Source organism: Nocardia spongicola, from assembly GCF_047200775.1.
Lineage (GTDB): Bacteria > Actinomycetota > Actinomycetes > Mycobacteriales > Mycobacteriaceae > Nocardia.
This window is the reverse complement of the sequence record NZ_JBJZOO010000019.1, coordinates 1-56,506: the sequence shown is the minus strand read 5'-3', so window position 1 is coordinate 56,506 and position 56,506 is coordinate 1. Positions and strand designations below refer to the sequence as shown.

Genomic DNA, 56,506 nt, shown 5'->3' with positions numbered 1-56,506 from the left:
GCTCACCGATTACGCGATGAGCTGGGCGCGGGAGGTCACCGGCATATACCGGGCGGCCGCTGTCGCCACCGCCCCCAAGGATGCCGTGCGCAGGCTCGTCCTCCTCGTGGATCGCCTCGAAGAAGACGGACCGCTCGCAGGCGATCCGCTCGACCCGGCAGTGATCGAGGTACCCGGTGGCGGCTACCTCGGCCGTACGCCGGACGGGGCCAGCGCTCGGATCGGGCTACTTTTTCCCGGTCAGGGCACCGGCAGTCACCTGCAAGGGGGTGCCCTGGCTCGCCATCTCCCGGTCGTCGCGAGTCACCAGCAGCGCATCGACGCAGCTGCTCTCACCGATGTGGTCGCTACGCAGAACGCCCAGCCTTTGACCGTGATCGGTAGCCTCTGCGGCCTCGCCGCACTGCGCGATATCGGCATCAGCGCTTCCTCCGCCACCGGGCACTCCCTAGGGGAGTTGTGCGCACTCGCCTGGGCAGGCGCCATCGACAGCGATGTACTTGTCGAACTGGCCGGGATGCGTGGAACCATCATGGCGGAGAACGGATTACCCGGCACGATGGCCAGCCTCGACGCACCGCAGGACGTGGTCAGGGCATTGCTTCCGCCGACAGACGAGGTGAGCGTCGCAGCTCTCAATTCGCCCAGGCACACCGTCGTTGCGGGGACAGTCCAGGCGGTCGAGAGATTGCTCGCCGACGCTGAATCAGCAGGCATCGCAGGCAATAGGCTGCCGGTCTCGCATGCCTTTCACTCGCCGCTGGCCCGGCAGGCCGCCGAGGTGTTCGCGGGGTGTCTGGACAAGGTCTCGCTGAGTGCTCTGCCGCTCGCGGGAGAGCGCACGGTGGTCTCCACCGTGACCGGCGCAGTTCTTGCTGCCGACCGCGAGATACCCGTTTCCGAGCTCTCCGACCTGCTGTGTCGGCAGATCGTCGAGCCGGTGCGGTTCGCCGAAGCGGTGGCGGAGGTGGCCGCCCGCAGCGACCTATTGATCGAGGTCGGTCCAGGCCGAAGCACGGCGCGGCTCGCGGTGGCCAATGCCGTGGCTGTGCCCGTTGTCAGTCTCGACACCGACGACGCGGATCTGACCTCGTATCTCGCTGTTGCGGCTGCGGCCTGGGTCGGTGGTGCACTGCCCGACCCCACCGCCGTGAACAGCGGTCGCTTTCACCGTGATCCGCCCAACGGCGAACAGACCTTTCTCTCGAATCCCGCCGAGAGTGTCGCAGCCGACGGTTTGCCGAGCCGGGGCCGCAGCAGCGCAGCGTCCGGCGACGATGCTGTGGTGCAGGCCGGAAGCGACGTCGACGTGCTCGATCTTCTGATCAGGATGACGGCCGAACGAGCCGAACTCCCCCTCGACGCGATCCGCGTGGACAGCCGGATGCTCGACGACCTGCATCTGAGCTCGATCACGGTGGGACAGGTGGTAGCTCGGGTTGCCAGCGCGGTCGGCGTCAACGATTTCGGGTCGCTGAACCTGGCGACATCGACGATCGGTGAACTCGCTTCCGAACTGGAGTCGATGCGGGGCAATACCAGAACCTCCAGAGGTCCGGATCCGCTCGGGGCGGTCAACGCTTTCGTCGGCACATGGATCGAAGAGTTCTCTCCCATACCGCTGCGTACCAGTGCGCCCGACCCTGTCGCCGAGCCTGCACCCTGGACTGTGCACGCAACGGGTTGGACGTCCGATACCGAGGCGGCTTGGGTGTCGGCGCTCGCGGGTGATACCGACGGCGGCGTTCTGCTGAGTCTGCCCGTCGACGCGGACCGAGGGAACCTGCGCGCCGCGTTCCGTGCGGTGCAAGAGGCGGCGACGCTCAGTGCGGGCCGCAGGCTGGTGGTATTGGGCGGGCACGATACGACGACAGCGCTCGCCAAGACGCTTTTTCTGGAACACCCTGAGCTCAGAGTCACCGTGGTCGATGGTGACGGATCAGTTCGGCCCGAGCAGCTCGCCGCGGAGGTCGCCGCCACCGACGGATTCGCCCATGTGCGCTATCTCGGGGGAATTCGGCACGTGCCTCACCTCATGCCGTACGTGCTCGACGAGGCACCTGCTCCAGGCTTCGGCAGTGTGGCTGTAGCGGGTGATAAACCTGTACTGCTGGCTACCGGAGGTGGCAAGGGCATCACTGCCGAGTGCGCCCTCGAATGGGCGTGTCAGCTGGGCGCACGAGTCGTTGTCGTGGGTCGCTCCGGCGCGACGACCGAGGAGGTTGCCGAGACACTCCGGCGGTTCAGGGACGCCGAGCTCGAGATTCATTACGTACAAGCCGATCTCGCCGATTCCACCGCTGTCCGCAATGCTGCCGAGCAGATTGCGGCTCGGTTCGGACCGGTCACTCACTTGCTGCACGGAGCAGGACGCAATGAGCCGGCGAACCTGGACGGCCTCACTTGGGCAGACGTCGAGAACACGTTTGCACCGAAGGTCGACGCACTTACTACCTTGCTATCGACCCTGGCCGAGGTCGATGGTGAAGCACTCCGGCATGTGGTGACGTTCGGCAGTGTCATCGGTCGTTCCGGAATGCGGGGCGAGGCGCACTACGCCATGGCCAACGCCGAACTCGCTCGGCTGACCCGCGGCCATGGTGAGCGCAATCCACACTGCCGGACAACGTGTATGGAGTGGTCGGTGTGGTCGGGCATCGGCATGGGCGTCAAGATGGGTGCGGTCGAGAGCCTTGCCGCCGCAGGTATTTCCGCGATCCCGCCGGCGGATGGCACCGAATTGTTCCTCCGGACCGTGACTCACGATGCACCGTCCACACTGGTGGTCTGCGGGCGTACAGACGGTGTGCCGACCCTGCGCACCCGCCCCGCCGATCTACCTCTGAGTCGATTCCTGGACCGGGTGCGGCGGCACCACCCCGGCTTCGAACTGGTGGCTGACGCTGTGCTCTCTGTGGGCAGTGATCCTTACCTTCTCGATCACGAGCTCGACGGCAACTACGTGTTGCCTGCCGTGCTCGGCCTCGAGGCGATGGCCCAGTTCGCAAGCGCCCTCACCGGAGTCGTGGGCCAGGTCCGCTTCACCGAGGTGCGCTTGGACCGCCCGGTCATCGTGCCAGCAGGCGAGGACTACACCATCCGGCTCAGTGCCGTCCGTCGTGTCGACGGTGCAGTCGACGTCGTGCTGCTCGCTGAGGAATCGGACTACGAGGTCGCACATTTCGCGGCGACTGTCGAAACCGGGGCCACGATCGACGCGGGTTCGGACCGATTGTCGGTAGCGCAGGCAGCCGAGCCGGTGCCGGTGGATCCCGACGCCGAACTTTACGGCAGACTGCTGTTCCAACGTGGACGATTCCAGCGGGTTCGTGGCTATGACACCTTGAGTTCGACGCAGGTGCGTTGCCGGGTATCCGGTGCAGAGGTCGACTGGTTCTCCAGTGCTCTTCCCGCCGATCTACTGCTCGGCGACCCCGGTGTTCGTGACGCACTGATGCACGGCAACCAGGTGAGTGTCCCTGATGCCACGTTATTACCGCAGCGGATCGACCTGCTCGAAGTACTCGACCCGACACCGGTCGGTGACCGGGTGTTCGTAGCCGACGAGACCCGCCACGAGGGCACCCTGCACGTATACGACATCGATGTATTCGATGAGCGCGGCGTGCTTGTCGAGCGTTGGCGCGGACTGCATCTGCGCGCGGTGCGACAACGGGTGCCGGACCGGTGGCCACCGGCCCTGCTCGGCCCACACTTCGAGCGAGTACTCGCCGATATGGGCGTGCTCGGTTCGGTACAGGTTACGGCTTCACCCGCGGGCACTCCACTGGTGAATGCCACGCTAGAGGGTGCGTCGTGCGCGGTGCGATGCGCCGTCGACACGATCGACGACCTCACGAGCGCCGCTTTCGGTGAAATCCTCGGGCCCACCACCGAATCCGGTGAGCTAGAGGTGCGCGATCTCGGCAGTACGCGCGGGCTCAACCTGATGGCAGCCGGACCGGCACAGGCCCTGGTAGCCGAGGTAGAGACTACGCGACAGCAGCGTATGAGCCTGGCTGTCGCCTGGTCATCCGTGGTGTCGGCACATGAGGACAAGGTGGTCGCATGAGAACGCCTGCGTACGAGTACCGGCACGTTGTCGGGTTCGAGGAGACAAACCTCGTCGGCAACGTCTACTACGTCAACTACCTGCGCTGGCAAGGACGGTGCCGGGAGATGTTCCTGAAGGAGAAGGCACCCGAAGTACTGGATGACGTGCGCGACGACCTCAAGCTCTTCACCCAGAAGGTCGAGTGCGAGTACATCGCCGAGATCACCGCGTTCGACGATCTGGTGATCTCGATGGTGTTGGCCGATCTCGGCCAAACCACACTCGAGCTCGCATTCGAGTACTGGCGCGAGCACTCCGACGGTCCGATACTCATCGGACGCGGTAGGCAACGGATCGTCTGCATGCGCGGCCCGAACGGCGACACCCGCCCGACCCGGGTGCCGGAGCCGTTGATCGAGGCATTGCGCCCTTATATGAGCGATACGGTGTCGGTCCGATGATCACTACGACGTATGGGTGGCAGCAGGTACCCCCTGTGGCACTACAGATCGCCGACCCGACTTCCGTAGGAGCACGGCCATGAGCAATATCTCCACCACCGAGGCATCGGAAACAGGAATCCGCCCCCAACCGCGTAGTTCCGCTGTCGGCGATCTGGATTCGGTGGCGCTGCTCGTCGACCGAAGCGGTCCAGGAGCATGGCTGCGTGAGCGGATCATGCTGCCGCACGAGCGAGAGGTCGATCCCGCGCATCGTGGCTTTTTCGCCTGGGCGGAGGGGCCGAGCATCACCGAGTATGTCGGGCGGTCGTTCCTCACCGGCTACGGCACCGGGCTCCGCGCCAGCACGCCACAGCAGGCGGCCACCGCATTGCAGGTCCTGGCCCCGCAGTGGCGTGGCTTCGCCATGGAGGGTCTCGGCATGGCGGCAGGCGTACGTGACGGGCTCCGGCCCGGTGGCCGCCAGTTCGCCGACCTGATGGTCTACAGCGGCGAACGGCACGGCTACATGCTCTATGTCGGTCTCGGCTGGTCGCTGGCCAGGCTGCCACGGTTCGCCTGGCCGCAGCTCGATCGCCTCGACCCACTCCTCGGGCCACTTGTCTTGGACGGGTACGGCTTCCACGAGACGTTCTTCCATACCGAGGCAGTATTGGCGCGACGTGCGGTTCCGTTCCCGGAGCGGTACTGGCCGGGGACACGCGCCGATAGCGAGCAGCAGGTGATGCAGGGTGTCGGCCGTGCGCTGTGGTTCGTGGCCGGTGGCAACCCGAATGTGCTCACCGAAATGGTTGATCGCTTCGCCGCGGGCACGCACGGATCATTGTGGGCGGGTATCGGTTTGGCGGCCGCCTATGCGGGAGGCCGGGACGCCGTGACATTGCGCAGGCTCCGTGAGGGCGCCCATGAGCACGGGCGCTGGATCGCGCAGGGGGCCGCATTCGCCATCGACGCTCGACTGCGGGCAGGCCTCGATGTGCCACACACCGAAACCGCGGCGCGGGAATTATGCGGCCGCAGTGCGGCGGAGGCCTCGGCGATTACGTGGCAAGCACGTCCCGACGCTATGAGAATCGATGTAGGCGATTGGTCGGTCTACGAAGAGTGGCGGCAAGCCGTTGCCGCCAGGCTGGCATGATCCGCGCACAGGTGCCGCGTAGCCGGCTGCCGAAGCTGCTGTACGGGATGATGTCCGATCGCGGTGGCGCATTCGCCGACCTGGCACGCCGCTATCCCGACGGAGTGACAGTACCGTTGCCAGGGCGCCCGCTGCATGTGCTCAACGGGCCGGAGGCCGTCAAACATGTCCTGGTCACCGCGGCCGACCGCTATGAGAAGGGCGTCGGTCAGGCCGAGGCCCGGGCTGGTCTCGGTCGCGGCATCCTGACCGACGAAGGCGAGACATGGCTGCGAGCACGTGGCTCCCTCGGCCCATGGCTGCGAGCACGTCGGATACAGCAGCATGCGCCTGCTATCCACCGGCATGCGGTCGATTCGGTCACAGAGCTGGCAGGACCCCATCCACGCCGGATGCCGGTCGACGGCTTGCTCGCGGAATACACTCTGCGTTGTCTGGCGACGGTGCTCGGCGTTCCGGCCCCGCATGTAGCGCCGATACTCGAGGCGCTGGACATCGTCCAGGACGACGCGATGTTCCGGGTGGTCACCCAGGATCGGATTCCCGCCGTACTACGCCCTCGGGCAGAGCAGCGCCTGCGTGAGGCACGTACGGTCCTCGACCGTGCCGCAGACGAGATCATCGCCGCAGTCGGTGCCGCTGCTGATACCCCGGACGGTAGCTCACCCGCTTGGGCCGACCGCGATGGTGTCATATCGCTGCTCCTGGCGGGCTATGAGACCACCTCATCCACTTTGGCCTGGGCGGTCGACGAGTTGAGCCGACGGCCCGCCCTGGCCGATGCTCTCGCCGAAGAGCGGGAAGCCGCCGATGATCCCACCGATGACCCGGCCGATCTGCTGCGCTTGATGGGGCAATTGCGGCTCACCACCGCCGTCATCAAGGAAGTACTTCGCCTGCATCCCGCAGTATGGTTGGTCAGCAGGCGGGCCTGCCGCGACGATGTTGTAGCCGGTTGGCCGATCCGTACCGGCGACGACGTCTGCGTTGTGATCGCCGAGGTGCAACAGCAGGGATGGGCTGCGCCCGACCTCTTCGACCCGGCCCGATTCCTCACCAACGATCACGGGCGATACCTGCCGTTCGGCCTCGGACCCCGTGGCTGTCCTGGTGCTTCCCTTGCGCACCTGGAAGCCACGCTGTGGCTTGCCGAGGCGAGTCGTCGGTTGACGCTGCGGCCTGCGCTCGGGCGCAGGACCCGAGCGTTGGCGAGGATGTCTATGACGACGATGCCGGGCACACCGTATCTGATCGCGCGGCGGAGCGTAGCCCGAGCAGTATCGGCGTAGTTGCCGTTCCCACCGGTAGTGGTAGCCGTAGCATCCATCGAAAATCGGGCGGATACGGCGTGGCTGCTGGTCAGCGGCGGTTGGCGTCCAGGCCGAGTAGTGCGGTGAGGTCGCGCATCGCCTGTAGGGATGGTTCGAAGTAGCGGCGCAGGTTCTCGGCCTTGCGGTGCCGCGACTTGGCCATGGTTGACGCAACTCAGTGGTTGCAATAATATCGCAACCACTGAGTTGCTATTAATGGAGGTGGTTATGGGTTTTCCCGATCGCATCGAGCGGACGATCGAGCTGGCGCACCCGCCGGTGAAGGTGTGGGCGGCGCTGACCACGGCCGAGGGGTTGGGCACGTGGTTCGGCAATGAGGCCGACATAGAGCTGCGCCCAGGCGGTAAGGCGTGGATGCGCTGGAATGAGGGGGGACACTGCGCGGACATGCGGGTGGAGCGGGTGGAGGAACCGCACGTATTCGGGTTCACCTGGGATATCTTCGGGCTTCCCGAGGAGGATCCGCGCCGCACCTATGTGGAGTTCACGCTCGAGCCAGTGGCCGCAGGTACACGACTGACCGTGGTCGAGACCGGTTTCGCTCAGCTTGCGGAGGACGCCTACAAGGCGGCGTTCGAGGGCAACACCCGCGGCTGGCAGAACGAGCTTGGTGAGCTGGCCGGCTACCTCGATGCGGCCTGACCAGGAGGCGATTGCCGAGCAGGTCTTTGTGTCCCTAGCGGACCCAAGCCGGCGTGCGATCCTCGCCGCGCTGGCGTCCTCCGGGCCCGCCACGGCGACCGACCTGGCGGCCCGGCTGCCGATCACCCGGCAGGCGATCGCCAAACATCTGACGTTGCTGTCCGAGGCCGGTCTGGTGACCACGGAGCCGGGGGAGCGCCGCCGGGTGCGTTACCGATTATGTTCCGCGCCGATGCAAGTGGCGCAACAATTCCTCGCCGCACTGGCGCGGGACTGGGACGGCCCGCTCGACGCGTTGAAGAAGACCCTCGATCGGGACTGATCAATCCGAAACCGAACAGGAATACCACTATGAAGACACCGTCGAGCGTTTCGCAGGACGAGTGGGAGGCAGCGCGTCTGGAGCTGCTGGTGAGAGAGAAGGAGGTGATGCGCGCCCACGACGCGCTGGCTGCCCAACGCCGCCGCATGCCGTGGCTGGCTGTCGACAAGCAGTACCTGTTCGACGGACCCGACGGCCCGGTGAGTCTGCTCGATCTGTTCCAGGGCCGCCGCCAGCTGATCGTCTACCGAGCATTCTTCGAGCCCGGCGTGGTCGGCTGGCCCGATCACGCCTGCCGCGGCTGCTCCATGATCGCCGACCACGTCGGCAATCTCGCGCATCTGAACGCCCGCGACACCACGCTCGCATTCGCCTCGCGCGCACCGCAACCCGAGATCGAGAAGGTAAAGGCCCGGATGGGCTGGTCACCGATCCCCTGGTACACCATTACCGACGAGTTCGACGTGGACTTCGGTGTCGACGAATGGCACGGCACCAACGCCTTCATCCGTGAAGGCGGTCAGGTGTATCGCACGTATTTCATCAACCGGCGTGGCGACGAGTACTTCGGAAACACCTGGAGCTACCTGGACATGACGGCCCTCGGACGGCAGGAGAACTGGGAGGATTCGCCTGAAGGCTACCCTCGGACACCGCCTTACGAGTGGTGGAACTGGAACGACGAATACGCTGCCGCGGTCGACGAGACCGGCTCGGAACGGCTGGGTAGGGTCGCCGCCGCCATAAACAGGGGCGAAGCCGGCCGTCAGCAGAAGGAAGCACCGCACGACTGCTGTGCACACCCGGCGCAGTGATGGTCCACCGGTCGGTTCCGGCCCGGTCCCGAGTGGGCCGGACTGGAGCGGCTCTGTCGCTGCTCTCGGCGACTCTGCATGCCGCCTGCGACGGAACCCGCAAAACCGTGCAGTTGAGCACCAACCCGAGCGCGGAAAGCTGATCTTCCATACCCTCGTAATAGGTGCGGGTCATCTCTCCCTTCTTCCGTGGTAGATCCGCCGCGCCAGATCGTGGCGGCCCTCGCCGAGATCGGCTTGGACCTTGCCTTCGCGCCGATACGGCTCGTCGTCGGCCAGGCGCAGGATGTGCAGGGTTTTGAAGATCCGCCCGTAGTGCGCGATGGCTTGGCCCAACAGCTGCGCCGACGCGATCCAGGATCGATCAGCTCCGCAGGCACATCGAGCGGATCGACCAGGAACATTCCGAGCTGGCGGACGGTCACGACCTGAAGTGCGAATCCCAAACGGTTGTAGTCCCGCCGCCGACCCGCGATCAGCTTCCGGTCTTCGTCATCGAGGTACTGGTCCAGCAGGCGCTGCATGTTCTCTTCAGTGGCGTAGACGCCCACCCATAGCTCCCGCAAGTCCGGGCCCGGGGGCATCACATACTCCTTAGACGCTGTTCAAAAGATCTTCAGGATATGGCAGTTCTTCGCCTTATAGGGCTGCCGGTAAGAACCGTGTCACCTGGTATATGAGCCCATCAGTTCCGTGGGGTGGCTCCGCTGATGATGCGGTGGATGGTGGAGCGGCCGACGCTGTATTCCTGGGCTAGGTCGGCCAGGCTCGAGTTGCCGTCGGGGTCGTGGTATCGGCGGTGGATCGTTTTCCGTGCGGCGAGAGGCAGTTTCGGCTGTTTGCCTTTGAGGCGGCCCTTCGCGCGGGCTTTGGCCATGCCCTCGCGGGTGCGTAGATGGTTCAGGTTGGCCTCGAATTCGGCGACCATGGCGAGGGTCTGGAGGAACAGCTTGCCGAACGGGTCGGCCCAGTCGTAGACCTGGCTGCCGAGCCCGAACAGCACATCGCGCTCACGCAGGCCGGTCAGGATCTCACCGGCCTCGGCCATGTTGCGGGCGAACCGGTCGAACTTGGTCGTGGTCAGTACCACTTGCCGTCCGGTGACGGCCGCGGCGGCGGAGGTGACGGCGGTGAGCGCGTTGTCCAGGCCGGTGCGGTTGCGGCGGGTGGTGCCGGAGAATCCTTTGTCGATGAAGATCCGCTCGCGCGGCACTGCGAGGGCGATCAGCTGCTGTGCAGGCACAGCACGCTCATCTCCTGTTCGTCGCGCCGGTTGGACGCGATCTCGGAGGTCTTGCCGTAGTAGATGACCGAGTTCGCGCCGTTCCAGGACTCGACCACGTTCAGGCCGCTGTTGATCTCCCGCTGCAATTCACGACTGCGCAGGTAACGACATAAAAAGATGGTCTTTTGTACCCGACCGAGTTCGATCATCGCCTGGTAGGTGGGGTAGGCGGCGTTGGCCTTCGTGAACCTGCGCAGGATCGCCTCTGTCGATGCGGTGCGGGTTCGGATCGCGGTGGCGTTCATCATCTGGTCGTATTGCTCAGCGATCAGCTCCCGCTTTTACGGCAGCTTCATGTACCAGGTGACACGATCCTTACCGGCACGCCCATCGGCGAGATCGGTATCAAGGTGTGGTCGGCAGTACCCCAGATCGACAGCCACGCAATGGCACCGGGTATCCGGGCAGCAGCTCGGCGAAGTCCGGATTCCTGGTAGCCGCCGGCTGTGTCCGGCTGCGCTGCCTGTGACGACCTGCCTCGCCACTACGACTCTGGCCACGTCCGGACTGTACGTGCCAGGTGCGCACCGGAGGCCCCAGAATCTGAATTGCCGCACTTGCCGGCCTCGCAGGTCTGGGACTCCCGGCTCACCGCACTAATCCTCCGCTAGCAGAGCGTTGAAGATTGTGATCTCCTTCTTGCCCATGGCTGATTCATCGAGCGTACGAACGTTCCCAGGCATCGGGCATTCGCTGAGGGGGTGTTCCTCATCATGAGGGCAGAGCATTTCACTGACCGATGCCGCTAGGCGGTCGGCCTGTTCCTCGGTACCCCGGAAAGTCACCCGTACTTGCCAGATCGAGCGCTCGCTGCTCATCTATGTTCTCCTCCGCTACTTCTTGGAAGTCTTGCAGTTCGTGATGTGGCGCTTGTACCAGCCCTTGGGAACCTTCCCGTTCGCGTCCCGCCCTGCGTTCTTGACGGCATCCGCTTCCGAGCGTCCCGTACCAGTACCTGTAATCTGTTTCTGCTCTTTCGTATTGTTGTTGGTGATAGTCCAAGTGCACGTTGCGGTCCACTTCGGCTTCTTAGCTACCGTGAAGTCATTCACGCCAATCGTCTGCTCCGGCAAGGGGTTCGCGTGTCCGACGGCTACGCCTCCCACACCTACCATCATGAGCGCGCCAGCTACGACCATGCTTGCAGCGATCCTCCCCGCATTGCGCATCTGCTATCCCCGTTCATCAAAGTTGTTGTGCGTACGTTGAGTTGGACGGCTGCCACCACAGGTCGGTTCCAGAGAATGACGCCGAAGTGGCGCGCCTTACTTCAATGTCCGATCGCTCTGAACAATCTGTCGAAGTGGAACGCTGGTGAGAGGGCTATTCAAAGGCTGAGGCGGCCATAGCGGCGGTGAGGGTTTACCTTCCTTATCAAACCGGCGATCCCGTCACCGCACCTGGTCGGCTAACCACTCGCATTCAGCTCGCGCAGCATCGCGACCGTGACCAGCAACTCGGTCGCGGCGGTCTCGTCGGCGAAACGCACCGAGGCCAACACCGCCGGGGTGAACTGGTACAGATAGTTGTAGGAGGAATCCAGCGCGGCCAGATGCCCGTGATCCCGCGGCAGGCGCGGTTCGGCCTGCGCGATCGCCGCCCGCAGGCGTTCCCATCCGATCTTCTCCCCGCTGATCAGCCCACCGATCTCCTCATCCGCGACAGTCGGATCCGTGACGATCGCCAAGAGTTCGTCGAGCAGGGCCTGGCGGTCCTCGCCCATCGAACCGGCCGACCGTCAGCCCAGGTACTGCACGGCCAGGCGCACGTGCTCGGTGCAGGGCTCGGCCAGACGGGCCACCGCCACCGGCGGAGCCGTGACGAGCCGGTCCGGCATAAACCCCAGCCACGGCAGCGTGCACAACGCGGTCGCCAACCCCAGTCGGTTCGTCGATCCCGGCCGCGGCCCGGATCGACGAACGCCAGATCCGACGGCGTCAGAGTGAAGTACGGGAACAGCTCCTCGCGACTGATCTCGGGGAAGCCCCGCAGACGTTCCAGTTCCTCGTCCGCGAACATCCGCGTCGCCACGAAATCCAGCCTCCACCAGAGCCGACCAACATCGTTATCGGCAGCCGAACACCAACGAGCACCATGCGCATGCTGAGCGCGAAAACCGTTGTCCAGTAGTCGACTACGCCATATCCTCCCGATTTTCGGCGGATGCTACCGGGTGCGGGCCGGTGCGCCGCCGGCCAGGTCGGTGGTGAAGGCCCGCGTGGGAGGGCCGTCAAGGCTATCCCGTCGCGGTGGGTGATCTCAGGACAGTCGTCGTGTTTCGATCGAGCGGATCCGGATCAGTCAGTGCGGTGCGTTCGTGTACGACGCGAGGGACCAGGAATCACCATCGCGTACCAGCACCCACGTCGCCCGGACCCGCGCGCCATCAGGAATCGAGTCGGCGTCGGCCGGGCGTACCCCGCCCTCGGTGAAGAGGATGACGACATCATCGGTGAGGGTCTTGATGTCGAATGGGGTGCCCATGACCTGGGTTCCGGCGTATGGGCCTGCGAATGCTTCGGTCATGAACCCGGCAATGGCGTTGCGGCCCTTCTGATGTACTCCGGGCAGGATCATCGTGCCGTCCTCGGTGAATACGGAGGCGAAGGCGGCGGCGTCGTGGTTCTTCCAGGCATCCATGATGCGCTGGGGGATGACAGCTGGATCGGTCGGCGCTGTGGTCATCGATAGGTCCTTATCTGTTCCGGGTGGTTCGAGCAGATGGGACGACGATGGCACGTCACTTCGTCACGAACCTCTTACCGATTGCTCCAACGTCGGCAATGTATGAGAGCTGTGGGGGGACTGCCTGGCTCTAGTGTCGCCGTGAGATCGCCGACCCGGCTGGACGGGTCCGAGTGAGGAAGCGGTAGTCGCTATGGGATCCACCGATGAGAAAGACACACCCGTCGTTTCGTTTCGCCGGATGATGATCGTCAATATCGTGCTCGCCGCGATAGTGATCACGGGTTGGGCCGTGATCGGAGGTTCTCGCGCCTTCGAGGCCATCGGAGAACACTGGCCGGTGTCTCTCACGATGACGCTCGGCTCGCTCGTAGGCGGCGGTACGTCGGAGGGTGGCGGAGCAGTGGCTTTTCCGATCCTCACCAAGGTGCTCGCCGTACCACCTGAGGATGCCCGGCTCTTCAGCTTCGCGATTCAGAGCATCGGTATGACGGCCGCGAGTCTGTCGATTCTGTGGAATCGGGTTCCTTTGGAATGGTCTGCGCTCGCGTACGGCGGATTACCCGGAATGATCGCCGTCTACTTCAGCTTTCTGAATATCGCGCCCCGGGTCAGTGCGCCTCATGTGCGCCTTCTCTTCACCGCAGTTCTCGTCGGTCTCATGATCGCGCTGATCATCGGTCGACGTTATCGTCCTGCCAGGCGTACGCGGATCTTCGAGCGGCGAATGGATTTGGCCGCGCCGGCATTGCCGTTTCGGGACAAGGCGGTGCTCGTGTCGGCGGGCAGCCTCGGCGGGTTGCTGTCGGGCATCGCCGCGGTAGGGGAGAACACCATCATGTTCGTGGCTCTCGTGCTGCTGTTCCGGGTCAGTGAAAAGACGGTGACACCGACGACAGTGGTCCTGATGACGATGGTGACGCTCGCCGGATTCTCTGCCTCCCTGACCGAAGGTGCTTTTACGGGTGAGGTAGTGGATATGTGGCTCGCGGCGGTACCGGTGGTGTGCATAGGCGCCCCCTTGGGCGCGCTTATCTGTACTCGACTTTCGAGTGCTGCGATCGCGCGGATCCTGTATTTCTTGATCACGGTGGAATTCGTCTCCACTGTCGCCTTGGTGCCGTTCGGGCGTGTCGAGGCGGTGCTCTTCGCCTGCGGCATTCTGGTCTTCACCCTGGGGTGCCTTCGCTTGGCGACGCTTCGCCGCTTCGACCTCGGTCCTGATTCGGCAGCCAAAAGTATTGCTACGCAACGAGACCAAGAGTACGAGTCGGTCGGTGGTGAGCCTGCGGCCCGATAAGGGTGATGAATTCTGCGTACCTGTGCGGGGCGGTGAGTCCGGCTGCATATGACCGGTACAACACTCGCCCCGAGTCCGCGAATCCGTCGAGGGTACCGAGCCCGCACAGGACGAGATGCCGTGAAGGGGCTGTGGCCATTGGGATGGAGTCACTGGCCTGAGTTGCGAGACCGTTATGGAGCGACAATGAGACGTTTGCTGGTACCCGCGCTATCGATAGCGCTGTGTCTAGGCACTTGGACCCTGCGACCGGTAGGGGCGAGCGACGCGTTGGTCGGCCAGGCCTCGGCGGCGGTCACCTTCGACCGTCACCTGCTGCCTCCGGCCCCGACCAACCAGCGGGTGCGGCCTGTCGCGCAGGACTTCGAGCCCATCCAGCCGTGGATCTCCGCAGTCGGAGCATCGGTGGGATCGATGGACCTACGAGGTCAGGGCCACGCGGGCGATGCATGCACCACCGACCCACGCGATGACGAGGTGCGAGTGTTCCCCGTGCCGGGCAGTGCGGGCGAGCAGTTCGAGCCGTTCGAGTTGCGGCCTGACGGTCTACGCTACGACGACACTATGGCGCCGATAGGCTGTGTACCCGCCGACATCAATCACGACGGCGCCACCGACATCATCGTCTACTACTGGGGCCGTTCCCCCGTACTGTTTCTCAACCAGCGTGAGTCGAGCGACGACAGCACACCTCGTCGCACCGACTTCGAGCCGCACGAGCTCGTCACCCCGATGGACGTGTGGAACACGACCGCGCTCAATATTGCGGATATCGATGGCGACGGAGTCCTCGACATCATGGTCGGAAACTATTTTCCCGACGGAGCGCCGGTGCTCGATCCCGCTGCCACCGCGGATTCTCGGATTCAGATGCAGGCCGGAATGAACAAGGCCCGCAATGCCGGTACGAACCGCCTTTTCCTCGGCAGCCCCGTCGACGAAATCGGTGCGATGCCGGAATTCATCGACGTCAGCAACCGGATCCCGGAGGAATCGGCTCGTTCGTGGACCCTATCGTTCGGGTTCCAAGACCTCACCGGCGATGGATTGCCCGAGACCTACGTGGCAAACGATTTCGGTCCGGACCAGTTGCTGGTCAACCATTCGAAGCCCGGAGACGTGCGATTCGAGATGGTGCGTGATCGGCGCTCACTCACCGAGCGTCGATCGACCGTCCTCGGCCACGACTCCTTCAAGGGCATGGGAGTTGCTTTCTCCTATGCCGAGGGAGAAGAGTTACCTCGGATAATCGTCAGCAACATCACCAGTCCTTGGGCGTTGCAGGAGTCGAATTTCGCGTTCTACCCCGATGGTGACCCCGAGGATCTGCTGAAGGGCGAGGTTCCGTTCACAGACCGCTCAGCGCAGACCGGTATCGCACACAGCGGATGGTCTTGGGACATCAAACCCATAGACATCCTCAACGACGGCCGTGACGACCTGTTGCAGGCCAACGGTTTCATCAAGGGCAGCCGCGATGTATGGCCGCGTCTGCAGGAAACAGCGATGGGAAACGACCAGGTTCTCAAGTATCCCGAGTTGTGGCTACGGATCGAGGAGGGGGACGACCTGTCTGGTCATGAGCCCAACCGGTTGTGGCGAGAGATGAACGACCAGTGGGTCGACATCGGTCGGCAAATCGGTTTCAGCGATGAGGTTTCGCGCGGAATTGCCACTGCCGATGTCAATGGCGACGGGCTGCGGGACTTCGTGGTCGCCAACCAGTGGGAGGATTCTTTTGCCTATGTGAATACCTCCGAGACCGATAACCGCCGTGTCAGCTTGAGAGTGGTAGCCGAAGGAGTCGGCGGCGCGTCCACGCCAGTGATCGGCGCGACGGTGGTCCTCGAAGGGGAGGACGGTTATCGCAGGGAAACCCAGGTGTATCCCGCGAACGGACACTCCGGAGTCAGCGATGACATAGCGCACTTCGGCATCCCCGATGCCCACCGTAACGATGCACTCAGCGCAACCGTGACGTGGCGTCAAGGCGGCGAACTGCACCAGCGCACATTCGTGCTGGACGACCTGATCAATCCCGATGAGCCGACGACCACACTGAAGGTGCAACCATGACTATCCAGATCGCGTCGTCCGAGGCGCACGGCTCGGCCGCCGCCGACGTCACCTCGACCGAAAAGGTGCCCCCGAAACCTGCCGACCCGCGACGTAAAGCGCTGCTGAGGTTCGCGATTTCGATTACCGTCTTCAACGTTGTCGGACATCTGTTTCTCGGGTTCGAGCAGGCGCCGATCGTACCGATCATTGCGGTAGCCGTCAGCTACGCAGTGCATTTGTTGCTGGAGACGTTCGACGCATGGGCGCATGAGCGGACGCCCGAGTACGCCGGTGGCCGTGCGGAATTGTTCTATTTCCTGCTGCCTGCACATATTTCCGCTCTGGCCTGTGCGATGCTCATCTACACAAGTACTATATGGCCTTTTCTGTTCGCGGTGACTGTCGCGGCGGCTTCGAAGTACGTATTTCGAGTACGGGTAAAGGGTCGTCTCAAGCACTATCTCAATCCATCGAACACCGGTATCGCGGTGGCCTTGCTGCTCATCCCGTTCGTGGGCTTCACTCCGCCGTATATGTTTCTGAACAACACCGGCGTCGCGCTCGATGTGCTGATCCCGCTCGGTGTGCTGATGGCAGGCACCATGCTGAATGGCAAGCTCACAGGTAAAATGCCGCTGATAGCTGCGTGGGTGGGTGGTTTCGTTCTCCAAGGTCTCGTACGCGCGATCTTGTTCGACGATGTCTTCTTGTCGGTGCTCGGGGCGATGACCGGCGTCGCTTTCGTGCTCTTCACCAACTACATGATCACCGATCCCGGTACGACACCGATCTCGACACGGGGCCAGGTGGTCTTCGGGCTCACCGTCGCGGGCGTATACGGGATTCTCATCACTACGCAAGTCGCGTACGCGATCTTCTTCGCGCTGGTGATCACCTGTGCGATTCGTGGGATGGTGCTGTACTCGGCGCCGCGGCTGCAGCAGTGGCGCTCATCCGGACATGCCGGCGCCATCGCCTGATCGATCTTCGGCTCTGTTCATACCCATCGGACAGAGCCGAAGATCGAGGCCGAAGCCATCTCGATCGGGGTGAGCTTTCCGAGGAGCCGCTGCCTGTGCTTACGGTGGTAGGCCTTCTCGGTGGATGCGCCGACGCGTTTGCGGCGCTTCCGCACCGGCACTCGCAGCCACTCGACCCGTCACAGGCGCTGGATCTTCTTGTGGCTCACTGTCCAGCCCTCGGCGCGAGCATCCTGGCAGGCACGGATAAATCCTTGCCGTGGATGAGTTCTCGCCCAGTTACGTATCCATTCCCGCAACCCCGAATCCGGGTCGGTGCCGGTGCGGCCTGCTGGTAGACGGCATCGGTTACTGCGATGCTGCCCTGCCATCCGGCACGCGAAACGCTCACTCACACCGAACAAACAGTGCCGGTGAGCGACTGTCTCTGCTTCGACGTCGCTTTCTCCAGTTCCGCTTCAGCCGGTAGCTGTTTGCGCACGGTGTTCTCACGTTCGCGTTCCTCGAGCTTCTTCGCGTCATCGGACTTCACCCACCGAACCGATTGCGCCACCGTTGGCAGGTGGCCTCGGCGCCATGAAGGAACCGGCGCACTGCGAGATCGACAGCTTCTGGTCATTGTCCCAGGTTCGCGTCGTGATCAGCGACTGGAAGACCGATGACAACCACCACTGCGGCTATCCCGCTCTGAGCCGATGAATCCCAGCCGGATACGCTGCACCCGGCGATCACCGATGACCGGCTCGAGTATCCCTGGACCGATCGACGGGCTCCTGGCAGGACTGACATGTCTGATCGGCGAACCGATCGGACCGGTAGCGGACTCGTATACAAGATCGAGGTCAGGACAGTAGCCGATGGGCTATGCCCGATAGGGGCGACCTCTCTGGCGGGCCCCCGGTATCTCGAAGGTGCGCTCTTCTTCGGATAGGCAATGCAATCCATCGTTTTTAGCGTTGGGCCACGCCTACCGAGAGGAACGGTTATGACCCAGACCCCGACCATCTCCACACACCGAGATGCACCCGTTGTCGATATCGTCAGCCATCGGCAACTTGCCGAGGAGTCCACGGTAGCCGAGGTGAGCGAGCACCTTCACCGCGCGGTCGCCCGAGCGATCTGCTTTATGCGGGACAACTTGGCCGAGCCGATCACAGCCGATGAAATCGCTAGAACCGCACTGTTCAGTAAGTATCACTTCACGCGTGTTTTCCAGCGGGTAACGGGAGACTCCCCGGGTCGCTATCTCACCGAACTCAGGTTCGAGCGTGCCCGCGAACTGCTGCTGTCTACCGACCTCAAGGTTGTCGATATCTCCTACGAGGTCGGGTTCGCGAGTGTCGGCACCTTCAGTACCCGGTTCCGCGAACGTACCGGCGTGTCGCCGAGCGCTTTCCGGCAGCACTTCCGAACCACGGCCCCCCGGACAGTCTATGAGCGGCTACCGGTCCGGAGTAAGGTAGCCTGAACCTTCTTCGGAGCATCTATCCGACAATCGACAACGAGTCGATGACTTCGAGGCACGCCGTGTGGCGTGCCTCGACTGCGTTTTTCGGGTAGTAGTGGTTCCAGTGTTATCCGAGGAGAATTCGGTACCGGAGTGGGGGAAATCCTGTTCAGCGGTGTCGGTGGTGCAGGGCGAAGTCACCGGCGCTCACTACGTTCGGTACTGAGCGGCCTTGTGTAGGCCTCGAGTTTCGTTCTTGTGCAAGATGTATCCGAAGAGTCTGATGAACGGGAGGGGAAGATTTTGCCGTGGTTAACCAGCAACAGCGTGTCGCGTGTACGCCGGTGGTTCTCCGTGCAAGGATGTCGCGCATGGCTGGAGTAAAGCGCTTGGCGTACACCCGGAAGACGTACGGTTTCAAGCTGCACCGAAACGTCGACAAACTGATCGATGAACTGGCCGCTGTCGAGACCGGTGGTGATCGGAGCAGGCTGCTGACGTTGATGGTATGTGAGCGGCGCGGAGTTCGAGTCGAAGAGATTCTTGTACCCGACGAGCAGAACCAGGAAGCACTACCGAAGAACAACAAGAGCCAGGAGGTGTCGAGGAAGCGGAAGTCGGTCGCGTAGTCAGGGGCGGCTCACGCCAGAACGCCTCACGACGAGACAACGCGGAGTATCAGACGTCTAAATGAACAATCGACCGGGTTGACCACATGGGAGGAAGCCCTCAGCCAGGCCCAGCCGAGAGCTTCCGATACGCCCATGGGAGATGAGTTTGCCCCCTCACCTCCGCGGTGCACCCCCTCAGCAACGAAAGGCCGTACTTTGCTGAAGGAATCCAGGGTCGAGGATACCGTACGCGCAAAATCCGGTTCAACTGAAACCGCGAAGCGTGTCGAAAACTCACCCTCCTCAGAACGGAGCGGCGGGCCTCCACCGCCACCGAATCTCGATCTTCGAGAGCTGGACCGAGTCATCTATACCGGTCCTTATGTGCTCATCGACGCCGAGAACCGCTCGCCTCGTCGTACCCGCTCCCTCGCGGAGGCGTACGCCGCGATCGGGAAAGGCGAAGTGGTCACCGCAGGCGGAACGTTGCGGCCCGGCATCCTCGGAGCTGATATAGACCCTCTGCCCGGCGACCCCGTACTGGGCGACGCCATCGCCGAAATTCTTGTGGCATGGCTGCACACTCAGGACCTGAAGTACATCGCACGCGAATCCGGCAGGCCAGGAGGACGGCATGTCATCGCGGCCAGTGCTTCACAGAAGCAGGCGGAGCAGTGGGACCAGCTGTGCGAGAAGCTCACAGAAGATTACGGCGTTCCCGTCGACAACCGTTCAGGCGGCGTTCTGCGCCTGCTGGATGCACCACACCGCAAGAGCTATATCTGCCGTGTTCTCGGCGGAACTCTGACTCCGGCGGCTGTTCACAAGCCCACCGCGGTGGTGTGTGCGGCACAGCCCCGTCGGCGTCGTCCCCACCGATCAGGCGCGGCAACCGGACCGGACACTTCTCGTTCGGCACGCGAATACGGCCAAGTATGCGCGATGATCCGCAGCGGCTACACGGCGGCGCAAGCGTGGGAAGTCCAGAACCGATCAGGTACAAAGGCTTCCGAGCGTGGAGAACACCGCTGGAGGAGGTACGTCTGGGTCGATGCCCACACAACAGTGTGCGCTGAACAAGGTCTCACGATAGAACAAGCATGGCATCGGGTGAGCTCTGCGAGCCCGGCGGTATGCCGCAAGCTCGGCAGGAAGAAGTGGCAACACATCTGGGACCGGGCCACTGATCAGGCAGCACTCCAGCGCCCTCGCCGCAGGCGGTTCGTCGAGTCGGCCGCGGACAACGCTCGGATTGCCGCAGTCTCAGCCGGGCTGAAGGCCGCTCTCGCTGCGACCGACCTCGGAGTGCGCCCACAACGAAGGAGGAACTGCGAGATCTTTCTGCTGAACCTGGCCTCTGTCTTCATTCGGCGAGAAGGATCGATCTCCTTACGCGATATCGCACTTCGCGCACGCATCGATGTAAAGACCGTACGTGCGTGTCGAGATCTACTCATCGAGCATGAGCTTCTCGTGACAACGCATCACTACGGCGGAGGGGCAAAGGACTGCCACGCCTATGCCATCGGGCCCGCAGCTCAACCCTTCGTCGATGCGGAGCTTTCGAAAAATTCCCCCACTTGTCCGAAGGACACCCCCCCTGCCCCTCCCACCCCTTCCGGCCGTGCCGACCCCACCCTGCTCCGCCGTCGCTTCGCCCGCGAACGCCACCACTGGCGCACTCGCTGTGCTGCTCTTGCCGACCTACCTCCTGGAGAAACTCTCGTAACGAGTTCCTCTCCAGCTGCCCGGACGTACCGCTCCTTGCGCTACCAGCACCGCTGGTGGCGCAATCTGACATGCGAGCAGCAGGAAGCCCGCAGAGCTGCACGAAGGCAGACCCTGGAAGCTCTGACACCCTCTGTTCGTTCGGCCTGGTTCGACTGGCTCGACAAGCGGAACAGTCTGGCGGACATGGCCTCCCGCGTGTCAGCGGGTGTGTTCACAGAGGAAGAACAGCAGGTGTTGGCATCCGCGCCGAGGACAGTTCATATGGGGTTGCAGGACCCGGATTGGCGAGGTAGAAACCTAACGGGTTCACAGCTGACGCTGGCCGCTTAGCATGCATTCGCGAGTCCGGGAGGCGGCTCCGTCCCCGGATAGCTCGGATATAGTCAGCTGCAAGATCCAGGTGCAACCACTAGCTGCGGATAGTATCGGCTGAACTCTCCGCAGAATAGAGCGGCTTCGGTTGCCGTTGGAACCGGTCAGTTCCGCTGCGTGCAGTGAGTGTCTTTGTGCGGTGCGGACCACGCTGGACTTTTCTGAGTAGGCTGACCGAAACTTCCCACAGTGCAATCGCTCCGCGCGTGATTTCCTGCGCCGCCCCACGGGTAAACCGCGGTTTACCCGTGGGGCGGGACAACTGCCCAGCGAACCCCTATGGCTTTCCTATCGAACTTCCCACGCTGCGCGGTCTGCTGAAGCATCTGTTTCGACCTCGGGCTGCTCGGCCGGCTCGAGGTCGAATTCCGCCACCACGCCTCAGCGATTGCTGAATTGTCACAGTGACGAAATGGTTCGAGGGGGTTGGTCACCCCTCATTGGGCATCGGATTGGATTTGGATCGGCCCTTCGTGAATATCAGCTTTCCGGCATGCGCCCGTCCTTGTCCGGGCGAGGGACCCCGGCTGAGTCCAGCCATGCGTTGACGGCATCGTCCACAGTCTTCGAAATGACGTAGCCGTGCTGCTTGATCCATTCGAGGCGAGCAATCGTTGACGCATGCAGCTGCGTACCGAACTGCTTCTTGCCAGTAGCTTTCCGGATTGGCAGCTCTACAGCTGGTTCCGAGGACACCGCTGCTTCGCTAGTGCTGGATGTACTTGGGACAGCCTTCACAAGTGGCTCCTTGGACATGGGTTAGTGTGGTCCGTTCGACGAATCGCCGCCGCAAGCGTTGACACTAGAAATATATCTTATATTCTCTCTTATGGTCGTAGTCCTATTGCGGCGATTCTCAATCAAATCCGAAGTAGCCCACTGAAACTGGGTGAAGCACACGGAGGTGGAGCCATGGCGTATGTCGAGGTTGTTCTGAATCAGAAGGGGGGTGTCGGCAAGAGCACCCTGACCGTCAACTTGGCTGCTACGACAGCTGATGCCCTCACCGGATCCGACCCTGACGCGTTTTCTCCGGTCGCGGCCGTCAGTATCGACCCGCAGGGGTCGGCGGTTTGGTGGGCCGACAGGGTGAAGTCTTTGCCGTTCCATATCGTTCAGGCGCACGACAATGTCGATGGCCTGCGAAATCTCAAAGAGGGCAATCGCATTCAGCATATATACGTCGATACTCCCGGCTGGATCGGCCAGGAGGACGGCGAGAGCGACAGCGATACGCTCGGCAGCGGTGCGTCAGCCGATGCTCTTCGTGCAGTGCTCGATCTTGCAGACCATGTTCTGGTGCCTGTCGAGCCGGAGCCTCTGAGTTTCGATCCAACAGCCCGCACGATCGAAAAGGTCATCAAGCCACGCGGTTTGGATTTCACTGTGGTCATCAACAATTGGGATCCGCGCGACGGCGACTCAGATCTCAAGCAGACCATGAACTACATCAATCGCGCCGGATGGCCCTTGGCCAACACCGTGATTCGGCACTACAAGGTCCACACTCGGGCTGCGGCTGACGGACTCGTTGTCACGGAGTATCCCCGGAACCGTGTCTCGATGTTGGCACAAGCGGACTTCAGCAAGCTGGCTCTGGAGCTGAAGGCAGGAGCCCGCTGATGGCAAAGGGAGGACGTGCCGATTTTGCCGATCTCCTGGACTCGACCGGTGCGAACTCAACGGTCGATGGGCACAATGCGCCGGTGGCTCGTGAGCAGGCGCCTCGGCCACATGTGCCTGACGGGAAGCCGTTGGAGATCAGCCTCGAAGACCTCATCGGCAATCCCCTCAATCCGCGCGAGAAGGTCAATGTCGACGATCTCGCATCTATCGCGGAGATCCAGCTCCAACCCGCACTCATCGTGGATCGTGGCACGTTCCTGAAACTGTGGCCGGATCTCGAATCGCACCTCGGGTCAGCCAAATATGTCGTCGTCAACGGGAACCGGCGCTTGCGGGCGGCCCACGAATATGGACGCACCACCCTCGAAGTCGTCATCAAGAATGAAGTCGCAGCGACACGAGCGACGCTTCGTGCGGCATCGCTTCGCGAAAATGTCGAACGAGAGAACCTCGACGTGATCGACGAAGCGCGGGGGGTCCAGGCGCTCGTGGACGATTGTGACGGTAATGGTGCCGCGGCCGGACGGCAGCTCGGAAAATCGAAAATGTGGGTCTCGCAGAGGCTCACACTGCTGAAGCTCGCCCCGGAACTGCAAGCGAAGTTGCGGGCGGGTGAGCTGGCGGTCCGGGATGCGCGTGAACTCGGCCGTGTACCGGAGCCGGAGCAGGTAGCTCGATGGGCGGCGCTGTTCGAGAAGAAGCTCAGCAGGGATGACGACAGCACCGGTTCGAAGCCGGAGCCGCGGAATATCGACGCTACGAAGATCGCTAAGACGTTCAAGAAATGGGGCGCAGGCACCGATGTCCTTGCCTCGGCGCTCTATACCTACCTCGACGGAGACGGTGTTACCGATCTGATCGAGCAACTGAACCAGATCTCTGTCTCCAATGGTCAGTAGATCGCTGACTGCGGAGATTCGCTGAGCTTCCGAAGCATGCGACGCCCCGGTGGTCGACTGTGTGGGAAGTTTGCGAGGGGGTGGGTAAACCGCGGTTTACCCACCCCCTCGCAGTCTGCGCGCGCTTCATCAGAGGACTGGAGGGTAAACCGCGGTTTACCCGAGAGTTCGAGTCACACTTGGTCGCGCGGATCGAGCAGGGTCTCGTCAACCGAACGGTCTCACCCGACTCCTCTGCAAAGTCGGCGCCATCACCTGGGTCGAAGTGGGACTATCGAGGAATGGCAGAGGGAACAGCCGACGGCCCATCCGATCTATTGCCACCGATCGATGTGGCTCAGGCTCGAATTCTGACCAATGATCCGAAAGCTGCATCGCAACCGCCGCCGCCCTGGTTTACCGATACCCCGGTTTACCGGCCTACGTCGTCCCGATGATATGCGCTTCTCGGCCTCATTAGTCCTGCTCTGGCGTCCGAACCAGCCCAGATCCGGTAGTTCGAGGAGAACCGAGAGGGTAAACCGCGGTTTACCCTCTCGGCTGCAGTACGCGGTCCACCCGAGCTTCGGCGGCATCGAGTAGGGATTCTATGTCTGCCAGCGATTCGAGTCCGCGCTTCCGAGCGGCGATACCTCGCTCGAAGTATTCGCCGAGCGGGGGAACGTGATCCTCGGGTACGAGTGCGGTTTCTGCGGGGGGTTCGTCGGCTTGTCGTCGTTTTCGCGGGCGATGGGTGGGAGCCCGGCCGAGGAGGTGAGATGCGGTGATCATCCCGATCGAGCCGGGGGTGAGTGGAGTGGGTCTGAGGGCGGGGCGACCGTCGCGATCGAGTGCGAAGAGTAGCGGGCCGGGATCAGTGGCCTGTCGGTCGGTGTCGTCCTCTGGGAGGCTCTGCCGTTCGAGGTGGTACTCGAGAAGGTGGACCGCTGTCGGTCGCGGGACGATATCGAGAACTGCTGACCACCGGCGGAAGGCTCCGACGGGGCAGAGGGACGAGCCTTCGGTCGCGTCGAGAGTTGCGAGGGGACCGGATCCGACTGTGACTCGTTCGGATGTGACAGTGATTTCACACCGCGTGAGAGAGGCTATCCGAGCAAATGGAAGTCCTGAGCGGATCAGGTGCAGAATCACCGCATCGCGGCGGCCGAAAAGCCCTGCGGGCCATCCCCAGACCGGCAGGTTCGGCAGGATGTTGTCGACAAGATCTCGAAGCCGTGCTGTCCGGTCGGTGCGGGCAGCGTTCAGAGTTTCCCTGAGATCGGGGGCTCGGCCGGGTACGGGTAATCCCGCGGCACGGTGGGCCCAGTTGATGGCGGTAAGCCGACCTCGTTGTGTGGCCAGTGCGGCCGGTGCGGCGGTGAGGTATGCACCGACCACGGTCGGATCGGCGGGCAGTGGCGTGTGACCGTGGGCAGTGCACCAGTCTGTGAAGCGTTCCCAGTCGTATCGGTAGCGTATCGCCTGGTCGGGGTTCACCATGGCAGGCGGATGACGGCGTTGCCGACGAGGGGTGCGTGTTCGCGGGCGTAGACGCGCAGCATGGCTACCGACTTGTGCCGGGTTTGGCGTTGGATCTCATAGTCGCTGGCACCGAGTCGGTGGCTTTGGGTGACGAAGCCGCTGCGCAATGAGTGTCCCGCGTATGTGGCTGCCTCGTCCTCCTCGTACCCGACTGCCATCAACCGGCGGCGGAGCATATCGCCGACAGCTTCTGCGGTCAGGGCGGTGGAGGCGATGTTGCCGTGCCGGTCGACTGCCCGGAAGGCCGGGTTCTTCGGGTCTGGGAGTTCGGGCCAGCGCCCACGACACACATGCCGTTCGTAGCTGTCGGTGGTCTTGTTCAACAGGCGTTGTACGTGACTGCGGCCGCCGGCATCGTGGGCGGTCACCAGGCCGAGCCAGCGTCGCCAGGCGCAAGGCGGGCAGGTGGAGGGGACGGTGCCGCGCGGGAGCGCGACCACCACTTCCTCCTCCTGCGATCCCTTCGAGATCCGCAGTCGGACGTGGAGTCCGTCGTGCCGGTGCGGGGCTATGTCTTCGAGCCATCGATCGGTCATCTCCGAGGCTCGGAATGCCCCGGTGAAGCCCATCAGCAGCAATGCGGCGTCGCGGTGAGCTGCGATGCGTCGAGCGTCGGTGTCGGCCTGGCGCCGGGCCTCGTCGATCAGTTCGCGGACATCGTCGACGAGGACGGGTTCGGCGCGTTTGGGTCTGCGTTCGCCTTTGTCCCGGCAGGCTCTGCGGATACCGTTCAGGACCTCGGCGACGATCCGCGCCGAACCAGGATGAGGGAAGCCTGCCGCACGGTGGCGGTCTCCGATTGCGGCGACCCACCGGGTGAGTGTCGGTGGCGCATAACGTCGTCGGCCCTTCTTGTCACGCAGCGCGGCGGCTTCGCTGATGTAGAGCGCGACGGTGAGTGGGTGGGTGGGCAGCGCTTGGTGCCCCCGTGTCGTGTTGTCTGCGCACCAGCGTTCGAAGCGCCGCCAGTCGGTCGCATAGGAGCGAATCGTGTTACGTGCCTGTGCTGTTGCGGTGGACTCCCCGATCAGCCGAATGTCCTCATCGGACAGTACGGGCAACGGTGTTGTCGCCAACTCATGGTCGGAGTCCACGTCGGTGATCCCGAGCGGCGTCAGCGCTTCACGGACTCGTTCGACCTCGGTGCCCGCCAGCGCTGGTGGCTTCACTGGACGGTAGAGCTCGATCTCGGTGCCGGTCACGTACGGAGCTTAGCGACGCAGACCGACATCTTCACCGGCACAGCTGGATTCTGTGTGGATGGTGTCTGCGCACGATCGGTTGCTCCGAGGTTCGGGGGAGCGCAGCTCTGTGAGAGCATGAGCGACATCGGTGACGGCCTCCTCCGCCCTTGATCTCTTGTCAACGGATAATAAAAGTATAAAGATACTGACTTATTGCAATCTAAGCATTTAATGTGGAACTCGTCGAGTGTCGGGAAGGGTGGGGCCGGTCACTGGCCTCCCACGTCTCCGACCGGCTGCATTCGCCGGTGTGGGGTGGAAAACTTACGACAACTCCAGGCGTGGCCGATTCGGAGTGCGGTATTCGACGAGCTGTGAGCGCCTGTCCGCAAACTTCGAGGACCGTCGCAGTGGTCTCTTGGCGATGAGGCGAAGCAAGGGGCAGGCACGTAGGGTGAGTGACCATGCCGTATGAGCTTCCGGAGTGGGCCGCCTCGCGGCTTCGCGGAGTGACTGTCGCCGAGGTCTTCCAGGTGCTCGAGGCGCGCCGCAGGTGGGCGCGTCCATCGATGGGAAGTGAACTACACGTCATACTGATAGCGGGTAGGACCGACGCCGGCCGTCCGATCATGGTAGCGGTACATGAGGTCGCCCCGTTCCACTCGGTGATCATCGCCGCTGGTGAGATGAGTGGCGGTAATCTGGATACGTTCACGAAATGGGAGGCCGAGGCCGATGAGCCGTATGAAGGATGACACGGCTGCGCTGTATGACGCGCTGGTCCAGGCCCACGGGCCCGACTTCGATATCGACAGCTTCACCCCGGATCCGGATGCCGCACCGGTCGATGTTCCCCGGCTGGAGGACCCGAACGACTTGGTGATGCCGCTGGAGGTGACGTTGCGTTTGCCGTGGCCGGCGTTTCAGCGACTGCAGGATCGCGCCGCGCAGGCCGACGCGAGTGTCGACGAACTCGTTTCCGAGTGGGTGACGGTGGAGGCCTCGGCCGAGGACTCGGTACCACGCGACGCCATCCTGCACATGCTCGCTCAACGCCAGCAGCCCCGTTCGGCTTGAGTGTTCCCGGGTACGGGGCGTCCCGGAGTGGTATTCGCGTCGAGAGAAGCCGTCCTGACGTGACGGCTGTCGAGCGCTATAAGACGGTTCGGCCGGTTAGCCCACGGACCGCGCTCGACGATTGAGCGCGACCCCCGCCAGCAGGTGGGTTCGTATGGCTTCCCGCCCCGCTGAAGGGCTTCACTCACATTTCTTCCCAGGAGATCTGGTGGATGTCTGGATCAATACGCAGATAGCGGTACCCAGTGTGGTCCGCCCCTTCTACCCGCTGTGTTGAGACGTGACCGCCACTTCTCGCGGAAGTTCCGCTGGATCGCGTAGAAACCCATAGGTGCGTCACGGTGACAAAACTCGCCGGTGGCCCGGGAATCGGGTGCGGTGGGCGCGGGACATCGGATATCCATTGCATTCCCGCCGACCCCAGTCAGGAACAGGCATTCTCTCGATGAAATAAAGCTGACCTGCAGATTTACTGTCCTGACTCCGGATAACTTCCCTTATCCGGAGTGACACCAAAAAACACTACGGTGAGACACCCTCGGTAGAGACTTCTCCTGCATACTCTCAGTCGACTTGCTTCCAGAGTTTGTGTATGAGCGAGCTATTCGCTACATTTATGTGCATGTACATGGATCGACCAGTGGGTGACGGTGCCGATTCAGTCGGTAGCTTGGTCGACGACTGGTTTCAGGTTGACGTCTTCGTGTCCGCAGTCGATGCCAACCTGGGAAAATGGTTGACCGATCACTACGGGATCGGACTCACCGAATACCATGCCCTGCGCCAGCTCGGCGCGGCGCCGAACAAGGAGCTGCGGGTCAATGAACTGGCCAACCGGATCGGCCTGAATCAAAGCTCGGTGACACGCCTACTCGGCCGCTTGGAGGCCAGGAGCCTCACGCACCGCGAGACCTGTTTCGAGGACGGACGCGGCGTATACGCGGTCATCACCGCGGAGGGCGAAACTCTCATCGCGGATGCACACGATCCATACCGGACACACCTCGAACACGTCCTACAGGACATCGCGAGGACCTCCTCCGCGCCCGACGCACGCACTGTCGGTCGAGCACTCGCGAATATCAGCCGACTCCCCACTCCCTGACCGGGCGAACCCGAACACGAGCGTTTCCGCCGAACCAGGCAGGCACCGTCTTTTTTATATAAATGTATGCACAAGCATTTTTTGGAGGTGACGTCTATGACGACCACAGTCGAGATCTATGTCGACTACGTATGCCCCTACTGCTTCCTTGTCGAGGACGCGGTCAAGGCGCTGCAGCGCGACCGCGACATCGAGGTCGTGATCCGCCCCTTCGAACTCCGTCCCGATCCTGTGCCGACCCTGCGGCCGGAGGACGAGTATCTTCCGCGGGTTTGGGAGGGATCGGTCTACCCGATGGCGCGTGAACTGGGCGTCGACATCGTACTCCCCACGATCTCTCCGCAGCCTCGGACCGAGCTCGCCTTCATCGTCTTGCAGGTCGCCGAGGAACGCGGCGTCGCGCAGGAGTACTCGACCGCGGTATTCCAAGCCTTCTTTCAACACAACCGCAACATCAGTGACGAATCGGTCCTTCTCGACATCGCCGCATCCGTGGGACTCGACCCACACGAAGTGGCGACCGCGTTGCACAGCGCCGAGCGGCGCGAGCGCCAACAAGCGGCGCAGCACCACGCCACCGAAACCGTGGGTGTGCACGCGGTGCCGAGTTTCCTCGTGCATGGTCGTCTCCTGTCCGGAGTTCTCGACGTGTCCTCCCTTCGGAAAGCCGTCGACAGTGCGACAGCCGTAGGGAATCGATCATGACGAACGCGACGCTCACGGCACTGATGAGCAAGGCGGTCGCGTACAGCACGCAGCATGTCGAATCGGGAGGAATTCCCTTCGCAGCGTAGGTCGTTTCCGACGACGGCTACGCATCCGACTTCGGTGTGAACCTGGTGTTCGAAACCGGTGATTTCACCGCGCATGCCGAGATCGTCGCGATGCGTAACACACTGCACGACCGCAACCTCACCGACCTACAGGGGATGCGGCTACTTGCCACCGGCGAACCCTGCGGACTGTGTTTGAGCTTCGCAATCGAGCACCGTATCGACAGTGTCCACTTCGCGGTCGACACCGCAACCGCAGCACGCTGCGGGTTCGACTACCGCGCCAGTTACGCACGCCTCGGAATCGACCGCGCACACGCAGCGATCTCCATCGAGTAACTCCCCGTGGACCAGGCACTCGAACCCTTCACCCGTTACCTGCAACTTCACCTCGCTCCAGACCCCGACCTCCAACCCGGAGGACCGAAAGGACAATCATGAGCTGGCTCTATCTCGGAATCGCTGTCATCTTCGAAATCACTGTTGCCATCGCCGCAGGGAAAGCAGCGGGCTTCACCAACCTGCGATGGACGATCGCGACTCTCGTCAGCGGTGGCATCGCGACCTACTTCCTCAGCCTCGCGCTGCTCACCTTCGACGTCGGCGTCGGCTACGCGATATGGACCTCGGTCGCAGGCGTAGGGATCGTCCTGCTCGGCGCTCTGCTGTTCCACCAACGACTCGACTGGCGAAAGGCGCTCGGCATCGCCGTCGTCGTCGGAGGAGTCGTCGGACTCCAACTCAGCGGCGTCGCCTGAGCAGCCATACCCGCACTTCTCGAATAAAGCGCGACTTGATCGAAAGGACCGAACAGTGACCACTCGCACCACCGATACCGTCGATACCCAGGAAACCACCGAACGAAGCAACGACGCCCGCGCCTGGCTCGTCCTACTCCTGGCCGGAATGTTCGAGGTCGGCTACGCCCTGTCCGTCGGCGGAAGCCGCGGATTCACCGTCCTGCCATGGTCGCTCGTCGCGATCGTCTTCTTCCTCCTCACCCTGTTCGCGCTCAGTGTCGCCCTCAAAAAGATCGACGTCGGAATCGGCTACGCCGTCTGGGCCGGTATCGGCGCGGTCGGCGCGGCACTCCTCGGGCCGATCTTCTTCGATGAAACACTCACCCCGATCAAGGCATTCTGGTTGGCCGTCGTCATTATCGGCGTGATCTGGCTCAAGCTCGCAGACCGCCCTGCCGACGCTTAGCCACGATCCGTGGATATGGTTCAGTCCGGCTGCCGGACGGATATGGCTCGTCTTCGAGTGCGATACCGTGACCGCGGCTTCGAGAGGGGTGGAAGAACGACGCACCGACCCCGGCTGGATCGAACCCGAGAACCAGGATCAGCGCGGATCCGGACTTCGCTGTACTCAGGGCGCTCCGCCTACGGTAGCTCGGTCGGCGAACTGGCCGGGCTGCCGGTCTTCTCCGGCCGGTCCGCGGTAGGCCTGCGCGACGGACATCCACCGCCGTGCCGGCTCGGTCTCCCCGCTCAGTGCGAGGTCTTCGGGGTGGCGTCGGCGGGTAACGAGTAGCGCGAGATCCCATGCATTGCCGGTGACGATGTCGGCACCCTCGGGGTTACCGATCGTCCAGTGCTGACCGCTCGGTGAGTTCAGCTCGAAGCGGAGGCCGAGTTCGGCAGGAGGTTGCTCTCCGCGGCCGAGCCAGCCGAATTCCCTAGTATGGTAGGCGAATTCACAGATCGCGCGCACGTGATCGCTCGGTGTGCGCAGGGTTCCGAAGGTGTCGCGGATATCCTGGCCGTGGGCAAAAGCCTCGGTGGTCCCGGCCATGGCAAGCACGGCGGCCGGAATGTCATTGACCAGCCAGGGCAGCATGCGGTTGCCGGGCAACGCATCGAGGGCGGCGACGGCTTCGGCGGCGACATGTTCCCACGTCGCAGTGAGATCGACCTGGTTCTTGGCGAGCAGTGGTTCCATCGAAGCGGCGACGTCGCGGTTGAAATTCCCGCTGAGCTGGGCGAGCAGCGAACGGAAGCCCTCAGGATCGGTTGCTGCTTTCGTGGCAAGGCGATAGACGCTGATCAGGTGTGCGACCTGGTGGCGAACTGTCCAGCCTGTCGCAGGTGTTTGGGTGTCCCAGTTTTCGCCGCCGAGGTCGGTGAGCAGCGCGGTCACGGCCTCGGCCTCGAACCGGAGAGCGGCGATAGGGAGGTTCTCCGCCGAGCTGGATGTTGGCATGTCTCTCCTCGATCGGTCGGGTCGATGCACGCACTGTCTACCAGTCCGGGTGCGTCAGGGGTCGGACAGATTGTTGTCAGGTTCCCGCCACCACTCTCGATCCGAGCGAACCGGCCTCACCTGCGAAGACGGGTTGCTCACCCCTCCGATAGCCCGGCAGCGCACAGGACAAGACGTCCTGATGAGCAGAGTGCTTAACGTTTTGGATGTCGACACAGGTGCTCGAGCCTGACCGTCCAACCGATCAGAGGGGACAATCGTGGCGCTCACTACCACAGAGACCACTACGCTGGAGGCGTTCGCTGACACGGTGATCCCTGGTCGTAAGCGGCATGAGCACGACCGTGCGATCGCGGGTGTCTCGTCCCTGCCAGGGGCGGTGGAGGCAGGCGCGCTGACCGTGTTGCAGGACCCTGCGGCCGGCATCGAAGACGGTATCGCCGAGATGGCCCATCTGCTCAACGACCACGCTCGTGCGCGGGCAGCGGAAATCGGAGTAGCGGTGGGAGCGGATCTCCCTTTCGCCGACCTCGACTACTCGGCACGGAGGGGATTGGTAGCCGATCTCAGTGCGCCGGGCGCACCGCTGCGTGACTTCTGGTTCCTGCTCGCCTTGTTCTCCTATATGGCCTATGACTCGGCGCCGCACCGTGATACCGCCACCGCGATCGCCGAGGGGCACCCCGGACTACTCGCCCTCGGATTCGCTCGGCCGGACGAGAACGGGCATTGGGGCTTCGAGCGAGCGAGTTACCGACAACCTATGGCTCGGCTTCATCCCGACACCGATGAGAACGGAAATATGCCGTGAGCGTTCATGAAGACACTGTCGACGCGGTTGTTATCGGATCCGGTTTCGGTGGCGCCATCACGTCCTTCCATCTCGCCGAGGCCGGTGCGAGTGTTGTCGTGCTCGAACGCGGACCACGTCTGGAGGGCGAGGAATTCCAGCAGAGCTTCCAGTTCGGCAGCTCGAGCACACAGATCTTCGATTTCACTGCCGGCGACGGTATGAGCGTGCTGGCCGGTAATTGCGTGGGCGGAGGCAGCGTCGTGTACTTCGCCGCTATGCCGCGAGCGCCCCACTTCGTGTTCGACCGCCGGGGCTCGCTCAACCGGCCGCTCTGGCCTGCCGCGATCGACCGCGCCTCGCTCGACCCCTGGTATGACCGTGTGGCACAGGCACTACCGGTCACCCGGCACGACTGGGATGATGTGAGCTACCCCGGGGGCATATGGGCGCGGATGTGTGACCACGCCGGCTACACCGCCAACCCGTTGCCCTCGGCCGTCGACACCTCCCGCTGCACGAATTGCAACTGGATGATGTCCGGCTGCCGCGAGGACGCCAAGCAATCCATGCTGTTCAACTACATCCCCGCGGCCGAGGCGGCAGGCGCCGAGATCAGGCCGCTGCACGAGGTGCAGACGATCACTCGCACCGCGAACGACGAATACCTCGTCGAGTATCGCTTGGTCGACCCGGTCGATTACCGCGAGCACACCGGTCACGGCAGTATCCGATGCAAGATTGTGGTGATCGCCGCCGGGGCCGGGGCAACCCCAGTCATCCTGCAGCGTTCACGCGAGCGGCTCGGTGGCACATTGCCACACGCTGTCGGCAAGTATTTCTCCGGTAACGGAGAGCGGATCAATGTCGCGCTTCTCGACGACTCCCGGCTCCGCGAAGAGTTCGGGCTGGAGGCAGGCAACGGCTCGGCGTATCGATCGTTCCAGGTCGGTCGTGGTCCGGTGGTCTCGACCTGGGATCACCTCGACGCGAGCCGAGCCGAGTTCACTCGGTTCTCTGTCGAGCAGCTCTATTTCCCGCCCGGGCTCGGCACGATCCTCGCTCAGGCGTCTGCGCCCGAACCGGGCGGACCCGCGTGGTTCGGGCTGGAGAAGAAGCGAATGCTGGACGATTGGCAGTCGTGGCTGATGCTGTTCGAATTGATCGAAGACGATAACGAGGGTGTGTTCGGCGCCCCACCGCCTACCGGAAACGCGGTGCGGCTCAGCCAGCAGTTGCTCGGCCGCGGGACGCTGCGGTACCGGCCACGCGCGAGCACCCTCGCTGCCTGGGCGGAGGCCGACGACCTGGTATCCAGAGTCGTCGAGAAGCCAGGGTTCGGCACCGTCACCCCTTGGACGAACGACCTCGTCGGCGCCTATACCGTGCACCCATTGGCGTCATGCCGGATCGGTGACGACCCTGCGATAAGCGCATTGGACCCCACCCACGAATTGCGTGGCCACAAGGGGATCTTCGTTGTCGACGGATCGGCGGTGCCGACCGCCCTCACAGTCAACCCGTCCAACACCATCGCGGCTCTGGCCGAGCGTGCGGCGCCTCATATCGTGCAACGCCTTCAGGACCGTGGTGCTCATGTCAGCTATCGAGGCACCTTGCCTCGCTGATCCGCTATCGACGACAGACCAGGAAGTCCACATGTACGTTGAAACCGCACGCACTTTCAGCGCATCGCCCACCGAGGTGCATGCCACGCTGGTCGCTCCTGCCACCCAGGCAGCCAAAGCCGAGGCTCTCGGTGCGCTCGACTACCGCATGGCCACCAAGGCCGATGGTGACCGGCTCGAGGTCGTCACCCGTCGCCGCCTCGCAACCACCAGGATGCCCGAGTTCGTGAGGTCACTGGTCAATCCTTCGATAACTGTGGTGGAGACCGAGCGTTGGGATGCGCCGGGTTCGGACGGCTCACGCGTCGCGGAGTTCCTGCTCGATATAGACGGGGCACCGATCAAGCTCCGCGGTTCTACGTACCTGACTGTCGTCGATGGTGGCAGTCAGCTCAGGTGGACCGGCGATCTCGAGGCGACTGTGCCGTTCTTCCGTTCCAAGATCACCGAGTCCGCGGTAGCTTCCGTGCTAGAGACGATCGAGGTCGAGTACGAAATCCTGGAACGGACTCTCACCGGGACCCGCGCAGGCTGACCGACAATCGGATCAGCGATGACCATCTCACCTACACCACAACCAGGTACTTGATCCTGGACCTGCTGATCCTGGGGAGCGAAGGAGTTCAGGGTGGCTGCTCACCTCATTGCCCATCGTGCCCTTCCCTTCCCGGTCGGGTCCAGGTCCAGGCCCAGGGCGGCCAGTTGATGGCGGTTGAGCACGCCATTCGGAGGATTCCGACGTCGTAGTCGGGGAGCGAGACGAATTCGCTCTACGCGTTCTCCCGCGGCTTCCGATGAGCCGACGAGATCTTCAGCAGCCCAATACGTTACCGGCGTCGAAGCGGTAGCCGATGTCGGTGAAGTGTGGTCGATCTCGGTGTGTATTCGACGCAAGGGCAGTGCATATCGCCGTGTTCGAGGAGATCGGTGCTGCCCCGACCCGTCCTATCCGTTGTTTGCCCGGCATGTCGACGGGTCGGGGAGAAGCGCCACAGTAAATGTTCAGACGGCTTGTTGTCGCGTCTTTTCGTGGGAAGGCGGCGTCGTGGTGTGCCCGTGCGTGTCGAGGGCTACCGCCGGGGATGTCTCGGTGGCGAATGTCCGCAATTCGGTGACGAGGGCGTCGGGGGCCTCGAGGGCGGGGAAGTGGCCGACGTCTGGAAGGACCCGCCACGATCGCAGTGTCGGAAGCAGCGGACCAGCCCATTCCCGCACCGGCCGGACGACGTCTTGTCCGAGCTCGAGTACGCCGACGGGAGCCGATACTGCCCACGGTCCGCCCCAGGTGGCGACGAAGTCCGCGTCTGTTCGGTTCGATTCGAAGTAGAGTTCGGCGCTGGTGCTCGCGGTGCCGGTGAACCAGTACAGGGCCGCGGTCGCGACCTGGAACTCGAGTGGCACTCCGCATCGGTCGAGCACCAGTCCTGGTGCGCTCCACTCACGAAACTTCTCGCAGATCCAGGCAAGCTGACCGACCGGGGAGTCGTGGAGCCCATAGGAAAGGGTATGGGGTCGGGTGGACTGAATCTTGCGCCAACCTGAGGCCACTTGTTCGAATTCCAAAGCGAAATTCACCTTTGCCTGGTCGTCAGGGCTGAGCGCGGCCACGCTTGCGGGCCCGTCCGGAGGGAAGGTGGCGAGCATGGACAGGTGCACCCCCCTGACATCGCCCGGGGCGGCCTCGGCCATCCGCAGGGCGATCGGGCTCCCCCAGTCGCCCCCGTGGACGAGGTAGTGGCGATAATTCAGTGCCGCCATCACTTCGACGAACGCCTGCGCCACCCGACGCGTATCCCAACCGGGGGTATCGGGGTGCGGGGAGAATCCGTAGCCGGGGATGGACGGTACGACCACGTGAAACGCCTGCGCCGACGGATCGGTTGGCTGTGCGAGTTCGCGTGCGATCGGGAGAAATTCCATGAAGCTGCTCGGCCACCCGTGCACCAGCACAAGCGGTATGGCATCCGTTCGCGGCGAGGGGAGATGGACGACGTGTACCTCTGTTCCACTGACGGGGACCATGAGCTGCGGGAACGAGTTGACGGTTTTCTCGGTCTCGCGCCAATCGAATTCTTCGGCCCAGTACCGCGCTGCTTCCCGCACGGCTTCGGCAGGCATGCCCCGATCCCAATCGTCATCTGTGCCGACGAGGGACGGCCACCGCGCGGTGCGCAGGCGGTGGCGGACCTCGTCGATCTCCTCGTCGGTGATGTGGACTGTGAACTCACGCATGGACACTGTTACTCCTCGTCGGGATGCTGGATCGAGTGCGGTCGGCACGCAGACCGCCCCAGAGGACCCGGGCGACTATGTGGGGATGGAATAGCGTGGCCGGAGACCGCATCAAGCCGGCTACCTGGAAGAAAGCGTTCGAGAGCACGGGGTCGACGGTTGCGGCCACGTGCAGCCTGCTGATGTACGCGTTGGCGAACCTGACGGGTATCGTGCGCCGTCCCTTGGCCTTCGGGTAGGCCAGGTCCGCACCGGCCGATACCGACCACGCTTGTCCGATGACGCGAGCGCAGGCCCGAAGGTACGTTCGCGCCGAGAAGCGTGGCATTGCCAGCAGGCGGTCCAACTCGAGTGCCTGGAGTGCCGCGACCGTCATCCCCTGGGCGTAGATGGGATTGAGGCTGCAGATCGCGTCACCGAGCGGGACCAGATTGCCGAAGAGTTCCGGACAGGACTCGTAGTGACGCCATCTGCTGGCCGGGTAGGTCAGCTTCACGGGTGGGTCGACCACCTCGGCGTCCCGCAGAGCCTGGTGAATCGATGGCACGGGCAGGGACCGCGCGAACTCCATGAAGCCGGGAAGGTCCGTCGGGGCGTGGTCGCCCAGCATGCCGGTGAGTGAGACCTCGACCTCGTTGTCCTTGTGTGGGGAGCGGTAGAAGAAGCAGCCGCGGGGCGCCTCGGGTGAGTTGGCGAGGATGGTGGCGATCTTGTCGCCGAAAGGGTCTTCCGGGACGGCGAATCGAGCGCTGGTGTAGGCGAGTCCGATCTGGACGGTCTCCTCGTCAGGTGGGGTCATGCCATACGCGGACATCCATTTCGCCAACCTGCCGCCGCGACCCGAGCAGTCCACGACGAAGTCGGTCTCGACATCTTCCGCGGTCCTGGTCCGCAGGTTGTACAGCTCGAGACCGGTGACCTGCTGATGCCGGGTCCGCAGGGTGGTGACCTCGGTCTGGTCACGAACAGTGACGTTGGGTAGAGCGGTGACCCGCCGCCGCACCTCGAACTCGAGTGTCGGCCGGGTAGCGGGTATCGAGGTCAGGCCGGACTTGCCCGGTGCAAAGAGTTGTCCACCGAAGTACCAGTTGATGTCGGAGTTGAAATCTCCTGGCACAACTCCGCGTTGCCGCAGTTCCCCGGAGATTCCGGGAAAGAGCGTTTCGAAGATTTCCTGGCCACGAGCAACCAGGCCGTGGGCGTGGCGGCTTTGGGCGACACCTGGCCGTGGCTCCGCCCGGTCCGGCAGTGGGTCGCGATCCACCACGACCACCTCTGTGAAGTGGTCACTGAGGACTCGGGCGGTCAGCAAGCCGGCGAGTCCGGCGCCTACCACCATGGCGTGGTCTCGTTGCATGGGTTTCCTTTTCGGTCGGCTCATGCGTTCTCAGATGTAGAGCGTGTGTGGAGCCATGCCGCAGGCAACTCGTCCGTAGAGCTCGTCATTGGTTTCGGGATTCATCACCGCGTGCAGCGAGAGAGTGTGCATATCGCGTTGAATCCGCTGGATCGGCACGTGCAGGTAGGTCGAGGACCCGCCACTGATGCTCGCGAGCAGATCGACGGCTTCCTTGGCACGCCGAGTAGCTCCGCCCAGGTGCAGCCGCATCCGGACCCGTTCCTCAACGGTCCACGGCGCTTCTGAGGCGGTCTTTTCGTCGCTGAACTGTGCGGCATGGGAGACGTGTAGGCGTGCCTCTTCCATCAGCCGGGACGCGGCGCCGACCTGGAGGTGGGTTACCCCGGCCTGGCTCTGGTCGGCATGGTCGGTGTAGGTGATGCCACGTCCGGGCAGCCGCTCGAGGAATGCGTCGATCGCGGCCTCGGCGAGGCCGACGGCTACTGCGCCCACTGTGATGCCCGCCATCACCATGAACGGTGTCCGGTACATGGGCACCGTCGCGTTGCTGTTGCTCGGCGGGGCGCCTGCGATCGCAGGACCCATGGGGAGCACATACGCATGGGGCACCCGGATACCGTTCGCGACCACCGTGATGCTGCCGGAGCCGCGCATCCCCGAGGTATGCCAGTCGTCGTCGACGACGAGGTCCGCGATCCGGACAGCAACCATGACCGGGATAGGTTCGGAGTTGTCTTCCTGGATGACCGCCGCCAGCGTGTTCCAGTGACTTTGGGCAGCTCCGGTGTTGAACGACCAACGCCCGTTGAGGATGTACCCGTCATCGGCCGCAACGGCCACGCCACCGGGCGACAGGATGCCTGCCACACGGCAGCTCGGCGTCCCGAAGATGGTCTTCTGCACGGTATCCGGGAACAGGCCTGCCATCCACGAGCTGATTGCCCACACCGCGAGGGTCCAGCCCGCGGCACCGTCACCCCGGGAGACGGCGCGCACAACCTCGTAGGTCGTGCGGTTGTCTGCCTCCATACCGCCGAGAGCGATGGGGATCCGCAGTTTCGGTAGCCCGGACTCCGCAAGCGCGTCGAGGACCGGCTGCGGCATCCGGCGGGCTTCGTCACCCTCCTGAGCGAAGTTCCGGAGGATCGGCAGCAGATCCGCGGTGATCTTTCCCAAATCGGTTACGGCAGTTGGTCGGTCAACCGGATTGGTGTCCAAGGCAGGCTCCTCGTTGGTCGGTTCTCGGTGTCTTCGTAGATGCGGTTCAAGCGTCTTCGAGCGTCAGCTGCTCGACAGGAACGTCGGGTGAGGCGGTCGTCTGCTGGAGGATGTCGACGTACCGGCGTGCCAGTCCGTTGGCGGTCGCGGGGTCGAAAAGATCACGGCGGTAGTCGAGGGTGCCCGCGATATCAGGCATATTCGGGTCGAGCGAGAGAGTCCAGAGGCATCCGTCGGGAATCTGCGCACCCTGGTCGTCCGAATTGCCGAGGCCGTCAGCACTTTCCGTAGTCCAGCGCCGTACCTCGGTGAATTCGAGGCCACCGACACGGGTGTGATCGAGTAGATGGGGGAACGGGAAAACCTGGAACACCGCTGTTGCCCGGTCCGATTGCATAGCGGGCATCATGGTTTCGGGCACCAGCGCCGGGATCGCCGGAATATCGTGCTCGCCTGCTTCGAGCGCCGCGCCGCGGACCCGCTCGATCACCTCGGTGAGAGTGTGGCCTCCGCGCAGGTCGATCCGTAGCGGGGTGAAGTTGAAGAAGGGACCGATGGTCTCTTCGAAGCCAGGGGGGCGACCAGGGGAGAAGGTCGGCACGGTGACCTCGGGTTCCCCTTCCTCGGCGCACAGTAGCGCGTAGGCCGCGAAGCAGACCATGAACAGCGTCGCGTTATGTGCCTTGGCCGTCTTGTGGATCCTGGCGGTGGTTTCCGCATCGATCGTGAAGCGGCAGGTGCCGGTTGTTTTGACGCGTGCGCTACCGCGAGGCATATCGGTGGGCCAGGTCTGGATGCGTGCGCCGTCCAGAACGCGGCGCCAGTGCTCGCGATGCCGCTCGGCGGTGTCCGAACCGAGGAATTTCTCTTCCCATGTGGCGTAGTCGCGGTAGGGGACTGGCTCGGGGAGCGGCTCCGAGATATGGCCTTGCTCGCGCGCCAAGAGGTCGGCGAGCTCACGCACGAGCACCCGGACCGCGACACCGTCGACCGCCAGGTGATGGAAGGTGAGGACCAGCAAATGGGTTTCGGGGTCGAAGACGACCAGGGTCGCGCGCAGTAGCGGCAGCTCGGTGGCAGGCAGTGGACTGTTTCGAGCGTGCGCGAGGTGCTCGGCTGTACTCCGGTCCCGATCGGTATCGCCGCTTTCCTGCACAACACGCAGCGGCACCGGCCGTGCGGGGTGGATCTCTTGGTGCGCGTCGCCCGCCGTAGTTCCACCGGCGCGTCGGATGATGGTATTCAGCACCTCGTGACGGCGGGAAAGCGAGTCGAGGGCGCGCTGTACCTCTTCGACACTCACCTCGCCGTACACCCACCAGCCGTGGGTGATTGTGTAATGGGGGCCGAACGGTCCGTCGTCGCCATCGTCGTAGGCGCAGATGAATTGCTGGTTGGCGGTGAGACCGCAGGTGGTGATCGGATCTGGCATCAGGGTCTCCTGAAGTCGATCACGGCGCAGAGTTGCCGTGGTGAGGGTGCGTCGAAGATCTGACGTGCTGACAGTTCGACACCGGTGCGCTCGGAGAGTGCGGCAGCCAGACGCATTGCGGTGATGGATTGCCCGCCGAGATCGAAGAAGTTGTCGTGGGGTGCGACGGTGTCGGCGTGGAGGAACTTGCCGAACAGCCGGCAGACCTCCGACTCGTCGACGAGTCGTGGCACGGTCGCCGCGGCGATCTCGGACCAGTCCACCTTGCCGTTGGGGGTGAGTGGAAGGCTCGGCATCACCTTTACTTCCTCGGGAATCATGTAGTCGGGCAATACGGCTTGTGCCATGCGCCGTACGGCAGCCGGGGATTCCGTGGTGCCGGTGACCGCGGCTATCAAACGGGTGTGGTCGGTTGCGGGGTCGAGCGCTTTGACGGCGACGTCGTGAACCCCGGTCAGATTCGATAGCGCGTATTCGACTTCCGCGAGTTCGACTCGGAAACCACGGATCTTCACCTGCCGGTCGGCCCGTCCGAGCAGCACCAGTTCACCGCGGTCATCTATTCGGCCGATGTCTCCGGTGCGGTAGATACGATCGAACGGTTCCTCGGGGCGACGGACGAATCGCTCGCTCGTGAGCTCGGGTCGACCCAGGTACCCGGCCGCGAGACGTTCACCACCGATACAGATCTCGCCGACTTCGCCCGCTGGTAGTTCGTGCAGGTCCGCATCGACGACCGTGATGGTCGCGCCGGCGAAAGCGTGTCCGCCCAGGGCGAGGAGGTCGATATCGGCGACGGTGCGATAGCTCTGCGTGGTCGAGAACAGTACCCCTTCGGTGCAGCCGTAGATCGGTCTGACCGTGGTTCCCTGGCAGTGCTCGAGAACGGCACGGATGGCAGCGGGTGAGACTACGTCACCGCCGGTCGCGACCTCGCTGATGCCGGTGAGCAACGACGGACGGTCCGCGGCGACGGCGCGGAAGAGGCCTGCGGTCAGGTGTAACGACTGGCCCTGGAGTCGCTGTGCGAGGGCGGCGATCACGGTGTAATCCAACGGGCCGTCCGGTGCCATCACGATCGTCCCGCCACGTGCGAGTGGCACCCACATCTCATAGGTACTCAGCTGGAATGCGTGGGGTGCGACCATTCCCAGCCGGTGATGGTGTCCGTCATCCCAGGTCGGGTCGAGTATCAGTCTCTCGACCGCGGCCCGAGGGATCGCGACACCCTTGGGTGTTCCGGTGGAACCGGAGGTGAACATCACGTAGGCCAGGGACGGATCGGCTCCGGTCCGCTGATCGAGCCCGGCTTCTGCGGAGTGGTCGTCCGATGTGATGACGCGCAGCGTTTCTCCGCTCGATGCGTCCGTCACCGTGACTGCCTGTGGGTACATCTCGGCGATCTGACGTGCCCGCGTAGAGGTATCGGCGGGGATCGGCACGTAATAGGCCCCTGCCCGCCAGATCGCGAGCAGCGCCGCTACGAGCTCGGGGGTGCGTCGCATAGCGACCTTCACCGGGGCACCGGATTTCACACCGGCCTCGGCCAGCGTGCGGTCGGCGTGTTCGGTCAGCCGAGCCAGGTCGTCGTAGGTGACGATGGTCACGGCGCCGTCGGGATCCAATGCCTCGATGGCCGGTTCCGACCCACGTGTTCGCAGGTGGTTGTCGATACGGTTCAGTAGGGTGAGTGTCATGCTGCTACCTGCGTTGGTGTGAGGGCGACCGGCATATCGGCGTAGCCGCGCAAGAACGAGGAGTAGATCGGACGAGGGTTGCCTGCTGGTTCGAGTCCGGTGATTCGTGTCCGCAGCAGCCGCAGCACGGCCCGGACCTGCAGTCCGGCCAGATGCGATCCGAAGCAGTAATGTGGGCCGTGACCGAAGGCCAAATGACGCCCGACGCGGTTGAGCCGCAGCGTTTCCGGGTCGTCGAAGACCCGGTCGTCATAGTTCGCGGAGACCAGCCAGCTGGTGACGATATCGCCGGCGCGGATGACCACATCGTCGAGTTGTATGTCCGCGGCGGCGACTCGCGCGATGTGGGCGACAGGCGAAGTGACACGCAGGATCTCCTCGCTCGCCTCCTCGGGGCTGACACTTCGGTGAATCAATGCCTCCAAGGACAGCGGGTTTCGGGCGAGTAGCGAGAATGCCGAGTTCAGGGTGAGCCGGGTCGTCTCATCGCCGGCAAGGAGAAGCCCGTAGCAGTTCAGTGCGATGTTCTCTTTGTCCATCCCGGTCGAGGTGGAGCCGGCGAGTACTTCGAGGAGCGTTCCTGGCCGGGGTGTCCGGGCGAGGTCGTCGAAATACTCGACGACCTCGATTCGCGCGATTTGCCCGGTCACCGGATCGGTATCGGCTTCATCGGCGCTGAGCGCGTCCTTGCTGCGGGCGAGCAGCCACGCGCGGTCTGATTGCGGAATGCCGATGAGGTCGCACACCACCGTGATGGGCAGCCGTTCGCTGAGCAGCGGTGCGATATCGACTACACCGCCGGTCTGCGCGGCGTGGTCCAGGAGTTCGTCGAGGTAGAGCGTGGCAGCGTGCTCGATGCGCGGGGGCAGTGCGTTGAGGAAGGTCCGGAAATACGGGCCGCCCATGATCCGGCGGAGGCCGGTGTGGTCCGGCGGGTCCATGACGGCCATCAGCCGCCCGCCGGCCGGATCTCCCCCTTCCTGCAGCGATAGCAGCATATTGCCTCGGCTGGATATCAGTCGCCGCTCGGAGGCGAGTGCCTGCACATCCGCGTACCGTGGTACGACCCAGAACCCTGGCCTGCCGTCAGTGGGCGGCGCCCAGTGCGCGGGGCCCGCGTCGCGTAGCCGGCGCCAGCGCTGTGGTATGTCGCGCTGTTCCAGAGATTGGGGTGTGCCGAGCAGAGAGAGCCAGTCGGTGGTCATCACGTCAGACGGCCCGTCGGATGGCATCGTAGAGCGCGGCGATATTGCCCTTGCCGAACAGTTCGGCGCCGCGGCGTTCGATGATTTCGGCGAAGGAAGTCCGTTGTGGGTGCTGTGAGTGGGCGAAGATCTGGTAGAGATGGCCGCCGTGGTCCTGGTCGGCGAGAATTCCGAGCCTGCGGAGGTCCTCGATATCGCGGTCGAGGCCGGGCACCCGGTCCGGCAGCCGGTCGTAGTAGGCATCCGGGGTATCGAGGAACTTGATACCGCCGTCGATGAGGGTCTCGACCGCGTGAACGATGTCTTCCACGCGGTAGGCCACATGCTGGACCCCGGCGCCGACGTGATTCTTGAGGAAGTGGTCGACCGGTCCCGGATTGAGCGCGAGGTCGGGTTCGAGGATCGTCAGCGTGAGGCTGTGCCCGACACTGGTGACCACCCATGAGTTCATTGCCTGGCCGCCCACTTCGGTGCGTTCGGAGAAGACCCGCTCGAAACCGAATCCGCGGGTGTAGTACTCCACGGTGAGCTCGAGCTGACCTGCCGGTACCAGGAAAGCGAAGTGGTCGATCGCCTGAACACCAACGGGATTTCGATCCGGGCTGAGCACGGCATCCTGCTCCACAGGCTCCACCAGAGTGTGCGTGACATCGCCGAAACCCGCGACGACAGCCTGCAATTGCCCGTCGACCGAACCGGGCTTCTCGATCCCCTCGACTCCTCGCTCGATCAGCGCGGCATATGCCGCGCTGACATCGGGGGTCTCCAGCGCGATATCGGCGACGCCGAAGCCGTGGCGGGCCAGGTACGCGGCAGCGCGGGGCTCTAGCCGAGGCTCGACTACGACACCTACCGCATCGCCTGCTCGCAGCCAGACTGTCCGCTCGGCGGCCCGCACCGCCCATGGGCCTGTATCGATCCGGCGAAGCCCCGACTCTCGCTCCAGCGTGCGGGCTGATTCCTCGGCGTCTTCGGCGAAGAATCGGATATGAGACAGCTCGAGTGTGGGGTCGGACATACCTGCCTCGTTCGTCGTCGATTCGTCCGCAGCAGCGGCTTTGACTGTCATGGTGCTCGGACTTCGACCCCGCCTTCACCTTCTCGAATGCGTTGCTGTCCTGTCCGGAGCGACCATTGGGCACCGGCTACTTATGTGGTCGCTCAGCCCGCGAAACCGTGATCTGAGTGGGGCGCTCCCGCAACGTGAGACGGCGCAAGGCGCTACGGCTGATCTCACTATCGGAAGCGTCCACGGTGGGTTGGGTGAACAGATCGAGGGCGTAGCCTTCGAGTGTCGGCCGGGTGCGGCTGTAGACGACCAGTGGCGATTCCTCGACGAGCTGCCGTACCGAGCGCAGATTGAGTTTGCTCCCGTGGTGCACGATGATGTCGCGGTGGCGCTCGTGGAAGAAGAGATAGCCGTCCTCGTCCGTCGAGAACATATCGCCTGTGTGGACTGTTCCGCGCTGTTCCTGATGCTGGTTTCGCCGGAGGGCGCCGACGCGGCGTTTCATCGCGGTGTCCGTGTGGACGATCAGTTCCCTGACTTCACCAGGGACCGTGGGGGAAACCACCCGTACGCCTTCGATCGGAAGCCCGACGGAGGCCAGCCGGGCATCGTCGACATCGTCGGTGAGCAGAGTCGAGACCCGAGGGCCCGCTTCGGTCAAACCGTAGGTTATCGCGAGACTTGTGGTGTTGCACCGGTCACGGAGCCGACGGACCTCGTCGAGTGGTAACTGGGCGCCGCCGACGGAGAGCGTTCGCAGTGAGCTCGGGGACTGCCAGTCACCGGACAGGAGGTCGCGAACCAGCCACGGGGTCAGCGCGGCGACGTCGATTTCGTAGCGCGACAGGGCGGCATTGAAATTGGTCGGCGTGAAAGGCGGCGGTGCCAACACGATCGAACTGTCACTCCGGAAGGCGGCAAGCACTTGAGCGACAAGAGCGAAGGAGAAGTAGAGAGGCAGGCTCACCAACGTCCGGTGCCCGGTTCCGATACCGAGCGAACGGAGATGCCGGAGCCCGTTGGTGAGCAGTGCATCGATATCGTGCACACATCCCGTGGCGATACCTGATGTTCCCGAGGTCAGCAGTACGACCTCACCGGGACGGTACGGCCGCTGTGCATGGTTCGGCGTAGGAACGTGGCGCAGGTCGATTTTCGGACGTAACCCGGTGCCCGACAACGTGGCCACAGCGCGGCATTGCAGTGCCGAAGCGGCCCGAAGAAGCCGATCGTCGCGTCCAGGGCCATGCGGTACCGGCACCAGGCCCGCATCGAGTACGGCGAAGAATGCGCCGACGGTGCCGAGGCCATGCGTCGAAGCCAGTAAGACGGCATCTCCTGCCTCCAACGACGCTTTCCGCAGGACGGCCGCGGTCTGTTCGAACGACGCCAGCGCGCTCGCTTCGGGGTCACCCGCATCGATGGCTGTGCCGAGAAACCGGAGCAGGCGATTGTGGTCGATCACGACGTACCGTTCGGCTGGATCGTTGTTGTCACTATGTGGCGGTCGGGTGCGGGTTGCTCATGGCAGGCGATGACGACGCGCCCGCAGCCGGACGACAGCCAGCGAGTGACCACGGGACCGAGTACGTCCATGCCGTGGTCACCGAGAGAGGTGAGCACCATCGACGGTCCGTGCAGACCGTGCACGATGCAGGCCACCGCTGCGAGAGTGCCGGGTGCGGCCGCGGCGAACAAGCGCGGCGACAATCGACCCGTACCGGTGTGGTTCCGTACTTGTGTCAGGGTCGTGACCGGCCCGATGCTCGATACCACCACCAAACCGGTCGGCCCCGCGTCGGAGGAGGCAGGTTCCTCGGTAATCCGTTCACCCACAGCATGGCTGACCATCCACGCGATGGGGTCGGCCTTGATCCGTCCGCGAGGTGGTTTCATCGGGTTCTCGACGAGGTCGAACACGTGCCTGCGGCATCGTTCTTCGGTTATCACGTGGCCCTCACTACGACGCAGGTGTTGAAGCCACCGAAACCGAGACTCACGGTGATCCCGATGTCGCCGCCGGGCTCGATGGTCCGAGCTGTCGCCGAGACCCGCAGCCGGAGCTCGGATCGGGGTTCGCGTAGCCCGAGCACCGGAGGGACCTGTCGGGTACGAAGCATCTGCAAAGTGACGATCAGCTCGACGGCCCCCGTAGCGCCGAGACTATGCCCCAGCGCACCTTTGGTGGCGGCCACCATCGGTCCCGGCTCGGTGTCGCCGAAAGCCAGGCCGAGCGCATGCGCCTCCGCGTAATCGTTGATCGTGGTTCCCGTGGCGTGGGCGCTCACTACGGCGACATCCGATGGCTCGGCGTCCGCCTCGCGCAGTGCGAGACCGATCGCCCTGGCCACATAGGATCCAGAGGGGTCGAGCTCGGTGAGACCTGCGGCATCGTTGCTCGAGCCACAGCCGATCATCTCGCCGAGGACCGAGCCGCCACGGGTTCGGCGATGGTGATCGGACTCCAGGACGACCAGTCCGTATCCTTCGCTGACCAGCATGCCGTCGGCACTGGTGTCGAATGAGCGGACAGTATGCGGTGACATCGTCCCGAGTACGGAATGCCCCAGCCGCTTGGCCTCCGTGAGTACGTCGATACCACCGCACAGGCATACGTCGGCGAGACCGGCCAGCACCAGGTCGCGGCCGACGGAGATCGCGTCTACTCCGCTGGAACAGGTGGTGGACAGGACAACTGGGGCCGGTAGTCCGAACTCGGCACAAGACTGTTCAGCCCATGCGAACAACCCCTGCTCGGTGTCGAGGGACGCGCCGAAGCTTGTTCCGAGGACCACCGCCCACCGCTTCGTCGATGCCGCCGCGTCAAGTCCGGCGTTCTCCAGCACTGCTGAGAAACCGTGCCGAGCCAGGTATACGATCCGGTCTGCCGGACTGGTCCGGGTGTAGTCCAAGCCTGCGGCCAACCCCGCGTCGAGGTTACGCAGCTGGTGCGGGCTCGGTACCGGTCCTAGGCCCCCTTTGCCCTGTAGCAGGGCACTCCACACCTCGTCGATTCCGGTGCCGAGAGGGGTCGACCAGGCGTAGCCGGTGATCGCGACCGGTGTCACCACAGCTGCTCGCCCATACGATCGAGCGATACCCGGCTCAGTGTCCCACGAAAGAGTGCGACAGTACGCTGTTCGACGTGCGCTCGGGCTCCGAACAGCATCATATCGTCCAGCAGTCGCCGCACTCTGAGATCGAACTGGACCACATCCCCCGGGACGACCGGAGCGGTGAAACGTGAATTCAACGAACCGATGAGGGTCATCTCGTCGTCCCGGAGCGGGCGGGAACTCAGCAAGTAGAGCACGATGCCTGCTTGGGAGAATGTCTGCGCGAGATGGGTTCCCGGAAATACCGCCCGCTCCGGGAAATGACCGGCGATCGCGTCCATGTTCCCGGACACGGCCAACAGCCCGGTGAGTGATTCTCCCGGGACATGCGTCGTTACCCGGTCGAGGTAGAGCATCGGGTGACGATGGCGCAGTAGCGACTTGATCTGGCTGAAGCCGAGCATGCTGTCGGTGTGGTGCGCCGCGTGATTGTCCGCAGGATCTTCGGTATGCGCGGCGGAGATGCTTGTCGACACGTCAGGCATGGTTGTTCTCCTGCGAAATGGTTGGTTGTCCGCTCATGAGACTCGATCGCAGTTCTGCGGGAATGGGCTTGGCACGGCCTTCGCGATCGACGAGGCAGAACGTCAGCGCGCCGGTGGCGATTTCCACCATTCCGTCCTTGGTGGTGGCTCTCGTGTGGACGATGATGCGCGCGCCGGTGACCCGCTCGACCTCCGCCGTGATGTCGATCGGTTCGGCGTACCGTGCCGGGGATCGGTATACCGCTGAAATGGTGGCAATGGCCAGGTCGTGATGGGCCGTGATCCAGTTCGCCGAGTCCGCGGCATGCTTATCGAGTCCGCGCAGGGCCACGGTCTCGAAGAGGGAAAGATACCTCGTGAAGTGAACGACGCCCTGCGCGTCGGTGTCGATGTGCTCGATCACGTGGCGCAGCGAACCCAGGCTCATCGGGGGGCTCCCGCTGCCTCGAAAGCATCGATGCCGCGCGCCAGCCGGTCGACCAGCTCGGCCGACTCATCGGAGGTGATCGTCAGGGGCGGGACGATACGTAATGTGGGGAACACGTAGCGGTGATTCCGGGAGCGGCGTCCGGCGCCGGCCATGAACTCCACCAGTACGCCGTGTTCCGCGAGCGAGCGCCGCAGTGCGGGGATTCGCTCGGATCCGAGTTCGGTCATCTCCACGCCGAGCAGCGCCCCGGTCCCGCGCACCTCACGGAAGAGGTGGCCGCGCTGTCCGACCAGTTCCTGATTCATCCTGGAGATCAGTTCGTCGCCACGTTCCGCGGAGGACGCGAGGAGTCCGGTGTCGTGGATGTGACGCAACCCGTGCCGGGCCACGCTGCACGCGAGAGGGCGTAAGTCATTGGTGGATACCGCGCCGGACGTACGGATACGCAGTTCACGACGGGCGATGACCACAGAGAAGGGGATAGCTCCCATTCCGATGCTCTTGCCGACCACTGTCACATCGGTTGGCACTGGTCCGTCGGAGTCGCGCATGGCCAGCAGCGCACCGGTTTTGGCGAAGGTCAGTACTTCGTCGGCGACGAGCAGACCTCCCGCACGCGCGGTGAGATCAGCGACCTCGCGCAGGTATCCGTCGGGAGGTTCGAGGATGCCTGCGTCGCCCTGAATGGGCTCGATCACGGTCGCCAGCAGGCGGTTGCCGTACTCGTCGATGAACGCATGGAGTGCGTCTTCGTCGCCGAAAGGGATGTGTCGCACGGTCAATCCCGAAGCCGCCGCCGTATCCGGTATCGGCAGGCCGCGTCGGTAGTGACGGCGGTTCAGCAAGGGAAGCAGGCCCCCCGTCCAGCCGTGCCATGCGCCTTCGAAAGCGAGCACAGTGTCCCGGCCTGCCCGCGGGCCTGCCCGGCCGGTGGACATGTCGACCCGAGATTCCAGCACGAGTCGCAGCGCGAGCTCCAGACCTTCCGATCCAGAGCTACGTCCACTCGCGACATAATCGCCGTACGCGAAGTGATCGACGAGCAGCCCATCGGGGCCGAGCAGATCCAGGAGGAACTCCGAGCGCTCGGCGGCGCCGATTTCGTCGGTGGCTTGTCCGGCAGCCAGCCCGGTGGCCAGGGCGTCTGCAACCACAGGATGTGCGGCTCCCAGACATGCGCTGGCGTAGGTGCCACTGGCGTCCATGGCGCGGATCAGCTCACCGCGTCGGGGGCCTGCGGTGACAACGGCGTCGGCCCAGATGCCGTCGCCGCCGATGACGGCGAGATCGAGCTGCCTACCGCCGTAGTGGTCGAGATGCAGATCCATGCCGTCGACCAGGCGTTGTGCGTCGGTGGTCTGTCCTTCGGGACGTCGGTTCACCATCATTGGCGGGTTCGTACGAGCTCGGCGATTGTGCTGACAGAACGGAAGTTCTCCGGGGTGAAGTCGTCATCGCTGATACGGATACCGAACTTGTTCTCACACTGGACCCGCAGTTCGACGAACCCAAGGGAATCCATGCCGTGGTCGGAACGAAGACTGTCGCCGTCCTTGATGGACATCGCATCGGATTCCGTCATCATGTCGTCGTCGATGATGGATCGGATCTGGTCCTCGATACTCATGTGTCACCCCTCTGGTTCGGGATCAGGGACCATCACGATCGCGCGCACGCAGGCTTCTGTTCATCTCTGCGCGTGCCTTGTGCGCCTCCGTCCTCCGCTGTTCATCCACTTTGCCCCGAGTTGTCGTGGTGCTGCGCACGCAAGGAGAAGGCAGGAGCGTGGCAACTCGCGACGGTGAGGAAGGAGATCGAATCGGTGATAGGAGCCATGGTGCGACTGGAAAATATCTATATCGCTGGCACCGGTACTGCTTTGGGTGAGTTGCGGTCGATCGATGAGGCGGTGACGGCCGGGGAGTACCCGATCGATCTCGCCAAGGACGACGGCTATGTGTCGGTGTCGATCTGTGAGGATGTCCCGGCAATCGAACTGGCGGTAGGCGCTGCGGAGCAGGCACTGGACCGCGCAGCGCTCGGAACCAACGCGGACCTGCTGCTACACGCATGCGTGGGTTTCCAAGGCCTGGACGATTTTGCTTGCGCCGCCTACTTGCACCACCGGTTGCTCAAAGGTGATGGGGTGCCCTCGGAGGTGCGGCAGGCATCCAATGGTGCATTGGCGTCGCTCGAACTGGGTGCCGCGTTCCTTGCCGCACGGACCGATCCCGCGTATGCGCTCCTGGCTACGAGCGATGTGTTCGCGCCACCGATGTATGCCCGCTACGGCACCCCGGGCACGTTGTACGGCGATGCGGGCACCGCGTTGGTGCTGTCGAACCGGCCCCAACGACTACAGATCCGCTCGATCGTCTCGGCAAGCGACACCACGCATGAACCGTTGCAGCGAGCGGGCGTGCCCTGGATGCGCCATACCGGTCAATCCGGTTGGCCGATCGATGTCGCGGGTCGTGTCGCAACCTACGTCGAAGAACACGGCCCCGAGGCAATGATCGACCTCGTCTCTCGGATTCGGGCCACCGAGCAGTCCACGATCGACACCGCGTTGGCCGAGGCGGGGATAACCACCGATCAGGTCACCGCATGGATCTTTCCGAATATGGGCCTCACTCTCACCGACTGGGACGCGCGGACCGCCGCGGGCGTCGCGGTCGAGCGATCGACCTGGGAGTGGGGGCGGACGGTCGGGCACCTCGGCGCAGGTGATCCCTTCGCGGCGCTCGACCATATCGAGGGGACGTTGACCCCGGGTGACCACGTCGTGATCAACGGCTCGGGAACGGGCTTCACTTTCACATCAGCCGTCGTAACCGTCGTGGAGGCCGAGGCATGAGCGGGCCGACCCGGGACGAATTCATCGAGGTCGTCGAACGTCTCGAATTACCTGTGAACGCAGCTGGTTTGCGATCCGACTTCGATCAGGAGGTGCGCTGGCGTTCTATGCACCGAGTTCGGCTCATGGCAGCCCTCGGCGAACTACATCCGGACACCACTCCCGATGTGACGGCGGTGTTCGCGGCAGCAACCGCGTCCGAAGTCTTCGCTGTCGTCACGAACGGGGACGACCGATGAGCGGCCGGTTCCTGAGGAATGTGCTGCACCGTTCGGTAGACCGCGTACCGGGTGCATCGGCGGTTTCTGTGGCGGGGGAGGAACTCACCTACCGGGAATTGTGGGACCGCGCGGGAGCTCTCGGGCGGAGGATCGCTCACGACCTGGGGACACCTGCCCGCGTGGGTGTGCTGACCAGCCGCACTCTGGAGACATACGTCGCGTATTGGGCGCTGGTGCGTCTGGGGTGCTCTATCGTGCCGCTCAACCCGTCGATGTCCGCCTCTCGATTGGCCGCGGCCCTGCAGGACGCGGAGGTCGGCGTACTGCTGTACACCGAGCATCATGCCGGGCTCGCTCGTGAGCTGGGCATGCGTTGTGCAGGGCTGGTTTTCGAACAGGTCGATCCCTCGACGGAAGGCGCCGAGCTGACCTACCCGGCCGCGAGAACCGGCGAACCCCGCAACGAGGCCTACACCATCTTCACCTCCGGTTCGACGGGGACACCCAAGGGCGTCCCCATCACCGATGACAATGTGCGGAGCTGGCTTCCCCATATCGTCCGCACCTACGCGACAACAGAGCCGATGCGCGTTGCTCAGACAGCCGACATCGCGTGGGATCTCTCGGTTTTCAATATGTGGCTGGCGTGGTCTGCTGGTGGCACCTTGGTAGACCCAGGGCACGAGGTACTGGTGAAGCCCGCCTCGTTCATCGCCGAAGCTCGCCTTACACACTGGTTCTCCACTCCGCAGTCGATAACTATGGCCGACCTGATGGGCGACCTGGAGCCGGGAGCGATGGATGGGCTGCGGTGGAGCCTGTTCGGGGGTGAACTGCTGCGATACGACCAGACCCGTCGCTGGATGGAAGCGGCGTCTACGAGCAGGCTCGCGAATGTGTACGGACCCACCGAGCTCACCTGCACCTGTTTCGACTACATCGCTCCGCGTGATCCCGCGGAGTGGCTGGTAGACCAGCGCGGAGTCCTCCCGGTCGGTCGCCCCCACCCGGCGGTCGACTATTCACTCATGCCGGTGGACGGAGCCGCGAACCGCGGCGAGTTGGTTGTGCGTGGCGCACAACGATTCGCGGGGTACGTCGCGTCGCGCGATAACCACGGCGCCTTCGTCCGGAGCGGCACTCGCGAGGGATGGGAGACGGTCGACCGGCCGGAGAGTTCGGACTGGTACCGCACCGGTGACCTGGTGGAGCAGCGCACCGACGAGCATGGCCGCGCACTGCTGTATGTCGTCGGACGTACAGACGATCAGGTCAAGATCGACGGCCACCGGGTGGAGCCACAGGAGATCGAGCACTGCGCCCGAACCTGCGTCGGAGTCGACGATGTCGCCGTAATAGCCCACAGTGTGGGTGCGGGAACCGAGTTGACGGCATTCGTCGTAGGAGATGTCCAGGACGACGCGCTGCTCACGCATCTGCGCGCGCGTCTGCCTGACCATATGATCCCGGCGCGCACTCGACGCCTGACGGTCCTTCCGCAGAATGTGAACGGCAAGGTCGACCGGCGGCGACTGCGTGCGGAGGCCGGGAGCTGAACCGGCAGTTCGTTGCCCTGTGGTCTGGTCGCGGTCACCAGACCACAGGCAGCCGCTCCACGCCGTACATACCGACTGATTCGGGCCGCATCGGCACGTCCTCGGGGTCGACGGCCAAACGTAGTCGCGGGAACCGCGCGAACAGTGCCGCGAAGATCACTTCGAGCTCCATGCGGGCGAACGAGCTCGCGAGGCAGGTATGCGGCCCATGGCTGAAGGTGAGGTGGTCGCGCGCATGTCTGGTTATGTCGAACGTGTGGGGATCCGGGTAATGACGCGGGTCGCGGTTGCCTGCCTCCAGCACCATCAGCACACCCTCACCGGCCTTGATCACCTCACCTTCGAACTCGATGTCCGCTACGGCCACTCGCTGGATCGGGTTGGTGATGATCGTCTGGTGCCGCATCAGTTCGTCGACGGCGTATCTCCAGAGCGAGGGGTCGTCTTGTAAGCGACGCAACTGGTCCGGGTGTTGTAACAGAGAGTAGGTACCGAGGCCGATCATTGTCGCGGTGGTCTCCGAGCCCGAAACCAGCACGATCATCGCGATCGAGACTACGTCGTCGCGTTCGAGGTTTCCCGGTAGCAGCTCGCCGTGCACCAGGCGGGACAGGAGGTCATCACCTGCTGCCTGCTCCTTGCTGGTGATGATCTTGTCCAGATGTGCGACGATCGCCCCGACAGCGGCGCCGACTTCCTGCTCCGAACTGGTGGCGTCCATCATCGCCCTGGTATTCGATTCGATGATGGGCCGGTCGGCGTCGGAGACGCCGAGGTGCCGGAAGATTGTGCCCGCGGTCACCGGCAGCGCATAGTCTCCGACGAGTTCGGCCGGCGGGCCGGAGTGCTCCATGGCATCGAGCGCCTCGTTCGCCAGCCGTGTGACCAGCGGACGGGCCTCCTCGACCCGGTTACGGGTGAACTCGCGGCCGAGGATCCTGCGCACTTTCAGGTGGCGCTCGCCGTCGCTGTGCGCGAAGGTGCCTGCGAGCGGTGACTCGAAATCGTCCTCGTACAGGAAGGGATAGCCGGGTCGGCGCTCGTCTGCGCTGAGCCGGTCGTCGTCGAGGAGTCGCCGGATGTGGTCGTACCTCGTGACGACCACACCCGTTCGGCCGCTCGGTAGTAGCGAGCGCTGGATCGGATATTTGTCCTGTAGCTCCGAATACTCTCGCGGTGGATGCAGCCGCGAGGTCCGGTGGGCGGGGTATGGGCAGGCGTTGTTCATCAGGCACCACTCTTTCGTCTGTTCTGGGGTCGGCGCGTGTTCCTGGCGCGGACGGTCGCGGGTTTTCTCTCCTGCTAAGCCAGGCGGTACAGGTCTCGAGCGGTGCGGTTGGCCTCGGTGAGCACCTCGGGACCGATGTGGTCGGCCCATTCGTCGAGTAGTGCTGTGAAACCGTCCGAACCGAGTCCGTCGAGTCGGCCGATGGCCTCACGAAGCTGGTGCCGGACATCCGGCGCGGGCTCGGCGCGCTGGATATCGCCGTACACCTCCCGCGATCCCGCGAGGATACGAGCGAGGACAGCGAGCAGAACTTTGGCCGGTGGTGGTGCGATGCTCCAGAGCATGCGGGCGTCGGCACCCGACGACGCCAATACTCCAGCGACACCGAGTGCCGCCGCGTGCGGCAAGATCTGTACCAATCGGATGGCTTCGTCGTGCTCTTGCGGTGCGGTGACAGTGGGAGCGGCGCCGACGGTCCTGGCCCACTCGGTCAGCTGGTCGACCGCGGCCGGTCGGCTGCGGTCGTCGGCGATCACCAGGATCGGACGGCCTTCGGCGGCGAGCACGGGATTGAACATCGGCGTGAACCCGACGAGTGTGCCGCGGAAGTCCGGCTCGCGCGGGAACTCGAAGTACGGTGTCTGCACCGACGATGTAGTCACCACCGGCACGTTCGCGCCGACTGCCCCGGCCACCCACGGCAGCGTCGTGATGCCTGCCGAATCCGGCAGTGATAGGACGACGGTCTCGGCATGTCCCACCAGTGCCCGTAGCTCGGGGTCCGGTGCTGTCACGTCGGCGACGACATCGCCGTCGTGCAGGTCGACGGTGACGACGTCGCTCTGGGATGCCAGTATGTCCCGGGCGATCCATCGTCCGATCACCCCGTTCCCCAGGATGACGACGCGGGCGTTCACGGCGCTACCTTCCGTTCGGGGCGGACAGCGGGCGCGCCGACGAGGGCATGATGCGGCACACTCGCTTTGACCAGAATTTCGGTGAACTCGTCTTCCGGGTCCGATAGCGCGGTGATCGCGCCGCCGATCCCTACTCTGGCCTCGTCGTCGCGTAGCACCGCGGTGCGGATCACCACATTCAGCCGGACAGCGCCTGATGCGTCGAGCCATCCGATGGCACCTGAGTAGACACCGCGTGCTTCGTTCTCGAGGCGGTCGATGATCTCCATCGTGCGAATCTTCGGCGCTCCGACCATGGACCCGGGAGGGAAGCACGAGCGTATGGCCTCGACCGAGCGCACGCCTTCGCGCAGCCTGCCCCTGACGACCGAGACCATCTGGTGGACAGAGCGAAAGGACTGGATCATGAACGGCTCGGGGACATGCACCGAGCCGGGTTCACACACCGCATTGAGGTCATGACGTACCAAATCGACGATCATCAGGTTCTCGGCGCGGTCCTTCACGCTTGCGGCGAGTTCGTGCCGCAGGTGTTCGTCTTCCCGAGGGGAACAGCCCCGAGGTCTTGTTCCTTTGATCGGGGCACTACTGACCTCGCGAGACGCGGCGATATCGAGGAACAACTCTGGTGAGGAGCTGAGCACGGTGATATCCCCGAGTCTGAGGTAGGCGCCGTAGGGAACCGGGCTGGCCGCGCGCATCCGCTCGTAGGCGGCGAGCCGATCGTGCGGGGCGGGCAACGTCGCCCGGTTCGTCAGGCACACCTCGTATGACTCGCCGTTCCGGATCAGGCGACTCGCTTCCCGGATATTCCACAGATAGGTGGTTCGGTCATCGCGCAGATCGAGCGCGCCCGCGTCGACCGGACCCGGTCGATAGTCCGCGCTGGAGGCCCGCGCGGACGTGTTCCGGAGCGCTGTGGACGACTCCGATCGTGTGGCGCCCCGTGGTGCCGGGACGGTCGCGACACTCCATGCGCGGTGTTCGTGATGGTCGAGGACGACGAAGCGGGCAGGCCAGAGCAGGGATGCGTCGGGGGTGGACGAGGTGTGGGCGGATGTTCCGCCACACAGCGCCTTCAACTCGTATCCGAGATATCCGACCAGACCTCCTCGGTACGGGATATCGGCTGGGAGTTCATCGGAATCGACCGATATGGCCTCGAGCAGATCGCCGATCAAGGCGAAGAGATCGCCGGCTACTGTGCGGGTGCCGATCGGTCCGCTCATCGTGAGTTGCTTGCGTGCCACGTCGTAGGTGAGGTGGACGTCGTCCGAGGTCCCGCCCATCACGGAATAGCGGGCGGCAGTGTGGTCACTGTTCTCGGCATCGAGCCAGAACGAGGTCGGGCCCTCGAACTGGGTGCGGAAGTGGTGTGCGGGCTCGCCAGGCCACGGGATCTCGGCGACCTCCGGGCGGATACGGAGGCGCCCGCCGGTGGCGACAAAGGCGGTGGCGCTTTCCGTCATCTCGACGGTGCGCAGGGGCGTTACGGCTCGGGCC

Annotated in this window: 53 protein-coding genes and 4 pseudogenes (1 of these 57 cut by a window edge); 28 read left to right on the top strand and 29 right to left on the bottom strand. The window is 63.8% G+C overall.

Annotated features, from left to right (window positions below; all coding sequences use genetic code 11):
* The 7 genes from ACL02S_RS21865 to ACL02S_RS21835 all read left to right on the top strand — a co-directional run.
* Window positions 1-4,072 carry the 3' portion of an SDR family NAD(P)-dependent oxidoreductase gene (locus ACL02S_RS21865; protein ID WP_412804349.1) on the top strand. 1,550 nt of this gene lie to the left of the window's left edge, so 4,072 of the gene's 5,622 nt are visible here — the last part of the coding sequence; its start codon lies off the left edge, out of view; it ends in the stop codon at window positions 4,070-4,072.
* Window positions 4,069-4,515 (top strand): acyl-CoA thioesterase, encoded by a 447-nt coding sequence (locus ACL02S_RS21860; RefSeq protein ID WP_412804348.1) that lies wholly within the window; start codon window positions 4,069-4,071, stop codon window positions 4,513-4,515. Before ACL02S_RS21865 ends, ACL02S_RS21860 begins: the two co-directional genes overlap by 4 nt.
* 79 nt (window positions 4,516-4,594) lie before the next feature.
* Entirely contained in the window at window positions 4,595-5,653 is a 1,059-nt protein-coding gene (locus ACL02S_RS21855; RefSeq protein ID WP_412804347.1) for a DUF1702 family protein, read from the top strand.
* Window positions 5,650-6,942 (top strand): cytochrome P450, encoded by a 1,293-nt coding sequence (locus ACL02S_RS21850; protein WP_412804346.1) that lies wholly within the window; start codon window positions 5,650-5,652, stop codon window positions 6,940-6,942. Before ACL02S_RS21855 ends, ACL02S_RS21850 begins: the two co-directional genes overlap by 4 nt.
* 249 nt (window positions 6,943-7,191) lie before the next feature.
* On the top strand, window positions 7,192-7,626 hold the full coding sequence (locus ACL02S_RS21845) for an SRPBCC domain-containing protein (protein ID WP_412804345.1): 435 nt from the start codon (window positions 7,192-7,194) through the stop codon (window positions 7,624-7,626).
* A complete protein-coding gene (locus ACL02S_RS21840; protein WP_412804344.1) occupies window positions 7,616-7,948 on the top strand; it encodes an ArsR/SmtB family transcription factor in 333 nt (110 codons plus the stop codon). The genes ACL02S_RS21845 and ACL02S_RS21840 overlap by 11 nt, the downstream gene beginning before the upstream one ends.
* Window positions 7,949-7,977: 29 nt before the next feature.
* On the top strand, window positions 7,978-8,763 hold the full coding sequence (locus tag ACL02S_RS21835; RefSeq protein ID WP_412804343.1) for a DUF899 domain-containing protein: 786 nt from the start codon (window positions 7,978-7,980) through the stop codon (window positions 8,761-8,763).
* A 171-nt stretch (window positions 8,764-8,934) separates the two neighbouring features.
* On the opposite strand, the gene ACL02S_RS21830 is transcribed toward ACL02S_RS21835, so the two are convergent.
* The 8 genes and pseudogenes from ACL02S_RS21830 to ACL02S_RS21795 form a co-directional block, all read right to left on the bottom strand.
* Window positions 8,935-9,099 carry a Tn3 family transposase gene (locus ACL02S_RS21830; RefSeq protein ID WP_412804342.1) on the bottom strand — a complete coding sequence of 55 codons (165 nt, stop codon included), beginning with the start codon at window positions 9,097-9,099 and terminating at the stop codon, window positions 8,935-8,937.
* A 38-nt stretch (window positions 9,100-9,137) separates the two neighbouring features.
* Window positions 9,138-9,287 (bottom strand): annotated as a pseudogene (locus ACL02S_RS21825) (DUF4158 domain-containing protein); the annotation flags it as partial.
* Between the two features lie 161 nt (window positions 9,288-9,448).
* Window positions 9,449-10,006 carry a recombinase family protein gene (locus ACL02S_RS21820; protein ID WP_412804341.1) on the bottom strand — a complete coding sequence of 186 codons (558 nt, stop codon included), beginning with the start codon at window positions 10,004-10,006 and terminating at the stop codon, window positions 9,449-9,451.
* Window positions 9,997-10,323: pseudogene (locus ACL02S_RS21815) on the bottom strand (Tn3 family transposase); the annotation flags it as partial. The gene ACL02S_RS21820 and the pseudogene ACL02S_RS21815, both read right to left, overlap by 10 nt.
* Before the next feature lie 321 nt (window positions 10,324-10,644).
* Window positions 10,645-10,866 carry a hypothetical protein gene (locus ACL02S_RS21810; protein WP_412804340.1) on the bottom strand — a complete coding sequence of 74 codons (222 nt, stop codon included), beginning with the start codon at window positions 10,864-10,866 and terminating at the stop codon, window positions 10,645-10,647.
* A gap of 15 nt (window positions 10,867-10,881) precedes the next feature.
* Window positions 10,882-11,217, bottom strand: coding sequence for a hypothetical protein (locus ACL02S_RS21805; protein ID WP_412804339.1), 336 nt, complete (start codon window positions 11,215-11,217; stop codon window positions 10,882-10,884).
* A gap of 242 nt (window positions 11,218-11,459) precedes the next feature.
* Window positions 11,460-12,079: pseudogene (locus ACL02S_RS21800) on the bottom strand (DUF4158 domain-containing protein); the annotation flags it as partial.
* 270 nt (window positions 12,080-12,349) lie between these two features.
* Window positions 12,350-12,733 (bottom strand): SgcJ/EcaC family oxidoreductase, encoded by a 384-nt coding sequence (locus ACL02S_RS21795; RefSeq protein ID WP_412804338.1) that lies wholly within the window; start codon window positions 12,731-12,733, stop codon window positions 12,350-12,352.
* A gap of 193 nt (window positions 12,734-12,926) precedes the next feature.
* Between ACL02S_RS21795 and ACL02S_RS21790 the strand changes: the two genes are divergently transcribed.
* From ACL02S_RS21790 to ACL02S_RS21780, 3 genes are all read left to right on the top strand, one after another.
* A complete protein-coding gene (locus ACL02S_RS21790; protein WP_412804337.1) occupies window positions 12,927-14,033 on the top strand; it encodes a sulfite exporter TauE/SafE family protein in 1,107 nt (368 codons plus the stop codon).
* Window positions 14,034-14,219: 186 nt separating this feature from the next.
* On the top strand, window positions 14,220-16,109 hold the full coding sequence (locus ACL02S_RS21785) for an FG-GAP repeat domain-containing protein (RefSeq protein ID WP_412804336.1): 1,890 nt from the start codon (window positions 14,220-14,222) through the stop codon (window positions 16,107-16,109).
* Window positions 16,106-17,071: an enediyne biosynthesis protein UnbU gene (locus tag ACL02S_RS21780; protein ID WP_412804335.1), complete on the top strand. Its 966-nt coding sequence runs from the start codon at window positions 16,106-16,108 to the stop codon at window positions 17,069-17,071. The genes ACL02S_RS21785 and ACL02S_RS21780 overlap by 4 nt, the downstream gene beginning before the upstream one ends.
* Window positions 17,072-17,462: 391 nt before the next feature.
* Here the strand turns inward: ACL02S_RS21780 and ACL02S_RS21775 are convergent, their stop codons facing one another.
* Window positions 17,463-17,603, bottom strand: a complete 141-nt coding sequence (locus ACL02S_RS21775; protein ID WP_412804334.1) for a hypothetical protein — start codon at window positions 17,601-17,603, stop codon at window positions 17,463-17,465.
* Between the two features lie 44 nt (window positions 17,604-17,647).
* Here ACL02S_RS21775 and ACL02S_RS21770 point away from each other — a divergent pair, with 44 nt between their 5' ends.
* The 3 genes from ACL02S_RS21770 to ACL02S_RS21760 all read left to right on the top strand — a co-directional run bounded on the left by ACL02S_RS21770 (window position 17,648) and on the right by ACL02S_RS21760 (window position 19,147).
* Entirely contained in the window at window positions 17,648-17,770 is a 123-nt protein-coding gene (locus ACL02S_RS21770) for a hypothetical protein (protein ID WP_412804333.1), read from the top strand.
* A 286-nt stretch (window positions 17,771-18,056) separates the two neighbouring features.
* On the top strand, window positions 18,057-18,539 hold the full coding sequence (locus ACL02S_RS21765; RefSeq protein WP_412804332.1) for a helix-turn-helix domain-containing protein: 483 nt from the start codon (window positions 18,057-18,059) through the stop codon (window positions 18,537-18,539).
* A 350-nt stretch (window positions 18,540-18,889) separates the two neighbouring features.
* Complete coding sequence (locus ACL02S_RS21760) at window positions 18,890-19,147, top strand: hypothetical protein (RefSeq protein ID WP_412804331.1); 258 nt, start codon at window positions 18,890-18,892, stop codon at window positions 19,145-19,147.
* A gap of 2,565 nt (window positions 19,148-21,712) precedes the next feature.
* Here the strand turns inward: ACL02S_RS21760 and ACL02S_RS21755 are convergent.
* On the bottom strand, window positions 21,713-21,970 hold the full coding sequence (locus tag ACL02S_RS21755) for a hypothetical protein (protein ID WP_412804330.1): 258 nt from the start codon (window positions 21,968-21,970) through the stop codon (window positions 21,713-21,715).
* Between the two features lie 174 nt (window positions 21,971-22,144).
* On the opposite strand from ACL02S_RS21755, the gene ACL02S_RS21750 reads away from it, so the two are divergent.
* Together ACL02S_RS21750 and ACL02S_RS21745 are read left to right on the top strand one after the other, a co-directional pair.
* On the top strand, window positions 22,145-22,855 hold the full coding sequence (locus tag ACL02S_RS21750) for a nucleotide-binding protein (protein WP_412804329.1): 711 nt from the start codon (window positions 22,145-22,147) through the stop codon (window positions 22,853-22,855).
* A complete protein-coding gene (locus tag ACL02S_RS21745; RefSeq protein WP_412804328.1) occupies window positions 22,855-23,757 on the top strand; it encodes a ParB/RepB/Spo0J family partition protein in 903 nt (300 codons plus the stop codon). The genes ACL02S_RS21750 and ACL02S_RS21745 overlap by 1 nt, the downstream gene beginning before the upstream one ends.
* 1,472 nt (window positions 23,758-25,229) lie before the next feature.
* Here the strand turns inward: ACL02S_RS21745 and ACL02S_RS21740 are convergent.
* Window positions 25,230-26,480 (bottom strand): site-specific integrase, encoded by a 1,251-nt coding sequence (locus tag ACL02S_RS21740; protein ID WP_412804327.1) that lies wholly within the window; start codon window positions 26,478-26,480, stop codon window positions 25,230-25,232.
* A 446-nt stretch (window positions 26,481-26,926) separates the two neighbouring features.
* On the opposite strand from ACL02S_RS21740, the gene ACL02S_RS21735 reads away from it, so the two are divergent.
* From ACL02S_RS21735 to ACL02S_RS21705, 7 genes and pseudogenes are all read left to right on the top strand, one after another.
* Complete coding sequence (locus ACL02S_RS21735) at window positions 26,927-27,217, top strand: hypothetical protein (protein ID WP_412804326.1); 291 nt, start codon at window positions 26,927-26,929, stop codon at window positions 27,215-27,217.
* A complete protein-coding gene (locus ACL02S_RS21730; protein WP_412804325.1) occupies window positions 27,198-27,539 on the top strand; it encodes a hypothetical protein in 342 nt (113 codons plus the stop codon). Before ACL02S_RS21735 ends, ACL02S_RS21730 begins: the two co-directional genes overlap by 20 nt.
* A 628-nt stretch (window positions 27,540-28,167) precedes the next feature.
* Window positions 28,168-28,644, top strand: coding sequence for a MarR family winged helix-turn-helix transcriptional regulator (locus tag ACL02S_RS21725; protein ID WP_412804324.1), 477 nt, complete (start codon window positions 28,168-28,170; stop codon window positions 28,642-28,644).
* A 96-nt stretch (window positions 28,645-28,740) separates the two neighbouring features.
* Window positions 28,741-29,349: a DsbA family oxidoreductase gene (locus ACL02S_RS21720; RefSeq protein ID WP_412804323.1), complete on the top strand. Its 609-nt coding sequence runs from the start codon at window positions 28,741-28,743 to the stop codon at window positions 29,347-29,349.
* A gap of 113 nt (window positions 29,350-29,462) precedes the next feature.
* Window positions 29,463-29,756: pseudogene (locus ACL02S_RS21715) on the top strand (tRNA-specific adenosine deaminase); the annotation flags it as partial.
* A gap of 98 nt (window positions 29,757-29,854) precedes the next feature.
* Entirely contained in the window at window positions 29,855-30,175 is a 321-nt protein-coding gene (locus ACL02S_RS21710; RefSeq protein ID WP_412804322.1) for a DMT family transporter, read from the top strand.
* Window positions 30,176-30,230: 55 nt separating this feature from the next.
* Window positions 30,231-30,623, top strand: coding sequence for a DMT family transporter (locus ACL02S_RS21705; protein WP_412804321.1), 393 nt, complete (start codon window positions 30,231-30,233; stop codon window positions 30,621-30,623).
* Between the two features lie 165 nt (window positions 30,624-30,788).
* On the opposite strand, the gene ACL02S_RS21700 is transcribed toward ACL02S_RS21705, so the two are convergent.
* Window positions 30,789-31,622 (bottom strand): maleylpyruvate isomerase family mycothiol-dependent enzyme, encoded by an 834-nt coding sequence (locus tag ACL02S_RS21700; protein ID WP_412804320.1) that lies wholly within the window; start codon window positions 31,620-31,622, stop codon window positions 30,789-30,791.
* 259 nt (window positions 31,623-31,881) lie between these two features.
* Here ACL02S_RS21700 and ACL02S_RS21695 point away from each other — a divergent pair, with 259 nt between their 5' ends.
* The 3 genes from ACL02S_RS21695 to ACL02S_RS21685 are packed head-to-tail and all read left to right on the top strand — an operon-like array spanning window position 31,882 to window position 34,575.
* A complete protein-coding gene (locus ACL02S_RS21695) occupies window positions 31,882-32,433 on the top strand; it encodes a DUF5987 family protein (RefSeq protein WP_412804319.1) in 552 nt (183 codons plus the stop codon).
* Entirely contained in the window at window positions 32,430-34,040 is a 1,611-nt protein-coding gene (locus ACL02S_RS21690; RefSeq protein ID WP_412804318.1) for a GMC family oxidoreductase N-terminal domain-containing protein, read from the top strand. Before ACL02S_RS21695 ends, ACL02S_RS21690 begins: the two co-directional genes overlap by 4 nt.
* Before the next feature lie 31 nt (window positions 34,041-34,071).
* On the top strand, window positions 34,072-34,575 hold the full coding sequence (locus ACL02S_RS21685) for a DUF2505 domain-containing protein (protein ID WP_412804317.1): 504 nt from the start codon (window positions 34,072-34,074) through the stop codon (window positions 34,573-34,575).
* Window positions 34,576-35,042: 467 nt separating this feature from the next.
* Here ACL02S_RS21685 and ACL02S_RS21680 read toward each other — a convergent pair whose 3' ends face one another.
* The 14 genes from ACL02S_RS21680 to amcB all read right to left on the bottom strand — a co-directional run bounded on the left by ACL02S_RS21680 (window position 35,043) and on the right by amcB (window position 49,851).
* On the bottom strand, window positions 35,043-36,272 hold the full coding sequence (locus ACL02S_RS21680; RefSeq protein ID WP_412804316.1) for an epoxide hydrolase family protein: 1,230 nt from the start codon (window positions 36,270-36,272) through the stop codon (window positions 35,043-35,045).
* Window positions 36,265-37,629, bottom strand: a complete 1,365-nt coding sequence (locus ACL02S_RS21675; RefSeq protein WP_412804315.1) for an FAD-dependent oxidoreductase — start codon at window positions 37,627-37,629, stop codon at window positions 36,265-36,267. Before ACL02S_RS21675 ends, ACL02S_RS21680 begins: the two co-directional genes overlap by 8 nt.
* 30 nt (window positions 37,630-37,659) lie before the next feature.
* Window positions 37,660-38,850, bottom strand: a complete 1,191-nt coding sequence (locus ACL02S_RS21670; RefSeq protein ID WP_412804314.1) for an acyl-CoA dehydrogenase family protein — start codon at window positions 38,848-38,850, stop codon at window positions 37,660-37,662.
* A 46-nt stretch (window positions 38,851-38,896) separates the two neighbouring features.
* The gene (locus ACL02S_RS21665; protein WP_412804313.1) at window positions 38,897-40,282 is read right to left on the bottom strand and encodes a condensation domain-containing protein; all 1,386 of its coding nucleotides are present in this window, start codon (window positions 40,280-40,282) and stop codon (window positions 38,897-38,899) included.
* Window positions 40,282-41,979, bottom strand: coding sequence for a non-ribosomal peptide synthetase (locus ACL02S_RS21660; RefSeq protein WP_412804312.1), 1,698 nt, complete (start codon window positions 41,977-41,979; stop codon window positions 40,282-40,284). Before ACL02S_RS21660 ends, ACL02S_RS21665 begins: the two co-directional genes overlap by 1 nt.
* Entirely contained in the window at window positions 41,976-43,184 is a 1,209-nt protein-coding gene (locus tag ACL02S_RS21655) for a cytochrome P450 (protein ID WP_412804311.1), read from the bottom strand. The genes ACL02S_RS21660 and ACL02S_RS21655 overlap by 4 nt, the downstream gene beginning before the upstream one ends.
* Before the next feature lie 4 nt (window positions 43,185-43,188).
* Window positions 43,189-44,253 (bottom strand): VOC family protein, encoded by a 1,065-nt coding sequence (locus tag ACL02S_RS21650; protein ID WP_412804310.1) that lies wholly within the window; start codon window positions 44,251-44,253, stop codon window positions 43,189-43,191.
* Between the two features lie 76 nt (window positions 44,254-44,329).
* Complete coding sequence (gene amcH / locus ACL02S_RS21645; protein ID WP_412804309.1) at window positions 44,330-45,658, bottom strand: adenylate-forming 2-oxoglutaryl-ACP ligase AmcH; 1,329 nt, start codon at window positions 45,656-45,658, stop codon at window positions 44,330-44,332.
* Window positions 45,655-46,143: a cispentacin moiety biosynthesis protein AmcG gene (gene amcG, locus ACL02S_RS21640; RefSeq protein WP_412804308.1), complete on the bottom strand. Its 489-nt coding sequence runs from the start codon at window positions 46,141-46,143 to the stop codon at window positions 45,655-45,657. The genes amcH and amcG overlap by 4 nt, the downstream gene beginning before the upstream one ends.
* Complete coding sequence (amcF, locus tag ACL02S_RS21635; protein WP_412804307.1) at window positions 46,140-47,261, bottom strand: cispentacin biosynthesis acyltransferase subunit AmcF; 1,122 nt, start codon at window positions 47,259-47,261, stop codon at window positions 46,140-46,142. The genes amcG and amcF overlap by 4 nt, the downstream gene beginning before the upstream one ends.
* Window positions 47,258-47,794: a cispentacin biosynthesis cyclizing decarboxylase AmcE gene (gene amcE, locus ACL02S_RS21630; protein ID WP_412804306.1), complete on the bottom strand. Its 537-nt coding sequence runs from the start codon at window positions 47,792-47,794 to the stop codon at window positions 47,258-47,260. Before amcE ends, amcF begins: the two co-directional genes overlap by 4 nt.
* Window positions 47,787-48,221 carry an acyl-CoA thioesterase gene (locus ACL02S_RS21625; protein WP_412804305.1) on the bottom strand — a complete coding sequence of 145 codons (435 nt, stop codon included), beginning with the start codon at window positions 48,219-48,221 and terminating at the stop codon, window positions 47,787-47,789. The genes amcE and ACL02S_RS21625 overlap by 8 nt, the downstream gene beginning before the upstream one ends.
* A complete protein-coding gene (amcC, locus tag ACL02S_RS21620; protein ID WP_412804304.1) occupies window positions 48,218-49,612 on the bottom strand; it encodes an amipurimycin biosynthesis protein AmcC in 1,395 nt (464 codons plus the stop codon). The genes ACL02S_RS21625 and amcC overlap by 4 nt, the downstream gene beginning before the upstream one ends.
* Window positions 49,609-49,851: a cispentacin biosynthesis acyl carrier protein AmcB gene (amcB, locus tag ACL02S_RS21615; protein ID WP_412804303.1), complete on the bottom strand. Its 243-nt coding sequence runs from the start codon at window positions 49,849-49,851 to the stop codon at window positions 49,609-49,611. Before amcB ends, amcC begins: the two co-directional genes overlap by 4 nt.
* A 207-nt stretch (window positions 49,852-50,058) precedes the next feature.
* On the opposite strand from amcB, the gene ACL02S_RS21610 reads away from it, so the two are divergent.
* Genes ACL02S_RS21610 through ACL02S_RS21600 form a run of 3 tightly spaced genes read left to right on the top strand, consistent with a single transcriptional unit; the run spans window position 50,059 to window position 52,858 of the window.
* A complete protein-coding gene (locus ACL02S_RS21610; protein WP_412804302.1) occupies window positions 50,059-51,081 on the top strand; it encodes a ketoacyl-ACP synthase III family protein in 1,023 nt (340 codons plus the stop codon).
* On the top strand, window positions 51,078-51,320 hold the full coding sequence (locus ACL02S_RS21605) for a hypothetical protein (protein WP_412804301.1): 243 nt from the start codon (window positions 51,078-51,080) through the stop codon (window positions 51,318-51,320). Before ACL02S_RS21610 ends, ACL02S_RS21605 begins: the two co-directional genes overlap by 4 nt.
* Complete coding sequence (locus ACL02S_RS21600; RefSeq protein ID WP_412804300.1) at window positions 51,317-52,858, top strand: AMP-binding protein; 1,542 nt, start codon at window positions 51,317-51,319, stop codon at window positions 52,856-52,858. The genes ACL02S_RS21605 and ACL02S_RS21600 overlap by 4 nt, the downstream gene beginning before the upstream one ends.
* A 34-nt stretch (window positions 52,859-52,892) precedes the next feature.
* Here ACL02S_RS21600 and ACL02S_RS21595 read toward each other — a convergent pair whose 3' ends face one another.
* The 3 genes from ACL02S_RS21595 to pabB all read right to left on the bottom strand — a co-directional run.
* Complete coding sequence (locus ACL02S_RS21595) at window positions 52,893-54,086, bottom strand: cytochrome P450 (RefSeq protein ID WP_412804299.1); 1,194 nt, start codon at window positions 54,084-54,086, stop codon at window positions 52,893-52,895.
* 74 nt (window positions 54,087-54,160) lie between these two features.
* Window positions 54,161-55,003 (bottom strand): hypothetical protein, encoded by an 843-nt coding sequence (locus ACL02S_RS21590; RefSeq protein ID WP_412804298.1) that lies wholly within the window; start codon window positions 55,001-55,003, stop codon window positions 54,161-54,163.
* Window positions 55,000-56,506 (bottom strand): aminodeoxychorismate synthase component I (gene pabB / locus ACL02S_RS21585; protein ID WP_412804297.1); only part of this gene is annotated, 1,507 nt, incomplete at its 5' end. The genes ACL02S_RS21590 and pabB, both read right to left, overlap by 4 nt.

What these genes read in the sequence shown, in the direction of transcription:
- ACL02S_RS21860 (WP_412804348.1), top strand. Translation starts at nt 4,069, where the DNA reads ATGAGAACGCCTGCGTACGAGTACCGGCACGTTGTCGGGTTCGAGGAG.
- ACL02S_RS21855 (WP_412804347.1), top strand. Translation starts at nt 4,595, where the DNA reads ATGAGCAATATCTCCACCACCGAGGCATCGGAAACAGGAATCCGCCCC.
- ACL02S_RS21850 (WP_412804346.1), top strand. Translation starts at nt 5,650, where the DNA reads ATGATCCGCGCACAGGTGCCGCGTAGCCGGCTGCCGAAGCTGCTGTAC.
- ACL02S_RS21845 (WP_412804345.1), top strand. Translation starts at nt 7,192, where the DNA reads ATGGGTTTTCCCGATCGCATCGAGCGGACGATCGAGCTGGCGCACCCG.
- ACL02S_RS21840 (WP_412804344.1), top strand. Translation starts at nt 7,616, where the DNA reads ATGCGGCCTGACCAGGAGGCGATTGCCGAGCAGGTCTTTGTGTCCCTA.
- ACL02S_RS21835 (WP_412804343.1), top strand. Translation starts at nt 7,978, where the DNA reads ATGAAGACACCGTCGAGCGTTTCGCAGGACGAGTGGGAGGCAGCGCGT.
- ACL02S_RS21810 (WP_412804340.1), bottom strand. Translation starts at nt 10,866, where the DNA reads ATGAGCAGCGAGCGCTCGATCTGGCAAGTACGGGTGACTTTCCGGGGT.
- ACL02S_RS21805 (WP_412804339.1), bottom strand. Translation starts at nt 11,217, where the DNA reads ATGCGCAATGCGGGGAGGATCGCTGCAAGCATGGTCGTAGCTGGCGCG.
- ACL02S_RS21795 (WP_412804338.1), bottom strand. Translation starts at nt 12,733, where the DNA reads ATGACCACAGCGCCGACCGATCCAGCTGTCATCCCCCAGCGCATCATG.
- ACL02S_RS21790 (WP_412804337.1), top strand. Translation starts at nt 12,927, where the DNA reads ATGGGATCCACCGATGAGAAAGACACACCCGTCGTTTCGTTTCGCCGG.
- ACL02S_RS21785 (WP_412804336.1), top strand. Translation starts at nt 14,220, where the DNA reads ATGAGACGTTTGCTGGTACCCGCGCTATCGATAGCGCTGTGTCTAGGC.
- ACL02S_RS21780 (WP_412804335.1), top strand. Translation starts at nt 16,106, where the DNA reads ATGACTATCCAGATCGCGTCGTCCGAGGCGCACGGCTCGGCCGCCGCC.
- ACL02S_RS21770 (WP_412804333.1), top strand. Translation starts at nt 17,648, where the DNA reads ATGAAGGAACCGGCGCACTGCGAGATCGACAGCTTCTGGTCATTGTCC.
- ACL02S_RS21765 (WP_412804332.1), top strand. Translation starts at nt 18,057, where the DNA reads ATGACCCAGACCCCGACCATCTCCACACACCGAGATGCACCCGTTGTC.
- ACL02S_RS21760 (WP_412804331.1), top strand. Translation starts at nt 18,890, where the DNA reads ATGGCTGGAGTAAAGCGCTTGGCGTACACCCGGAAGACGTACGGTTTC.
- ACL02S_RS21750 (WP_412804329.1), top strand. Translation starts at nt 22,145, where the DNA reads ATGGCGTATGTCGAGGTTGTTCTGAATCAGAAGGGGGGTGTCGGCAAG.
- ACL02S_RS21745 (WP_412804328.1), top strand. Translation starts at nt 22,855, where the DNA reads ATGGCAAAGGGAGGACGTGCCGATTTTGCCGATCTCCTGGACTCGACC.
- ACL02S_RS21735 (WP_412804326.1), top strand. Translation starts at nt 26,927, where the DNA reads ATGCCGTATGAGCTTCCGGAGTGGGCCGCCTCGCGGCTTCGCGGAGTG.
- ACL02S_RS21730 (WP_412804325.1), top strand. Translation starts at nt 27,198, where the DNA reads ATGAGCCGTATGAAGGATGACACGGCTGCGCTGTATGACGCGCTGGTC.
- ACL02S_RS21725 (WP_412804324.1), top strand. Translation starts at nt 28,168, where the DNA reads ATGGATCGACCAGTGGGTGACGGTGCCGATTCAGTCGGTAGCTTGGTC.
- ACL02S_RS21720 (WP_412804323.1), top strand. Translation starts at nt 28,741, where the DNA reads ATGACGACCACAGTCGAGATCTATGTCGACTACGTATGCCCCTACTGC.
- ACL02S_RS21710 (WP_412804322.1), top strand. Translation starts at nt 29,855, where the DNA reads ATGAGCTGGCTCTATCTCGGAATCGCTGTCATCTTCGAAATCACTGTT.
- ACL02S_RS21700 (WP_412804320.1), bottom strand. Translation starts at nt 31,622, where the DNA reads ATGCCAACATCCAGCTCGGCGGAGAACCTCCCTATCGCCGCTCTCCGG.
- ACL02S_RS21685 (WP_412804317.1), top strand. Translation starts at nt 34,072, where the DNA reads ATGTACGTTGAAACCGCACGCACTTTCAGCGCATCGCCCACCGAGGTG.
- ACL02S_RS21680 (WP_412804316.1), bottom strand. Translation starts at nt 36,272, where the DNA reads ATGCGTGAGTTCACAGTCCACATCACCGACGAGGAGATCGACGAGGTC.
- ACL02S_RS21675 (WP_412804315.1), bottom strand. Translation starts at nt 37,629, where the DNA reads ATGCAACGAGACCACGCCATGGTGGTAGGCGCCGGACTCGCCGGCTTG.
- ACL02S_RS21665 (WP_412804313.1), bottom strand. Translation starts at nt 40,282, where the DNA reads ATGCCAGATCCGATCACCACCTGCGGTCTCACCGCCAACCAGCAATTC.
- ACL02S_RS21660 (WP_412804312.1), bottom strand. Translation starts at nt 41,979, where the DNA reads ATGACACTCACCCTACTGAACCGTATCGACAACCACCTGCGAACACGT.
- ACL02S_RS21655 (WP_412804311.1), bottom strand. Translation starts at nt 43,184, where the DNA reads ATGACCACCGACTGGCTCTCTCTGCTCGGCACACCCCAATCTCTGGAA.
- ACL02S_RS21650 (WP_412804310.1), bottom strand. Translation starts at nt 44,253, where the DNA reads ATGACAGTCAAAGCCGCTGCTGCGGACGAATCGACGACGAACGAGGCA.
- amcE (WP_412804306.1), bottom strand. Translation starts at nt 47,794, where the DNA reads ATGCCTGACGTGTCGACAAGCATCTCCGCCGCGCATACCGAAGATCCT.
- ACL02S_RS21625 (WP_412804305.1), bottom strand. Translation starts at nt 48,221, where the DNA reads ATGAGCCTGGGTTCGCTGCGCCACGTGATCGAGCACATCGACACCGAC.
- amcC (WP_412804304.1), bottom strand. Translation starts at nt 49,612, where the DNA reads ATGATGGTGAACCGACGTCCCGAAGGACAGACCACCGACGCACAACGC.
- amcB (WP_412804303.1), bottom strand. Translation starts at nt 49,851, where the DNA reads ATGAGTATCGAGGACCAGATCCGATCCATCATCGACGACGACATGATG.
- ACL02S_RS21610 (WP_412804302.1), top strand. Translation starts at nt 50,059, where the DNA reads ATGGTGCGACTGGAAAATATCTATATCGCTGGCACCGGTACTGCTTTG.
- ACL02S_RS21605 (WP_412804301.1), top strand. Translation starts at nt 51,078, where the DNA reads ATGAGCGGGCCGACCCGGGACGAATTCATCGAGGTCGTCGAACGTCTC.
- ACL02S_RS21600 (WP_412804300.1), top strand. Translation starts at nt 51,317, where the DNA reads ATGAGCGGCCGGTTCCTGAGGAATGTGCTGCACCGTTCGGTAGACCGC.
- ACL02S_RS21595 (WP_412804299.1), bottom strand. Translation starts at nt 54,086, where the DNA reads ATGAACAACGCCTGCCCATACCCCGCCCACCGGACCTCGCGGCTGCAT.